This window comes from Saccharopolyspora rectivirgula DSM 43747, assembly GCF_000497205.1.
Classification (GTDB): Bacteria; Actinomycetota; Actinomycetes; order Mycobacteriales; family Pseudonocardiaceae; genus Saccharopolyspora; species Saccharopolyspora rectivirgula.
The window spans coordinates 1-57671 of record NZ_AYJW01000016.1 but is presented as its reverse complement, the minus strand read 5'-3'; the positions used below and the strand labels follow the sequence as shown (position 1 = coordinate 57671).

Sequence of the window (57671 nt, the reverse complement as noted above, 5' to 3'; positions counted from 1 at the left end):
TCGCCAGTTTCTCGTCCGATCGCGATAACCGCCTCGTGAAAAACCCGATCATTGCGCAATTTTTGGGGGCTACATTGGATTCGTGAAGACGCTCAGGTGGACGAGCACCATTGGTGCTCGCCGTGCAGGTCGTCGATCCACCCCCACTGCTCGCTCGGGGTGACGGTCAAACCGAGACGAGACCACCCCGGCTCACCTGCAGATCGCCACCCCCGGCGCGCTTCCTCGACCGCCCGCCACAGCCGGATGGGCCCGCGCTCGATCACCGGCCACATCCCGTTCGACACGGTTCGAGCATCGCGGCGTAGGAGCACAGGTTCCGAAGCCTGCTCCAGAAGCGGATCCCGACTGATCATCGCGAGGAATTTCCGTGCTAGGTCGACGGGACTGGTGTCGAGGTCGACGCTGAGCACCCGCTCATCACCGAGCCGGTGCACCGGCTTAGCGACATGCACGCAGTGGCTCTTGCACATCTTGCTCTGCGCTGACCACCTGGCTGACCTGCACGACTACCGCATGCGCTGGTCGTCGGCACTTCCACGTCGAGGCTGCCAGGAGCCAGGAGAGCAACTGCCAAAAGTACGAAAACGGTTCAACTTCGATCGAGTTCTGACATCCTCGAGCCTGGAGGGATCACAACCTCCAAGATGTGCAGCGTGCTCCCCCGAGCACGCATCTGGGGGTTGTTGAACAAGTACTGGGGGTTTGATGCGGAACAGCAGGAGGAAATCCGCGCGCAGGATTCTGGCTGCTACCGGTGTAGCTGGATGCCTGATCACGAGCAGCGCTGGGGTCACTGCAGCCGAACCGTCGTAGGGGATGCGAGCTCGTCTTCGAACGCGCAGGACGAGCTCCGAGATGAGCACCTGTTCCAACACCAAGGCGATTACGTGCACATCACCGCCGGCGAAGCTTCTGCGCACGGCTGGTGGACCACGAATGATCCGTACTTGCTCGACAAGACAGGCACGGTAGTGGTGGAGCTCCAATACCTCACGGAGAGCGGGTGGCAGACGGTGGTCACGGGTCCACCGCGCAGCATCCGACCGAACCAGACGAGCAAGCGCGCCAACGCCCGTATCGCGTGCAGAACGACTGCGCCACTAGGTGAGTGGCGCAGTGTGGTCGATGTGGACATTGACTGGGTCATAGACGACTCGAACGTGCTCATCACCCCAGTCCGCCTTCTACCGTGTCACCCATGAAGCCAGAGAGCACGCCTTACGCCACCTACCCGGCCTTCGTCGTGGGGTTGCACGGCACGTTGACCCTGCACCCCCTCGTGGCCGGGCAGCGGGAGCGCGGCGAGTTCGACCAGGACGTCTACGGGCTGCTGGTCCAGCGCAGTGCCGCGCTGGGCCTGGACGAGTTCGGGCAGCGGTCCAACACGGCTGTGCACTGGCACCAGCACGAGGCGGGCGGCGACTGGACGCAGGACGGGAAGGTGCGCCAGGCGGCCTGGATGCAGGCCGGGCTTCCGGACGTGCCCTCGCGAGTGCCGTCCTGGCAGGCGATGACGTGCCTGCGCGACGTGCTGGGCAAGATCGGCCGGTTCGACCTCGCCGGCACGCACGCGGTGCTCCCCCTGGGCGCGGACGTCCTCGACAACGAGCACTTCCCCACCACGCACGGGTGGTTCGCGCTCCTGCCCCAGGAGCCCGCGGAGATACTCGTCTCGGTGCGCACCTCCGTGGGGGTGGAGAGGCCCGATCCCGACCCGTTCGCGACCAGGATGGAGCAGCGGTCGCTCGCCACCCTGGCGGTCGAGGCGCTGGCCACCCCACCGGCCGGCGCTCCCGACCCCACCGGGTTCGAAGGTGCGTGGCTGCTCGGGGAAGGCGATCTGGACGCGCTCCACTTCCGGGTCAGGGCCCCGGAGTGGTCGCTGGACATGGCCGCCTTCACCACCGACCTGGTGTCCGATGTGGCCCGTTCCTGCGGGGTCCGCTCACCGCTGCTGGTCTCCGCGTTCCACACCGCAGCGCTCGACTAGCTCCGGCGACCGGGCCTGCCATTGGGTCCCGGTCAGGTCATCGAACTTCGAAATCGTCACCACAGCCGAGTCGTGGCGAATCGGAGCGAGAGGGGGTGCTGCAGTGCACCCGCTGCAGCACCCCTAGACCGACAGCGACGGAGGAAGTTCAACCTCCTCATTTGCACTGCGAGTGATCCTATCCAGAACAGGGTTCAACTTTTCTATTTCCTGAGAAGTCGCAGACACCATGTCGTTCAATTTTTTGACGGTCTCATCGAGAATATCCCTCCAACTCTCCCCTTCCGGTTCATTTATTTCTTCGGCGATCACCTCGCCTATTCCCTTCAACCCTCCGACTATAGCTCCTACGATTGCCCCTTCGTCCTTCGCCAATCCGCCGCCTATGGTTATTCCGGTGGCAATAGAATTGATCACGGTGTCCGCTTTCTCCGCCAGAGAGGAACTTTGACCAACACCGCCTTCCAGTTTTTTATAGCAGCGGAAAGGATATCGAGATAGTTTGCCTCGCCTGATCGATGACCGCCTCATAAGATTTCACAACGCTCGACAGCCACAGCAAGATCACATACTGGTCGTGCAAGCCATTTTTCAGGGAGTTCAGGTATTCGCGCCGAAAATACCACGAAGCACTTCCGTATGGACCTCTCCAGTATTCGAGTTTTCTGTCGATTTCCGCAACCGGCGAACTGTTCAGGTTCTTGTCGTAATCTTTCAAGCACGCCCGCGCCTCGTCGATGAACCTGGTTGCCGCCTCAGTGCCACCTGAGATGGATCCGAAGGATTGGACTACGGTGGCGAATCCTTGAATTGACGCCAGGCAACCCTCGGCAAGCTCTTCAGGAGGGGGCCATGTCATGCCCATGTCCAACCCCGACCGAAGGTGCACGATGTCTTTAAGGGTTTTGTTGAATCTTTCCGCATCGGCGGAGAATTCTTTGTCGTCCTTTGGCGCAGCACACCAACCCGCAGTTATTCTTTCTCGAAAAGACGCAGTACCCCGTTGAATTCATTTGCCGCTCGAACGTCGGCCTCGTCATACTCGTCAGCAGCACGCAGGAGAGCGCGGGATCCTCCGCCAATCCCCTTCTCCGCGATCTCCATGACTTGAATTACTGCGTCAGCAGCCCCTTGCCACTTGTCATTCGTCCTGCTGAAGCAGGAAGAAAAAACCGCAGAGGCAATATCTCGCCCGAACGTCAGCCTGGTCCGAGAACTTTTTACGTCTTCGGCGATCGAGGGCATGTCTTCTCTCGCGACTTTCCTCATCGCTCCAGTGCCGTGAGAGCGATCCTCTTCTTCCGGTATGAGATGGTCCCAGTCTCCCGGTCGAGTTGCGACGTAAAAGACGGCTTCCGGACAGCCCTGCTGCCTGGCAATGGAACATGACTTGCTTCAGAGTCTTCCCCGCAGGTTTCTAGGAGCGAACTCCGCAAGCGACCTGCACTCCCCGGACACCACCTCAGCGGACATGTCTTCTTCCGCGCATCTTCCAGTCAGGTCGAAGCATAGAGCCCTAGATCACCTTTTTGGGTGAAATCAACCGTATTGGCCTAAAACTTGCGCTGCGCAGCGCAGTTCCTTGCACCAAGCACGTAGCGCAGAAGGGCTCTTCGCCGATCAGGCGGATTCAACTGACCTAGCACCCGCCAAGGCGGTACCGGCCAGGTCCAACCACCATGATTTTCACCTGTGGAGGCGCTGCCGCAACGACGTCCTGCCAAGGAACGCCGCCCTCAGCGGGATAGCCGATGGTGAAGCTGGCAGCACGGCTCCACACCGTCCCAGCGGGCTGGCGATTGCTAGGGCAGTACCTGCTTTCAAGCGCTTCTTGAGCGGGTTCTCGTACCGCACCGATCAACTCGTGCGCGATCCACCGCTGGCCGTTCTTGAAGATCCGGTCGGCAACAGTTCCTGAGCGCACTCCACGGGCGTGGCGTCCACTCAGGACACCACGCCCGTGACCCGGGTCGAGTTCCGTCAGCCCGAGATCTCTTCAGGAATGGTCGCGTAGATCATCCGCTTGCCCGGGTGCTCGGAAACGGTCCACATGGTGCCGAGCGTGGTGCCGCCGCTGCCGTTCTGCCAGTGCGAGAGGTCCTCCGGACCGATGGCGGCGGGCTGGGTCGTCTGCACCTGGAGCGTCTCGGTCGAGCTGGTCGCCCGAGCCGTCTGGAACAAGAAGCCGTTGGAGTTCTTCCCGCGGCTCTGGCTGAGGTACCAGCGGCCGTTGAAGCGGGACGCCCCCTGGATGTTGCTCTTCGGGAGCTCGTGCGCGACGTCCGCCTGCCACCGGTAGGAAGTGTCGGTGATCTGCTCCCCGTTGGAGTCGACCGCGCCGGCGATCGGCCACGCGACCACGCGTCCGTTGGTCTCGGACTCGCTGCCGTTGCAGTACTCACCGGCCAGGATGTGGTCAGCACCGCTGCGGTCCAACCCCGCGTAGGAGAACCTCAGGGCCTTGCGGTCCGTGGTGCAGTACCCCTCCTCCTTGTTCGCGGTGGAGGTCCACGAAGCCACCTGCGGCATGACGTAGCGGTAGCCGTGCCCGTAGTAGGTCCCGTCGTGCCGGCCGATCTTGTCCGAGTCCTCGGTGTCGCCGTTGGATGCCGCCCCCAGGTCGTAGATGTGGCGCATGTCGAACACCCGGAACCCGCGGTTGGTGTCGGCGACGTACAGGAAGTTGCCGTACCAGACGATCCCGCCGGCGTGCAGCGACTTGCCCCCGCTGGTCTGCTCGTTGCGCAGGCTCATGTAGCTCGGGTTCCCGTAGGAGTTGATGGTCGGGTACACGAGCAGCACGTGCCGGTACTTGCCGGTGTGCGGGTCCACGAAGGTGACGCGCGTGCCCTTCTCCACCCCGTCGTCGCTGCTGTCGTACCAGGAGACCAGGACGGGCTGGTTCTCCTCGCCCCAGTGCTGGTCGTCCTGCGCGTCGGCGACGGTGGTCACGCCCTGCGGCATCCACAGGCCGGTTGAGCCGTCCCCGGAGTTGAAGCAGATGCTCTTGTGGACGCTGCTCAGTTGATCCCCCGCGGCGGCGGAGTTGCAGGGGGTGTAGGCGTCGCCGAGCTCGCCTTGCCGGTTGGCGTCGGCGATGATGCTCCCCACCCCGACGTTGGGCAGCTGCTCGTCGAGCAGCGCGACCCGGTTCTTCAGCTCGTCCCCCATCGAGTTGGGGCGCAGCTCGAAGTTGGCCAGATCGAGGAGGTCTTCGTTGGCCGAGGCCGCGCCCGCGGGTACCGTCGCGGCCAACAAGCCGAGGGCAGCCAAGCCGGTCGCGGCCAGACTGCGCAGTCGAGTGCGCATCGGGCTGTCCTTTCGCCGATCGTGTCCTCCGGACCTGCGACATCCTGACGTGCTCCGGAGAGGCGCACGGCGAAAACAGGCGAAATTACCCTTTCGGCCCAAGCGCACCCGCACGGGAACCCCGTTCGCACCGCGGGGCGGCCCCGGCCTCGGCTCCGGCATTCCTCCTGGTCCGGCTCCTCCCGGAAGCCAGCGCTACGGCATTCGTGCGGTGCGGCAAAGATTCTTCGTGCAACCCCACAGCTCCGCGGATCTCCGCCACGCCAGCGCGAGCGTTGATCGACGCCCACCGCAGCAGCTCGAGTCGAGGCCCCGTGGGGAAGAGCAATATGGACAGCAACGGGGCGCTCGCGGTGCTGGGCGGCGCTGCTGGCGATCGAGCGGTACCTCACCGGCCCGGCGGCGTGCCCGTTGAACCCGACGTCGTCGATCCACGGCACCGAGCGGTGGTCGCGGCTGCCGCCGGGGCGCAGCTGCTCCCCCTGGGAACTCCCCGGTGGCGCGCACACCGACGGCCCGCCCATCGCGCGTGGGGGATCCTGCTGCTCTTCGCCCTCCGGGAGGCTCAGCCTGCTGCTCCGTCGTCGCCGGGAAAGGTCCGCACCCGAGAACGCCGAGCTGGGCGGCCGGGAAGCGTCGTGAGATCGCGCGGCGAGGAGGGGAACCCGGCTTCGAGACCCGCCGAGCGCGGTTGCGACCACGAGGCACGACGCCAGTCCGATGCCGATCGTCGCACCGGCGTCGTGCCTGGTCTCGGCAGCGGAAGCGGGGGGATTCGAACCCCCGGTGCCTCTCGGCACGCTCGCTTTCAAGGCGAGTGCATTCGGCCGCTCTGCCACGCTTCCAACGCCGCAGCGTAACCAACCGGTCGATGCCGGGTTGCAAGCGGGGCCCGCGTTCGCGGGACGGCAACCAGGCTCTGGCCCCGGTGTTCTCAGCATGCCCCAGATCGAATCCGGCGGAAAGCCGATCCCGGTGATTCCCGACCCGTGGTCCCCTCCGGCACCGCCGGGTACCGCTGGAAAACCAGGTGCCCGAACCGGCCGGGAACCAGCAGAATCTGCCCCGGACCCCCGGAGCGCGTCGGCAACCCCGGTTATCGTCGACGGAGTGGAAGGCGAGCGGCCGTGAGCGCAGTCGAAGTCATCGACCTGGTCAAGCGGTACCCGAAGAGCGACACCAACGCCGTGGACGGGCTCAGCTTCCAGGTGCACGAGGGGGAGATCTTCGGGCTGCTCGGCCCGAACGGCGCCGGGAAGACCACCACGGTCGGCATCCTCACCACCCGGGTCACGCTGACCAGCGGCAAGGCCGTGGTCGCCGGGGTCGATGTGGCCGCGGACCCGGTCGGCACCCGGCGCAAGGTCGCCGTGGTCCCCCAACGGGTGAACCTGGACCGTTCGCTCAACGCCCGGCAGAACCTGATCTGGCACGCCGCCTACCACGGGGTGCCCCGCCGCGAGCGCAAAGCGCTGGCCGACGACCTGCTCGAGCGCATGGGGTTGGCCAACAAGGCCAAGGCCCGGATCGACGAGCTCTCCGGCGGCCAGGCCCAGCGGCTGATGATCGCCCGCGCCCTGACCCACCGCCCCGAGGTCCTGTTCCTGGACGAGCCGTCCACCGGTCTGGACCCGCAGGCCCGGCTCTTCGTGCACGAGCGCATCCAGGACCTGCGGGCCGACGGGGTCACCGTCGTGCTCACCACGCACGACATGGACGAGGCCGAGAAGCTGTCCGACCGGGTGGGGATCGTGGACCACGGGAAGCTGCTCGCCCTGGACACCCCCGAGGCGCTGATCAAATCCCTGCCGGGCGGGGCGACCATCGACGCCGCGGTCCAGCCGGGCGTGCTGCCGCCCGCGGAAACGATCGACCTGCTGTCCGCTCTGGACGGTGTGGAGAAGGTCGAGGAGATCCCGGGCGGCGGTGCGGACACCGATCCGGAACTGCGGCTGCGGCTGTACACCGGCGGGGAACCCGCCGCGCTGCTCGGCCCGGTCGCGCAGCTGCTGCACCAGCGCGGTGTGCCGGTGCGCGACCTGTCGCTGGGGACGGCGACGCTCGAAGACGTCTTCATCAGCCTCACCGGGAGAGAACTGCGATGAGTTCGCTGCGCGCGTTCGCCGCGGTGCTCGGCCGCGACGTGTTCGTCACCGGTCGGGAGCTGCCGAGCTTCCTGGCGCAGGTGCTGGTGCAGCCGGTGGCCTTGCTGTTCATCTTCGGCAAGGTGCTCGGGGAGCTCGGTTACGCCCAGCCGGGTTATGCGCAGATCCTGCTGCCGGGCATGGTGGCGTTGAACGCCTTCCTGGTGGCGCTGCAGAACACCTCGTTCCCGCTGGTGCTGGACTTCTCGTACTCCCGCGAGATCGAGGACCGCCTGCTGGCGCCGCTGCCGGTCAGCTGGGTGGCGATCGAGAAGATGGTGTTCGGCGCGCTGCGCGGGATGGTCGCCGCCGGCCTGATGGTGCCCATCGGGCTGTGGATGCTGGGCGGGGTGTCCTGGGACTTGAGCCGGCTGCCGCTGGCCATGCTGTGCGTGGTGCTCGGTTCCTGCTGCGGGGCGACGGTGGGGATGACGATCGGTGCCGCGGTGCCGCCCCGGCGGATCAACATCATGTTCGCGGTCATCCTGGCCCCGATCATGTTCACGGGTTCTTCCCAGTTCCCGTGGCCGCAGCTGGTGGACCTGCGCTGGTTCCAGTTGATCTGCGCGGTCAACCCGCTCACCTACGTCAGCGAGGGCATGCGCGGCGCGCTGCTGCCGGACGTGCCGCACATCCCGGCTTGGGTGTGCGTGCTGGCCCTGCTGCTGTCGATCAGCGCGTTCGGCGCGCTCGGCACCAAGTTCTTCCTGCGCCGCGCCCTGGACTGACGCCGGGCGTTCCCGCTCAGACGAGCAGGTCCACCCACACCATCCGGTGGTCGGAGGCTTCGGTGACCGGGTGCTCCCCGGTGGGCCAGAAGACCCCGCTGCGCAGCGGTTTCAGCGGCCACGACGGCAGCACGTAGTCCACCCGCAGGTTGCCGGGGGCTTCGTCGTTGAAGTCCCCGGTGTCGTGGAACGGGTTGCCCCGGTGCTGGGTGTTCGCCCCGCCCTGCCGCAGGGCGGCCGCGACGCCGCCGATGCTGCCGGGCAGCGGATCGACGACCCGGGGCGCGTTCAGCAGCAGCTGGGCGGCGGTGCTGTCGCCGTCGAGCGGGTCGGAGTTCTGGTCGCCGACGATGACGAAGCGCTCGCCTTCCGGCAGGCCACCGGTGGTGCCGGTGTCGTCGTAGATGTAGTCGCCGCGGCCGGGGGTGACGTAGTCGGCCCAGAAGCGGATCTCGTCGTGGTTGCGCAGCCCGTTGCGGTCTTCGGGCCCGTCGAAGTTCGGTGGGGTGGGGTGGGAGGCCAGCAGGTGCACGGTTTCGCCGCCGATGCGGATCGACAGGTCCCAGTGGGACTTGGAGGACAACCGCAGGTGACGGAGTTCTTCCGGGGAGTACCAGTCGGCCGGTTCGGGGGTCCGGGGGTCGTCCGGGAGCTTCGCGCCGGGCATGTCGGCCCAGCGGAAGTGCTGGAAGGTGCGGACCTCCTCGATCGGGTGCTTGGAGAGCACCACCATCCCGTACTGGCCGGGGAACTCCCCGAAGCCGAAGGCGTCGTCCGGGCCGCCGACGACACCGTCGTTGTTGAGGTCGAACCCGGACGGCACACCGGTGTTCACCGGGGCGGTGAACGCGTACGGGTAGTCGATGGGGTTCTTCCCGCGCTGCAGGTAGTTGGTGCGGAAGGCGTCGACCGCCGCGCCGCCGGGGACGTGGTCGAACTCGTTGAGCAGCACCACGTCCGGGCGAATGCGCTGGATCGCGTCGGCGATCGCGCGGGCCTGCGGATCGTCCGGTGTGGACAAATCGGCCAGCAGTTGACCTTCGGCCGGCCGGTTCAGCGAGGTGTTGAAGGTCGCGAAGCGGACCGGTGGGTCGGCTGCCGCGGTGGCCGGGGTGAGCAGTGCGGCGGTGATCAGCAGCGCGGCGAGGACGGCCCGTTTCACGAATCCCTCCAAGATCGGTGGAATCCGGGCACCCGGCGGGTCGGCCGAGTGCCCGGTGTCGAGCATCAGGCGCGGTCGCGGACGCAGCCGTGCCCGTGGGTGGTTTCCTCCGCCGTGGACAGCGACTTGACCATCGCGGTCTTCTCGGCCGCGCGCAGCTGGGCGCGCTCGGCCCTGGTCTGCATGCCGTTGATGTGCTCGGTGCTCTGCGAGTACGAGTCGATCACCGAGGCCAGTGCCTTCGCGTTCCGCTCCAGCGCCACGTAGTCCACGTTGGACAGGTTGTCGCCGGCGGTGTGGTAGTTCGGGTCGTAGGCCACGCCGGCGGTGCCGCCCCACTTGGCCGCCTGCTCCTCGGTCTTGATCTTCTCGGCCCCGGTGAACAGACCGCCGGCCGGGATGCCGACCGCGATGAACTCGCCGTAGTCGGAGCGGCCGTCGAAGTCGGTGCCTTCGGCCTCCACGCCCTGCTCGGCGAGCGCGGCCACGAAGTCCGCCTCGATCTGGGCGGAGCCCTCCGGACCCGGACCGGCGCCTTCCCCGTCGGAGTCGTCGCCGTCGTAGACGAAGTAGCCGGCGTTCGGCGAGCCGATCATGTCGAAGTTCAGGTAGAGCGCGATGTCCAGCTGCTCTTCGAAGGACAGGCTCTGCACGTACTTGGTGGAGCCGACCAGGCCGGACTCCTCGGCACCCCACCACGCGAAGCGGACCGCGTTCTGCACGTCCGGGGAACCGCCCATGCGCAAGGCGGTTTCCAGCAGAGCGGCGCTCCCGGTGCCGTTGTCGTTGATGCCGGCCCCTTCCGCGACGCTGTCCAGGTGGGCACCGGCCATCACGACGTTGTCGGTGCGCCCGGTGCGGGTCTGGGCGACGACGTTGCGGGTGGTGACGCTCTCCAACCTGGACTGGATGTCCAGCTGGACCTCGGCACCGGCCTGCCCGGCCAACTGCTCCCCGACCTGCTTGGTGACGCCGGCGGTGGGGATGCGGGCGTCCTCCGGGTCGCCGAGGGTGCCGTTGAGCGCGCCGTCCACGTCGTTGTAGATGATCGCCGCACTGGCCCCCAGGTCGGAGGCCACCTGCTGCTTCTCCGCGAAGGTGCAGGAGCCGCGCTGGACCAGCACCACGCTGCCGGAGATGTCCATGCCGTCGTAGTCGCTGGCTTCGCACCCCGGGGTGTCGTCCACCGGGGCAACGGTCAGCGGCGCGGTGATGCCGCCTTCCGGGGTGGCCGGGGAGTACTCGAGCGCGCTGCCCTCGACCGGTTCGCCGGCCACCGCGAGGCTGAACGAGTCCAGGTAGTAGGCCTGGTAGGTGAATTCCGGAGTGGTCACGTCGAAACCGGCGCGGCGCAGCTTGTCCGCCACGTAGTCCACGCTGGCCTCGTAGCCCGGCCGCCCGGAGGCCCGGTTGCCCTCGTTCTGGTCGGCGATGCGCTGCAGCGCGACCAGGTGCCGGTTGACGGCGTCGGCGCTGATCTGGTCGCCGAGGTCCGCCGGAGCGGCCAGCGCTGGCGCGGTGATGCACATGGCCGCGGCACCGGCGACCGCAGCGGTCACCGCGTGCCGACGCGACTTGAAGGTTCTACGGCTCATCCGTACTCCCCGATTCGGGTGGATCTATGCACTCGATAGCCTTTGGAAGATCACGCTACGAAGTCAAGCCTGCGCGAAAAAGCGTTAAGAACCAGGAATCCTTTCCCGTTTTTACCGATTTGCCTACGCCGAAGTTTGCTCCGCGCCCGTCCGACGCGCCATTCGCGCTTCACACGGACTACCGTCTGGGGCATGTACGCGATCACCATCCGTGAACCAGGTGGCCCGGAAGTTCTGGAGTGGACCGAACGGCCGGACCCGCAGCCAGGTCCCGGTGAAGTGCTCATCGACGTCGCCGCCAGCGCGGTCAACCGCGCGGACCTGAGCCAGCGGCAGGGGCACTACCCGGCCCCGAAAGGCGCCAGCGACGTCCTGGGCCTGGAGTGCTCCGGCACCATCGCCGCGCTCGGCGAAGGGGTGACCGGATGGCAGGTGGGCGACGAGGTGTGCGCCCTGCTGGCCGGCGGGGGTTACGCGGAGAAGGTGACCGTCCCAGCCGCCCAAGTGCTGCCCAAACCGTCCGGTGTGGACTTGGTGACCGCGGCCGGAATCCCGGAAGTCGTCTGCACGGTGTGGTCCAATGTGGTGATGAAGGCCGGCCTGAGCAGTGGTCAACTGCTGCTGGTCCACGGCGGTTCCGGTGGGATCGGCACCTGCGCCATCCAGGTCGGGCGCGCGCTCGGCGCCCGCGTGGCGGCCACCGCGGGAGCCCCGGAGAGCCTGGAGCTGTGCCGCGAACTCGGCGCCGACCCGGTGATCAGCTACCGGGACGAGGACTTCGTCGAGGTGGTCAAGGAACTCGGCGGCGCCGACGTCATCCTGGACAACATGGGCGCGTCCTACCTGGATCGCAACCTCCGCGCCCTGGCCCCCGACGGGCACCTGGCCATCATCGGTTTCCAAGGCGGCAACAAGGCCGAGTTGAACATGGGGCGGATGCTGCTGAAGCGGCTCACCCTGTCGGTGATCGGACTGCGCGGCCGCCCGGTGGACGGCCCGCACGGCAAAGCCGCCATCGTCGCCGACGTGCGCGAGAAGGTGTGGCCGATGATCGAATCCGGTCAGGTCAGGACGATCGTGCACGACCGGGTGCCGCTGGCGGAAGCCTCCCGGGCGCACGCCATGCTCGAAGCCGGCGGGGTGCGCGGGAAGATCCTGCTGGTGCGCTGAACCGCCCGGACGGGACCTGCCGGGCGGGCCCACCCGGGCCCGCCCGGCGTCAGCCGAGCTCGGCCATCGCCCTGGTGAGCTGGTCCACTTCCCAGGCGTTGGTGTAGTGCGCCAGCCCCACCCGGACCACACCGCCGACCTCACCGACCCCGAGCACGGAGAACACCCCGTGGGTGCCGGGGTCGGCGAACGCGCACACCCCCTGCTCGGCGAGGAACTTCACCACGTCGTCGGCCTTCACGCCGTCCACGGTGAAGGCCAGCACCGGCACCCGGCGCATCGCGTCCCCGATCACCATGACGTGCCGCAGCCGCCGCAAGTTGTTGGTCAGCGTGGCCAGCAGCCCCGCCTGGTAGGACTTCACCGACGCCAGGGAGGTCAGCACCCGCTCCCGCCGCGGGCCCACCGCCGCGTCGTCCAGGGCCGCCAGGTAGTCGACCGAGGCCACCAGCCCGGCCAGCAGCGGGTGGGCGTGCGGGCCGAGCTCCAGCCGCTCCGGCCCCCGCGCCCCCGGCTCCAAGGCCACCGGCGGCAACTGGTCCAGCAGGGCCGGGTTCCGGAACGCCAAGGCCCCCACCGGCGGCCCGCCCCACGCGGAGGCGTTCACCGCCACCACGTCCGCCCCCATCGAATTGATGTCCAGCGGCACGAACGGCGCCGCGGCCGACGCGTCCACCACCACCAGGGCGCCGTGCTCGGCGGCGGCCTCCACGACCGACCGCAGGTCGGGCCGGGTGCCGACCGCGCCCGAGGCCGCGGTGATCGCCACCACCTTGGTGCGCGGCGTGATCAGGTCCCGGAACTGCCAGGCGGGCAGCTCGCACGTCTCGATGTCGACTTCCGCCCAGCGCACGGTGCTGCCGGACCGCTGCGCGGCCCGCTGCCACGGGTCCACGTTGGCGGGGTGGTCGAGCCGGGACACCACCACGTCGTCGCCGATCATCCAGCCGTCCCCGAGGGCATCGGCCAACCGCTGCAGCAGCACAGCGGAACTGGGGCCCAGCACCACCCCTTCCGGCCTGGCCCCGGTCAGATCGGCGATGGCGCGACGAGCGGCTTCCACGATCGCCTCGGCCCGCTGGGACGCGGGGAAGATCCCGCCTGGACCGGATACCGGAGCCCGCAGGGCGGTCGATACCGCGGTCGCCACCTGTTCTGGAACCTGCATGCCTGCCGGGGCGTCAAGGTGCACCCACCCGTCGCCCAGTGCGGGGAACAACCCGCGAACCGCAGCGACGTCGAACGCCATGCCAGACACCGTAAGCGCGCTGCCCGGGGAGCTCGCCGCCGGGTGGTCGAAGTCCCGGGCGGGCGGGTTGGCCGGAAGCGCCGCCGACAGGCCAGGATGGAGGCATGAACCACGACGAGAACACCGGCAACCCGAACGTCTTCGTCATCGGAAGGGACGGCGAACCGGTGGGCCCCACCGGTGAGGCGCAGAAGGGCGACGAGTCCCAGGAGCGCGGCGAAGACCTCGGTGACCTGGTCGAACAGCCGGCCAAGGTGATGCGCATCGGCACGATGATCAAGCAGCTGCTCGAGGAAGTGCGCGCGGCGCCCCTGGACGAGGCCAGCCGCACCCGGCTGAAGGAGATCCACCAGTCCTCGATCCGGGAACTGGAGAAGGGCCTGGCCCCGGAGCTCATCGAGGAGCTGGAGCGGCTCACGCTGCCGTTCACCCAGGAGGAAACCCCTTCCGACGCCGAACTGCGGATCGCGCAGGCGCAGCTGGTCGGTTGGCTGGAAGGGCTGTTCCACGGCTTGCAGACGGCGCTGTTCGCCCAGCAGATGGCGGCGCGGGCGCAGCTGGAGCAGATGCGCCGCGGCCTGCCGATGGGGGGACGCCAGGAAGGCGACAGCGACCACCACTCGCGGGGAACCGGGCAGTACCTGTGACGGCGGGAGCGGGCGGGCCGGGAGCGGAACGGTGTTCTCCGGTACCGGCCAGCCCGAAAGCCGGGGCATAACGGACGTAGGACCACAACTGCGGACACGCGCGGCGACCACCGGTCAAGCGGGAAACAGTAGCTGGTGGCGGGCCACCGGCGGTCACCAACGCCCTAGCCCTTGGGGTGAAACGAAGGATCGGTACTCTGACCCACTGTGCAGGCCACAAGCACGCTAGAGCGACCCGAGGCTCCGCCGGAAGCATCTTCCCGGAGTTTCCGTAAAGCGTTCAACGACATCCGCGGAGGCATCCGCCAGCGCGAGCTGTGGGCTCACCTCGGCTGGCAGGACATCAAGCAGCGCTACCGCCGTTCGGTGATCGGCCCACTGTGGATCACCATCGGCATGGGGATGACCGCTGCTGCGCTGGGGCTGCTGTACTCCCAGCTGTTCCAGCAGGAGATCAACACCTTCCTGCCCTACCTGACGGTCGGCTTCATCATCTGGAACTTCATCCTCGGTTGCCTCACCGAGGGCACCGAGGTGTTCATCGCCAACGAAGGCCTGATGAAGCAGTTGCCGGCGCCGATCAGCGTGCACGTGCTGCGCCTGGTGTGGCGGCAGACGCTGTTCCTGGCGCACAACATGGTCGTCTACCTGATCGTGCTGGCCATCTTCCAGATGCCGGTGAACTGGACGCTGGTGCTGGCGGTCCCGGCCGTGGTGCTGCTGATGGTCAACGGCGCCTGGGTGGCGCTGCTGTTCGGCATCGTGGCGACCCGGTTCCGGGACATCCCGCCGGTCATCAACAGCCTGTCGACGCTGTTGTTCTTCATGACGCCGATCGTGTGGCGGGCGGACATCCTCGAGCAGCGCGGCCAGGGCGACCGGGCCTACCTCGCCGAGTTCAACCCGCTCTACCACTACATCGAGATCATCCGCGATCCGCTCATCGGACAGCCCCCGCAGCTGCTGAACTGGATCGTGGTGCTCGGCTGCACGGTGGTGGGCTGGCTGCTGGCACTGCTCGTCATGCGGAACTACCGCGCCCGCGTCACCTACTGGATCTGATCGGGGGCTGAAGAACTGTGGTCAGCATCGACGTCTGGAACGCAGCGGTTGACTTCCCGATCTTCGACGCGAAGTCCCGTTCGCTGAAGAAGTCCGTGCTCGGCAAGGCCGGCGGTCGGATCGGCACCGAGAGCAAGGTGCCGGTCATCGAGGCGCTGCACGACATCAACCTGTCGCTCCGGCACGGCGACCGGGTGGCCCTGGTCGGCCACAACGGGGCCGGCAAGTCCACCCTGCTGCGGCTGCTGGCGGGCATCTACGAGCCGACCCGGGGCAGCGCCCAGGTGATCGGCAAGGTGGCCCCGGTGTTCGACCTGGGCGTGGGCATGGACCCGGAGATCTCCGGCTACGAGAACATCATCATCCGCGGCTTGTTCCTCGGGATGAGCCGCAAGCAGATGGAGAAGCGGGTCGACGAGATCGCCGACTTCACCGAGCTCGGCGATTACCTGCAGATGCCGCTGCGCACCTACTCGACCGGCATGCGGGTGCGGCTGGCGCTGGGCGTGGTCACCTCGATCGACCCGGAGATCCTGATCCTGGACGAGGGCATCGGCGCGGTCGACGCGAGCTTCCTGGAGAAGGCCCGCGGTCGGCTGCACGACCTCGTCCGCCGGTCCGGGATCCTGGTGTTCGCGTCGCACTCCGACGAGTTCCTGATGGAGCTGTGCAACACCGCCCTGTGGCTGGAGAAGGGCGGCATCCGGGAGCAGGGGTCGCTGCGCGAAGTCTTGACCCACTACAAGGGCTACGACCCATTCGAGAACTTGAGCGAGGAAGCACAGGCCCGGATCGGCGAGTCCGCGGGCGTGGAACAGGGGTAGGGAGACCTCATGAGCACTGGCTCCGCACAGCAGCTGCCGAACGGTTCCGTCGTCGCGGTGATCGTCACCAGAAACCGCCGGGAGCTGCTGGCCGAGTCGTTGAAGGTCATCGCAAGCCAAACCCGCCTGCCGGACCACCTGGTGGTCGTGGACAACGGGGTGGAACAGCCGGCCGAGGACGTGGTGGCGGATTGCCCGATCCCCTCCACCTACCTGCTGTCCCGCCGCAACCTCGGCGGGGCCGGCGGGTTCGCCCTCGGCATGCTGCACGCCCTCGCCCTGGGCGCCGAGTGGGTGTGGCTGGGCGACGACGACGGCCGCCCGGCCGACGAGCACGCGCTGGAGACGCTGCTCTCGGTGGCCGAGCGGAAGAAGCTCGCCGCGGTGTCCCCGGTGGTGGTCAACATCGACACCCCGGAGAAGCTGGCCTTCCCGCTGCGCCGGGGTCTGGAGTGGAAGCGCCGGGTCAGCGAACTGGGCAGCACCGACTTCCTGCCGGGGATCGCGTCGTTCTTCAACGGTGCGCTGTTCCGCGCGGCCACTCTGGACGTGATCGGGGTCCCGGACTACCGGCTGTTCTTCCGGGGCGACGAGGTGGAGCTGCACCGCCGGCTGGTGCGCTCCGGGCTGCCGTTCGGCACCTCGCTGCGCACCCGGTTCCTGCACCCGGACGGGTCGGAGGAGTTCAAGCCGATGCTCGGCGGCCGGTTCCACGCGCAGGACCCGTCGGACGAGGTCAAGCGGTACTACACCTACCGCAACCGCGGCTACTTGCTGTCCCAGCCGGGGATGCGCCGGATCGGCGCGCTGGAAGTGGTCCGGTTCGGACTGTACTTCGTGTGGCAGCGGAAGGACCCGAAGGCGTTCCGGCAGTGGCTGCGGTTGTTGCGCCAAGGACAACGGGAGCGCTTCTTCCGCCGTTGACCGTCCGGTTACGACAACCTTAGAGTTTTCTGAGAAAAATCTGAGATCCGCAGCTCACGGCACCGGCGTGCGCGACAGTTCACACCACGCCGGAATGCCGTTAAACCGGTCGGTTCCGCGACTACTATTCTTCCTGCGTGCTCAAGGGTCAGGAAGACCCCCGCCGAACGGATGATCCTGCGGCGGGCACCTCAGCAACCCGGCGACCGTCGGCGAGCCGGCTGAAGTTCTTCGCGTCGCTGTTCGGTGTCATCGGCACGGTGCTCGCCCTGGCGGTTCCTTTCTTACCGGTCAACTACGACATCACCACGCTGCGGTGGCCGACCGCGCAAGGCACCCAGTCGGTTTCCGCGCCGCTGGTCAGCTACTCGCCGGTGTGGTTGAACGCCGAGGTGCCGTGCGAGTCCGCCCGCAGCTTGGACGCCCGCAGCGACGGCCCTGGTGTGTTGCTGAGCACCAACCCGCCTTCGTCGGACTACGGGAACCTGACCGGCCTGATCCTGCAGGTGCACAACGGCAACCTGACCGTCCTCATCAAGGGCCAGCAGGTGGGCAGCATGCCGCTGCCGGACGGGGACTGCTCGATCTCGGTCCACTCGGACGGGCACCGCACCACCGCCAGCATCGGCGAGGAGTCGATCGCCAACCTGGCCGGTGACCGCCGTCCGCAGGTGACGGGCATCTACTCGGACCTGGACGAGGCGACCGACCCGATCTCCGGGCTGTCCTTCGAGGCGCGGGTGGACAACCGCTACGAGAGCTACCCGACCACCCTGAAGCTGGTCGTGATCGCGCTCGCGGTCGCCTGCTTCATCGGCTCGGTGGTGTGCCTGCGGCGGCTGGACATGCGGGCCGGGCGGCGTCCGCCGCGGCTGGTGCCGCCGAAGTGGTGGAAGCCCACCTTCCGCGACGTCTCGGTCATCAGCGCCCTGGTGCTCTGGTGGATCATCGGCGCGATGACCTCGGACGACGGGTACATCCTGACCATCGCCCGCGCCCGGGAGGACGTCGGCTACGTCAGCAACTACTACCGCTGGTTCGCGGTCCCCGAAGCCCCCTTCGGCTGGTTCTACGAGCTGTACTCGCTGTGGGTGCAGATCTCCACCGCCACCCCGTGGGTGCGGCTGCCCGCCCTGCTGATGGGCATCGTCAGCTGGATGCTGATCAGCCGCGAGGTGCTGCCCCGCCTGGGCCAGCAGGTGCGGCGCAGCAACGCCGCCGGCTGGGCCGCCGCGGCCGTGTTCCTGGCCTTCTGGCTGCCCTACAACAACGGCCTGCGCCCCGAGCCGGTCGTGGTGCTGTTCTCGCTGCTGGCGCTGTGCGCGGTGGAGCGCGCGGTGGCCACCGGGCGGCTGATGCCGGCGGCGCTGGGCCTGGTCGGCGCCGCGCTGTCGGTGGGCGCCAACCCGCACGGGCTGGTCTCGGTGCTGCCGTTCATCGCCGCGTTCAAGCCGCTGTTCCAGCTGGTGCGCAAGCGGGCGCAGGAGTTCGGCTGGCTGCCGGTGCTGGCCCCGATCGCCTCCTCCGGATTCGTCATCCTGACCCTGGTCTTCTCCGACCAGACCATGCAGTCGGTGCTGGACGCCACCGAGCTGCGCACCGACCTGGGCCCCAGCCAGAGCTGGTACGAGGAGCTGAGCCGCTACGACCTGCTGTTCAGCCCCACCCCGGACGGCTCGATGACCCGCCGGTTCCCGGTGATGCTGGTCATCCTGTGCCTGATCACCTGCGGTGTGGTGCTGCTGCGGCGCGGCCGGATCCGCGGTGCGGCGCTCGGCCCGAGCCGCCGGCTGCTGGCGGTGGCCGGGATGTCGTTCCTGGTGCTGATGATGACCCCGACCAAGTGGTCGCACCACTTCGGCATCTTCGCCGCGGTCGGCGGTGCGCTGGCCGCCTTGACCGCGCTGGCCACCAGCTCCACGGTGCTGCGGTCCCGCCGGAACCGGGCGGCGTTCTTCGCCGGCCTGATGGCGATCCTGGCGTTCGCGGCGACCGGCCCGAACGCGTGGTGGTACGTCTCCAGCTGGGGCGTGCCGTGGTTCGACAAGCCGCCGCAGCTGAAGGGCTACCACCTCAGCACGATCCTGCTGGTCATCGCCGCCATCTCGCTGATCGTGGCGCTCATCGAGCACCTGCGGCTCGACGAGCACAACCCGAAGGTGGTGAACGAGAGCTTCCGCGGCGAGGAGAAGGGCAGCCGGGCGCTGCGCCTGGGCACCGCCCCGCTCTCGATCATCTGCGCCCTGCTGGTGGTGTTCGAGCTGGCCAACTTCGGCAAGGTCGTGCAGAAGCAGTGGGGCAGCTTCAGCTTCGGCTACGACAACGTCCGGCAGCTGGCCGCGCAGAGCTGTGGGCTGTCCGACTACATCTACGTCGAGACCAACCCCCAGGCCGGGATGCTGCAGGTGTCGTCCGAGCAGCCGACGGTGGCCGCCCCGTCCGAAGACCCGGACATCGGGGTGCCGCCCAAGCGGCTGGCCGGCAAGGAGGACGCCAACCAGTACCTCGAGGCCAAGATGGAGGGCTTCAACCGGCCGGGCCTGCCCCCGGGCGACGGCACCGACCCGCAGGAGCCCGACTGGGACCCGCCGCACCAGTTCGGCGGGGACAACGCGCCGGTGTGGGGCAGCTACGACTCGGCCGGCGTCGGCACCGGCGAGCTGCGCACCCAGTGGTACGACCTGCCGGAGCGGGCCGCCACCGGGGAGGTCCCCGTGGTGATCTCGCTGGCCGGCGCGGAGCTCGGGGCGAACTCGATCGCCCTCGAGTTCGGTCGGGACACCGAGCAGGGCTTCCAGATCATGGAGCGCCGGTACGTGGTCCAGGGGCCGGCGCCGCGGTGGCGCGACTACCGGTACACGATCTCCGGCAAGGCCGAAGGCGCCACCAAGATGCGGATCGTGGCCACCGACAACTCGCTCGGGCCGCACGGCTGGCTGGCGGTGAGCGCCCCGCGGGCGCCGCAGCTGGTCAACATGACCGAATTCGTCGGCGACCAGTCCACGTTCGTGGAGTGGACGGCGGCGCTGGTGCACCCGTGCCTGCAGATCCCGGGCATCCACAACGGCATCGCCGAGATCCCGAAGTTCCGGGTCGCCGCCGGGGCCGAGGTCCGCGACGTCGGCCAGGGCTGGTCGTCGCCGGACGCCGGCGGGCCGTTCGGGTGGATGAACGTGGCGACGAGCATGCGCGAGCTGCCCACGTACTTGCGCAACAACATCCACCGGGACTGGGGCTCGCTGTACGCGGTGGACCCGTACGAGCCGGATGCGCTGCCCGCGCAGTCGGCGATGGAGGTGCACACCGAGACGCACTGGGGCACGTGGAGCCCGGGCCCGCTGACCAAGACCGTCCAGCTGCCCGGTGACGTGCCGAGCTCGAACGACCGCAACGACATCGTCCCGTTCGAGGCGTTCGAGGACGGCGAGGACGAAGCGGACGACACCCAGGAGTGACCTGGGCGCGAGGAGGCCGGAGGTCCCGGTGAACGGGCCTCCGGCCTTCTGCTGTCGGAGGAATCCCCGGGGAATCGGCGCGCCGGGCGTTCCCCGAGAGCGAACCGCGCTGTTGCCGCCGGGCACCGCGTGGTGGCCTGGGGACATGAGCGAACCACGACCAGCGCTGGTCCTGCACATCACCGGAACCAGCCACCCACTGCACGTCGCCCTCGCCCCGCAGGAAGCGGAAGCGCTGCGGGAGTCACTCACCGAGCTGCTGGGGAGCGGGGTGGCCAAGGCGGTCGCGACCGCTGACGGCGGTCATTTCTTCGTCAACTTCGCGCACGTGGCGACCGCGCACATCGAGCAGACCCGTTCCGACACCCACGCCTACGGGGCGCCTTCCCGCGGCACCGGGTTCAGCGGTTGAGGGAGCTGCTGCCGCGGTCCCGCCCGCCCGGGCGGGACCGGGTGGCGAGCGCGCTCACTCGCGGAAGACCAGCACCTTCAACATGATGAAGTTGATCAGGGTGCCCAATCCTTGGGAGATGACCCAGAACAGGGTGAACTGCCAGGGCTCCGTGGCGTTGAACAGCACGCACAGCAGCTGGTTGGAGCCCATGTTCACGAAGAACGTGATGGTGTAGAGCACGGCGAAAGCACCGGCCTTGGCCTTGGTGTTGCCGGTGTTGGCGCCGTGGAAGGTGAAGCGGCGGTTGATCAGGTACGAGGCGGTCGTGCCGAGGATGAACGAGATCGACTTGGACAGCCACACCGGCCAACCCAGCACGCCCAGCAGCAGCGAGTACGTGCCGAAGTCGATGACGGCGCAGCCACCACCGATGATGATGAACCGCAGCAGCTGGTGGAACACGCCGAGCTGCTTTTGATCTGATTTGGCAGCGGATTCGGCCACAGCCACCGCGACACCCCGCTGGAATCGACTACAGAACCGGTGGAAGAACTCGTGTGGCGAGTGTAGCCGGACAACGGAGCTCGTCTGCACTGGCCAGTTCTCCCCGACCGGGGGTCACGCCCTGTCGTGGATAGACTCGGCTGGGTGGAATCGGCGGAGGACCGGCTTCGAACGCTCACCGGGCGGGGACGTCCCGCCCCGAGCGGAGCCCGCGCGGCCGCCACCCGGGACGGTGCACGAGCAGTCCTGGTGGCCTGCCGGGCCGGTCACCGCGGGCCCGCCGCCCGAGGAGCGGGGCGCGGCTCGCGGTCGTCCGCCACCTCGCCAGTCCGCCCCAGCGGACTGGACGACGAGTTCCCGCGCACCGCGTTCGACGAGCTGCCGCGGTGCGCAGCACCCGCGAAGTCCGGTATGCCGCGGAACACCCGGTTCTTCCGCTTCCCGCCCCGATCAACCGTTCGGAACCGGGTGCGCGGATTGAGCGGTTCCCCACAGCGACAAGCCGTTGTTCCGCTCGGCCGGCAGGATGGGGCCCGCCGCCCGGTGGATAAAATCAGCGCGTCCGGTCACGTTTCGTCCCTGGACGTGTTCACAACGTTCGGAAGAAGTGCCCGGGACCGATGGCGTTCCCCCCACCGGGGCTGGACTCCTGCGGTGGACTTCCCGGACGGCCCGGGGCTGGGCCGGTCGCGCCGTGGACTGGACGCGACGGTGCTGGACGCCGGGGACGGCTCCCCCACGTCGAGGAGTCCCGCACCACCCCCGAAGCAATCGAGCAGATGTGTCCGCGAATCGACGAGTGGCGCGAGGTCCGCGCTCCCGTCGACCCAGAAGGGATTTTCCGTTCCGATATGGCCCGGAGGCTAAACCTGTGACGGCCACGCTTGAAACCCGAACACTCGTCGGCTGGGGCCGAACTGCGCCCACCCAGGCCCGAGTGCTGCGAACCAACGACATCGACGACATCGTGCGCGCTGTGCGCGAGGCGGACGAGCGCGGCGTGATCGCTCGCGGATTGGGCCGCAGCTACGGCGACCCGGCGCAGAACGCTGGCGGCACCGTGATCGACATGACCGCGTTGAACCGGATCCACGAGATCGACCCGGACAACGCGGTGGTGGACGTCGACGCCGGGGTCAGCCTGGACCAGCTGATGAAGGCGGCCCTGCCGTACGGCCTGTGGGTTCCGGTGCTGCCGGGCACCCGCCAGGTGACCATCGGCGGCGCGATCGCCAACGACATCCACGGCAAGAACCACCACAGCGCGGGCAGCTTCGGCAACCACGTGCTGTCGATGGACCTGCTCACCGCCGACGGCCAGGTCCGCACCCTCACCCCGGACGGCGAGGAGTCCGAGCTGTTCTGGGCCACCGTCGCGGGCATCGGCCTGACCGGCATCATCCTCCGGGCGAAGATCCGGATGACCCGGACGGAAACGGCTTACTTCATCGCCGACGTCGACCGGACCAACAACCTCGACGAGACGATCGAGCTGTTCAACGACGGCTCCGACGACAAGTACACCTACTCCTCGGCGTGGTTCGACTCGATCTCCACCGGACCGAAGCTGGGTCGGGCCGCGTTCGGCCGGGGCTCGCTGGCCACCCTGGACCAGCTGCCGCCGAAGCTGCGCGCGAACCCGCTGAAGTTCGACGCGCCGCAGCTGCTGACGCTGCCCGACGTGTTCCCACCGCGGCTGGGCAACAAGCTGACGTTCAGCATGATCGGCGAGCTGTACTACCGGAAGACGCCGAAGCGCGGCCGGGGCCTGATCCAGAACCTCACCGCCTTCTACCACCCGCTCGACCTGATCGGCGAGTGGAACCGGGCGTACGGTTCGCAGGGCTTCCTGCAGTACCAGTTCTCCGTGCCGTACGGCAAGGAGGACGAGCTCAAGAAGATCATCAAGAAGATCGCGCACTCCGGCCACGTCTCGTTCCTCAACGTCATCAAGAAGATGGGCGAGGGCAACCGGGCGCCGCTGTCCTACCCGCACCCGGGTTGGCTGGTGTGCTTGGACTTCCCGATCGTGGACGGGCTGGGCCGGTTCTGCAACGAGCTGGACGAGGACGTCCTGTCGTTCGGCGGGCGGCTGTACACCGCGAAGGACTCGCGGACCACGGCGGAGACCTTCCACAAGATGTACCCGCGGGCGAAGGAATTCCGGAAGATCCGCCAGACCGTAGACCCTGAAGGCATTTTCGTCTCGGACATGAGCCGGAGGCTTGAGCTGTGATCGACGCCGTTGGAAACCCCCAGTCGCTGCTGGTGCTCGGCGGCACGTCCGACATCGCGCTGGCCGTCGCCGAGAAGTACGCCAGCAACCGTCCGATGCGGATCGTCCTGGCCGCCCGCCCGTCGGAGCGGTTGGAGGCGGCCGCTGAGCGGCTGCGCAAGACCGGAAGCACGGTGGTGACCGTGCCGTTCGACGCGCGCAAGGCGGAAACCCACGACGAGGTCATCGAGAAGGCCTTCGCCGAGGGCGACATCGACGTCACCCTGGTCGCCTTCGGGGTGCAGGGCGACAACGAGAAGGCCTGGACCGATGTGGAGACCGCGCGGGAGATCGCCGAGGTCAACTACGTGGCCCCGGTGACCTTGGGCGTGCGGTTGGCGGAGAAGCTGCGCAAGCAGGGCCACGGCCACCTGGTCGTGATGTCGTCGCCGGCGGCGGAACGGGCTCGCCGGTCGAACTTCGTCTACGGCTCGTCCAAGGCCGGGCTGGACTCCTTCTACACCGGACTGACCTATGCCCTCAGCGGCTCCGGCGTGAAGGTCACCGTGGTTCGGCCGAACTTCGTGCACACCAAGCTGACCGAAGGCATGAAGCCGGCCCCGATGGCGCAGACCCCGGACCAGGTCGCCGATGTCATCACCGACGCGGTCCGCAAGGGCAAGGAGCAGGTCTGGGCTCCGGCCCAGATGCGCTGGGTGATGACGGTGCTGCGGCACCTGCCTCGGGTGATCTTCCGCCGGCTGCCGTTCTGATCAGCTGGTCTTCGCGCGGGCCCGTCGGTTCCCTCCGACGGGCCCGTTTTTCTTGCTCTATCGGGTGAACCTGGCCGTTGTGACGATATTGAGATGCGCCGCGGGTAAATCCGATGGGCTATTGCGCAGATCAATAGGGTATGGGAGTCCTTTCACCCCCTGGCCGGCCGCTGTCGCAGCCCTCCGTGTACGTCCCGCCGCGGCGCGCTGCCGTGCCGATCGGTCTTCCAGTCCTGGCTGGACTGACGTTGCTGCTGGGCGTGCTCGCGGTGCTCGCCCCGGTCACGGTCAAGGACCCGGTGGTGACCTGGCCGAAGGCCGATTCGCCCACCCGGGCCACGGTGCTGCCGTTGTCCCCCTACCGCCCACTGGAGTTCTCCGCGACGGTGGACTGCGGGACGCTGCACGCGGTTTCCCCCGGAACCGCGCTGCGCACGCACTCCCCCGGCGGTCCGGGGTTGAACATCACCTCCGGCGCGGGCCAGGTGCGGTTCTGGGTGGACGGGACCGAGGTGCTGGTCGACGACCTCCGGAGCAACTGCGGTTACCGGGTGGAGGCCGATGCGGACGGGGTGCGCGTCTTCCGGGACGGCGCCCTGGTGGCGAACCGACCGGACCTGCTGCCCCCTCAGGTGTCCGAATTGGTCACCGACGCCGATTCGCTGGCGGGACTGCGGGTTTCCCTGCGCACCGACGCCCGCTACGAATCCAGCCCCACCCTGCTGAAGACGGTGCTGCTGCTGGCGCACGCCTGCTGCTTGGTCGTCGTGGTGGTGTGGGGCTGGCGGCACTGGCGCGGCCGGGAGAGCGCGCGGCTGACCGTTCCCCGCTTCTGCGCGGCCGATGCGGTGCTGGTGCTCATCACCGGCGCTTGGGTGTTCCTCGGACCGGCCAACATGGACGACGGCTGGTACATGCAGATGGCGCGCAACGCCAGCGAGTCCAGCGGCTACATCGGCAACTTCGTCTACATGTTCAACGTCACCGAGAACCCCTTCGTGCTCAGCCAGTACTTGCTGCAGGCGTGGGGGCAGCTCGGCGGCTGGTCGCTGTGGTGGATGCGGCTGGTGCCGACCTTGTGCGGGTTGGCCACCTGGGTGCTGCTGCGGATCCTGCTGGCCACGCTGCTGGGGCGGGCGGCGAAGCTGCGCGCCGTGCCGTGGGCGCTGCTGATCGCCCACCTGGTGTGGTACTTGCCGTACGGCACCACGCTGCGGCCGGAGCCGGTGATCGTGCTGTGCGCGGCGGCCACCCTGGTGTTCGCGGAACTGGCCATCCTGCGCCGCTCCGTCGGGGCGCTGGCGGTGGCTGCGCTGTGCACCGCGCTGGCCATGACCGCCTCGCCGTCCGGGCTGGTGGCGGCGGCCCCGCTGGTGCTGTGCCTGCCGTGGCTGCTGGAGTGGCTGCGCCGCCAACCGTGGCGGGCCCGGATCTCGGCGGTGCTGCTCGGCGCCGCGGCGACCACGGTGGTGGTGCCGGTCGGCTTCGCCGACGCCACGCTGGGCGACGTCGTCGAAGCCGCGGAAGTGCACAAGTGGTACTACCTGTCGTTCGCCTGGTACGAGGAGTTCGCGCACTACAACACGCTGCTGAACACCGCCGGGTGGGCGCGGCGCCTGCCGGTGCTGCTGACCTTGGCCGTGGTCGCCGTGGTGGCCATCGCCAGCGGACGGGGCGGCATGGGACGGGACCCGGTGCGCCGGTTGCTGATCGTCAGTTCGATCACCACCGCGATCGCCTTGGCCCTGATCTCCTTCAGCCCCACCAAGTGGGTCAACCACTTCCACGCGGTCGCGGCCGCACCGACGGTGCTGCTGGCCGCAGCGCTGCTGCGCTCCCCGCTGCCCAGGCGGTCCGGACCGGTGGTGCTGGGGGCCAGCGTGCTGCTGCTGGTCGGTGCGGTGTCGTTGAGCTTCGCGGGGAACAACTGGTGGGTCCCGTTCAGCGATGCCGGGCAGCGGTTCGGGAACCACCTCGACCCGGATCCGCAGACCAACGACTTGGAGCCGCACTTCGGCCCGCTGTACCTGCGCAACCCGCTGCTGTGGATCGGTGTCGCGGTGGCCGCGTGGCTGGTGGCCGGGTGGTTGCGGCGGCGCGGGAAGCTGAGCCGCCTGGGGCCGGACCGGGCGGTGCTGGTGAGCGCTTCGGCCACCGCGGTGCTGCTGATGCTGGGCCTGTTCGCCTACGCGCCGATCGCGCAGGCTCCCGGGTGGACGGTGGCCCGCTCCGGGTTCCAGACGCTGTTCGGGGACGGGTGCGGGTTGGCCAGCGACGTCCGGGTGCAGCTCCCGTCCGGTGAGCTGGGCGCTCCTGGTCCGGCCGAGTTGTCCGGGGACTTCCAGGAAGGTCCCCCGCCGCTGCGGACCTCCCCGTGGGGAGAACCGGTGACGATCTGGCACGACCACCGGCCGGACGGCACGACACCGGGGGTCGGTCGACTGGTCACCGGCTGGTACCCGATGGGCGAGGGCACCCACGTCACCGTGCCGGTGGCCGGGCGGCTCGAGGGCCAGCGGTTGACCGTGGAGTTCCGCACCGCCGACGGGGTGGTGCGCCGCCCGCTGCAGCCCGACCTGCGGCGGCCGACCCTGCACGAGTGGCAGCAGGTCGCGGTGCCGGTGCCGCCGCGGGCCGAAGCGGTCCGGGTGGTGGCGGTGGACCAGGTGACCGGGGCGGATTCGTGGCTGGCGGTGGCCGAGCCGAAGGTCACCGAGGCCCGCCCGGTCAGCGAGGTCACCCGGGGCCGGCCGGTGCTGGCCAACCACATCGCCGCCCCGCTGTGGCCGTGCGTGGACCAGGTGGGCATCAGCAACGGCATCACCGACGCGCCCCAGGTGCGCTTGACCACGGACGAGGCGCTGCCGCCGGAGTGGCTGGACAACATCTCCTACTTGGAGTGGGGCGGCGCCTGGGTGGAGACCTCCCGGGTGTGGACGCAGACCAAGCTGGCCGCCGAACTCCCGGGCGGTCCGCCTCGACTGCCGTGGGGGCACGTCTTCGAGGTGCGCTACCCGTACCCGACCGGGCAGTTCGACCTGGAGGTGGACCAGCAGGTCCGCTGGGGTTGGACGCGGCTGCCCTCGCTGGCCAACAACGACTACCCCGACATCGCTCGCAACGCCGGTACCCAGCCGGAAGAGGAGCAGGAGGAGAAAAAGGCCTCAAATAGGTAACAACGGGCAACTTTCTCCGCCCGATCGGCGATCTAGGAATGGCGGAGTCACCATTCCGCCGCATTCCCGGAACACGCGCGTTGCGGGAACCGACTGCGCCGAAGTGGGGTTCGGCGCGGTCCGGCACACCCCGCGGGTCCCCAGCCCGCCGTCGAAACCCTGGGGGCCCGCGGGTCCACCGTCACCACCGGTGGTGACGCGGTCCCGGGTGTTGCGGGTCCCCGCAGCACCCGGGACCTCCTCCGGTTCCCCCGGAAGACGCCCGGCCAGACCCCCAGACTGCCCGAACACCCCACCGGTGGTCGTCTCTGCAAACCACGCTCAACCCCGCCGGAGGAGTTGCCGGCGTCGTGGAACGCGTTCGCGGCGTCAACCTGGCGAGCGAAATAGCCCGCTCCACCCGACGCGGTCCCGCCGGATTGGCGAGGATGACCACAACACCACGGCTGATCACCAAAAGTGCGGGTGAGGTCCCTTGCGCAGCTCGACCCAGCTGGATCTGCCGGCCGGGCCGCGACGCTCACTGGAACAGCACCGGGGACCCAGCGGAGCTGGCTGGCGGTCGCTGCACCTCTTCGCCCTGCTCCTCGGGCTCGGCGGTCTGGTGTGCGCGCTGCTCCTCCCCCTGGCCCCGGTGTGGGTGCAGCGGACCACCGTGCACTGGCCGGCGGAGCAACCGGTGTCCACCACCGCGTTCTTCGCCCCGTACCGACCGGCCGAGTTCCGGGCCGAGTTCGACTGCGCTCCCCTGCGGACCGGGCTCGCCCGCCCCGGCAACACCACCGTCTTCGCCACCGTCCCGCCGAGGAGCGGCCGGGACGGCCTGGTGCTGACCGCGTCCGGAGGCGGCCTGCGGCTGGTGCTCGGCCAGCGGCAGCTCGAACTGCCGCCCCCGACCGGGGACTGCCGGCTGGAGGTCGTCTCCCGCGATCGGGGTTCCGCGGTCACCTTCAACGGGGATCGGACCGAGCTGCCCGGGGTGCTCCCCCCGGAGGTCTTCGTCTTCACCACCGACCTGCCGCCCTTCGCGGCCGGGGGGATCGCGGTGACCGCCCGCACCTATTCGTGGTTCGCCACCAGTCCCACGGCGGTCAAGTCGGTGCTCGTCGCGGTGGCTGCCGTGTCGGCCGCCGGGTCGCTGGTGCTGCTGGCGGTCCTGGCCCCCGCGGGGCGCCGCCGGCTGCGCCGTCCGGCGGTGGGCGTCACCGATGCCGGGGTGGCCGCGGTGCTCGCGGGCTGGTTGTTCATCGGACCGCTCACCGATGACGACGGCTTCGCGATGATGACCGTCCGCAACCACGACGCCGACGGGGACATCGGCAACTACTACCGCTGGTTCAACGCCTCCGAAGCACCGTTCACCCTGGTCCAGCACGTGATGCGGCTGGTGGCCGCGGGCGGCCTGGATCCCGCGTGGTTGCGCGTGCCGAGCGTGCTCGCCGGCTTCTGCACCTGGCTGCTGGTGAGCCGCGGCATCGTGGGCCCGCTGTGCCCCGGGGCGCGGCGCCGGGTGTTGCGCCCGACCACCGCGGTGTTCTTCCTGGCCTGCTGGTTGCCGTTCGGACTGGGCATCCGCCCGGAGGCGTTCGTCGCCCTGGGCACCGCGGCGGTGACCGCGGCGCTGCTGAAGGCCGAGCGGTCCCGCGCGCACCTGTGGTGGTTGGGAGTGGCGGCGGTGGCCACCGGGCTCACCGTGGCGATCACGCCCAGCGGGGTCGGTGCGGCGCTCGTCGTCTGCGTCTTCGCGCCCCGGATCGTCCGCCTGCTGTCCCGACCGGGGCCGGCGGCGCAGTGGTTGGTGGTGTCGGCGCGGGTGGCGCTGCTCTGCTGCGCCGGCGCGGTGGGCGTGGTGGCGATGTTCGCCGACTCCACGTGGAACGGGGTCAAGCAGGCCAGCCTGATCCACCACGAGTTCGGCCCGAGCCTGGGCTGGTACCAGGAGGTCAACCGGTACGCGGCGCTGCTCGGCCCCGGTTCTTGGGGGTCGGCCGGCAAACGGGTCGCGGTGCTGCTGGTGCTCGTCGCCCTGCCGCTGGCCACCGCGTGCGCGCTGCGGCAGCTGCACCACCGGGCCCGGATGCCGCGGGTGCCGTTGCTGGCCGGCGCCACGGGCGCGCTGTTCGCAGCGCTGTGGCTGAGCCCGTCGAAGTGGACGCACCACTTCGGGGTGCTGGCCGGGCTCGGTCCCGCTCTGCTGGCGGTGACCGTCGTGCTGCTGGTGCGGGCCGGTCGGCGGACCAGGCCCCCGCAGCAGGTGCGGGTGCTGGGCGTGGTGGGCGGTTGCGGTGCGGCAGTTGCCGCCGCCCTGGCGTTCACCGGCCCGAACAGCTGGTGGCTGCACTCGGACATCGCGATGCCGTGGTCGGACACCCCGGTGCGGCCGCTGGACAAACCCCTGCTGTGGCTGGGGATCGGCGCGGTCACCGCGCTGGCGGTCCTCCTGCTCACCACCCGGCACGACCGGTCCGAGCGGACCGGGGCGGAGGGTCTGGTGTGGACGTCAGCGCCGGCCGCGGTGCTCGCCACCGCCGCGCTGGCCTCGGTCGTGGTGCTGCTCGGCTCGTTCAGCGCCGCACCGCTGCGCATGGGCGACCGGTTCTCGGTGGCCCGGGCGAACTGGCTCACCGCCCGGGGGCAGGGCTGCGGGCTGGAGGACGAGGTGGAAGTCCTGCCGCTGGCCAGCCAGCTGCGCCCGGTCGAGGGGACCGCGCAGCTCAACGGGTTCGCCGAGGGAGGCCGACCGCCGGCGGAACCGGAGTTGCGCAGCAGCGGGCCGGGCCAACCGCTGCGGCCACCGGGCGGCGCGGTGCGCGGGATCAGGGCCGCCGAAGAGGTGTGGACGAGCCGGGCCACCGGTTCGGGGACCACCGGTTCGCTGACCACCCAGTGGTTCGGGCTGCCGCGGCTGCGCGACTCCCAGCTGCTGGCCGTGTGGGTCAACGGACGGATCTCCCCCGGCAACCGGTTGACCGTCGAGTTCGGCACCGGCAGCGGTGGCCCGGTGCGCCTCGTCGGGGCGCGGGAGCTGCGGGACCCGCCGCCGGTGGACCTGCCCTACGACGACCCGCAGCACGGCCGGAACCCGGGCTGGCGCAGCTTCGGGCACTGGCGGCTGCTCACCGTGCCGGCCGCGCAGATCCCCGCGGGGGCCGACCTGGTGCGGCTGCGCGCCGCGGACAACACCGTCGACCCGCAGGGGTACCTGGAGGTCAGTTCCCCGGTGGTGCGCGATGCCGTGCCGCTCTCCCGGGTGCTGGACGGGCAGCGGCCGGTGCTGATCGACTGGCCGGTGAGCTTCCTCTACCCCTGCCGCACCGAGTACCCGCGGGTGTCGGGCGGCACGGCGCAGAGCCCGCTGCTGCTGGTCACCACCCCGACCGGGGAGCGGTCCATGGCGTTCGACCCGAACGTCGGCGGGGTCTTCGCCGGTGTGCCGCTGGTCTCCCACCGCTACGAGCTTCCCAGCCGGCTGCGGGACGCTCCCGGAGTGCCGTGGGGCCGGGTGTACGCGGTGAGTTACCACCACGCCCGCGACGCCTACCGGACCACGCAACACCGTCAGCAGATCGGTGGAGCCGCCGGCGACCCCGGTTACCCCTTCCCCGGGACCTGAAGCCCCCCGGAAGCGTCCTTCATCTGCATGTTCGCCTGGTTTGTCTGAAACTTGGGTGCACATCAGGGGCTCGAGTCAACCAGGGGGGACAGTGCCGGACGGCGGAAGCGGACACACCTCGGCGGGGCTCGTCGAACCCGCGGCCGCCCCGCCGCCCGCTTCCGCACCGCGCCGCCGCTGGCAGCGGCCCACCGGGATCGCGGTGGGTCTGCTGGCCCTGCTGACCGGGTTGCTCGTCCCGTTCGCACCGGTGGTCGCCGACGACGTCACCGTCACCTGGCCGCGGCAGGGCGAACCCCCGGAGAGCACGCTGGCGTTCCTCGTCCCCTACCACCCGAGCCAGGTGCACGTCCACGTGCCGTGCCCCGTGGTGCGGGCCGGTTTACAACGCGGCGTTCCCACCACCGTGGTGTCCAGCAACCTGCCCGGACATCCGACGAACGGGTTCGCCGTCACCACCGCCGGGGACACCGTGCTGGTGCTGCTCGCCGGCAAGGAAGCCCTGCGGGTGCCGGCCGGCCCGGACTGCGACGTGACCATCGACGCCGATCGGAGCGGCAGCACCGCCCAGGTCGGCGCGCACCGGGTGGCGCTGCCGGGGGAACGCGTGCGGGACGTCGTGGTGTTCGCGACCGACCTCACCCCGCAGCAGGCCACCGGGATCGACGTGCGGGTGCGGACGGCGAACTGGTTCGAGAACTCCCCGTCCACCGCGAAGAGCTCGCTCATCACCGCGCAACTCGTCCTGGCCGCGGTGGCGTTCGCGCTGCTGGTGGCGCAGGACCGCGGCCGACGCCGCCGGCGGACCGCCCGTCCCCGCGGCCATCCGCTCCGCCTGCTGGTCGACGTGGCGCTGCTGGCGGTGCTCGGCGGCTGGTGGGTGTTCGGCCCGGTCACCGCGGACGACTCCTTCGCCGGGACGACCATCCGCAACGCGCTGCACACCGGGGACGTCGGCAACTACTACCGCTGGGAGAACGCCTCCGAAGCACCGTTCACCCTGGCCCAGCGGCTGCTGGAGCCGGTCGCGGCGCTCAGCGCCAACCCGTTGGTGCTGCGCGTTCCCAGCGTGCTCGCCGGGTTGCTGACCTGGCTGGTGTTGAGCAGAGGGGTTCTCGGGCCGTTGCTGCCCGAGCACAGCCGGCGATTCTGGTTCCGGGCGCTGGCGGCCGTGGCGTTCCTCGCCTGGTGGCTGCCGTTCGGTCTGGGGGTGCGCCCGGAACCGTTCGCCGCGCTGCTGTTGACCGCGGTGTTCGCGGCGGTGCTGCAGGCGGTCCAGCAGCAGCGGACCGCGTGGCTGGGGGTGGCCGTGCTCGCCGCCGGGTTGGCGGTGTCGGTGAACGCCATGGGCATCACCGCGATCGCCCCGTTCATCGCACTGGCCGGGCCGATCCGCCGCATGCTGTCCGTCCCGACGGCAGCTCTGCTGGCCGGGATCGGCGCCACCGGGGTGGTCGCCATGTTCGCCGACCAGTCGCTGGCCGGAACCGCCGCGGCCACCCGGCTGCACGAGCACTACGGCCCGGACGTGCCGTGGTTCCAGGAGATCCTGCGCTACCAGTACCTGCTCGGCTTCGACTCGCAAGGGGACGTGGCCCGGCGCCTGCCGGTGCTGCTGACCGCCGTGCTCGCCGTCCACTGCGGACTGGTCCTGTTGCGCGGGGCGAACCGGCTGACCGCGGGGCACGCCCACGCGGCACCGGTGGTGTTCGGCCTCAGCCTGCTGCTGATGGCGCTCACCCCGTCGAAGTGGACGCACTACTTCGGCGCGCTGGCGGGGATCGGGGCGGCAACGCTGGTCACGAGCGCGGTGCTGGTCGCGGTGGCCGCCCGGCAGCTGCGCTCGGACCGGGTGGTGCTGGTCGGCGGCGCGGTGAGCGCCGTGCTGGCCGCGCTCGCGGCGGCGTTGTCGTTCGCGGGCAAGAACAACTGGTTCCTGCACTCGCACTACGGGGTGCCGTGGGGCGAGCAACCGGTTCGGCCGCTGAACAACCCGCTGCTGTGGCTGGTCGCCACCGGGGCGGTGCTGGCGATTTCCAGCGCGGCGGGCGACTTCCGGCGCGCTCTGGTCCGGGCCCCGGCGGTCGTCGGCACGGCGGCCGTCGCGGCGGGCGTGCTGCTGGTGCTGTTCTCCTTCGCCATCGCCCCGCTGCGCCAGTCCGGCAGCTACTCCACCGCGGCGCAGAACCTGGCCGCCCTGTCCGGCCGGGGCAGCTGCGGAATCGCCGACCACGTCGTGGTCACTCCCGACGTGCCCGGAGGGGTGCTGCGCCCGGACGGGCCGGCCGAGGCCGTCGGCTTCGACGCGGGCGGCGGCTACGCCGAGGCGCCGCCCGGCGGGACCGAGCACGTCTGGGGCAGCCTGGCCGGGAGTCCACTGTCGACCGGAAGGCTCACCACCGGGTGGTTCGCGCTCCCTCCGCTGGCCGACGACCAGGAGCTCGCGGTGCCCGCGGCCGGCCGCACGGGTGACGGCAACCAGGTGGTCCTGGAATACGGTTCACCGTCCGGTGTCATCGGCTCCCGCGTGCTCGACGACACCCACCTGGACCCGGACGAGATCCCCGCCTACCCCACCGACCACGTGGTGGAGGACGAGCCCCAGGACAACCCCGCGTGGCGGGACTTCCCGGTTCCCGCGCGGGAAATCCCGCCCGGGACGGACCGGGTGCGCATCCGCGCCGTGGACGCCACCACCGACCCCGGCGGTTGGGTCGCGGTGGCCGCTCCGCGCGTGCGCGAAGCCGTCCCGCTGGCCGAGTACCTGCGCGGGAAAGGCCCGGTGCTGGTCGACTGGTCGATGACCTGGTCGGCCCCGTGCCTGCAGGACATGCCGCGAGTCGGTTCCGGCTTGGTGGAACCTCCCGCCTACCTGGTGACTTCACCCCCGGCGCTCGGTTTCGGCGGCACCGCCGCCTACACCCGCTCCATCGGCGGCAGTTTCGCCGGAGTCGTGGAAACCGGGCAGCAAACCGACATCCCCACTCGGCTTCCCGGGGTGACCGACCGCCCCGAGTACCCCGAGTGGGGACGCCTGGTCAAGGTCGATTACCCGTACCCGGCCGACGGGTACGACGTGCACCGCGTTGCCGTAACCCGGTGGGGTTGGCGAGGGGAGTAGACATGAGCGAACCAGTCCGCCAGCAAGCCCCGGCCCCGGTCCCGCAGCAGCGCTCCGATTCACCGCCCCCGCTGGTGTCCTACGTGCTGCCGGTGTTCAACGAAGAAGAGGGCATCCGCACCTTCCACGAGGAACTGCTCAAGGCCACCTCCCAGCGACCGGAGTTCGCCTACGAGTTCATCTACGTGAACGACGGCTCCAGCGACAGGACCCTGGAGATCCTGCAGGACCTGGCGAAGAACGACCCGCGGGTGCAGGTGGTGGACTTCTCCCGGAACTTCGGGCACCAGATCGCCATCACCGCCGGCCTCGACCACGCCACCGGGGACGCGGTCATCGTGATGGACACCGACCTGCAAGATCCCCCGGAAGTCAGTCTGGAGATGCTCGACGCCTGGGTCGCCGGCGCGGAAATCGTCTCCGCTCGCCGGAGGACCCGGCAGGACAGCGCGTTCAAGCGCCTCACCGCGCACGTCTACTACCGGATCCTGCGGCGATGCACCGAAGTGGACATTCCGGTGGACACCGGGGACTTCCGGCTGCTGAACCGGCGGGCCGCCGAAGAGCTGCGGGGCTTCCGGGAACGCAGCAGGTTCATCCGCGGCATGGTCGCCTCCATGGGGTTCCGGCACGTCGAAGTGCTGTTCGACCGGGCGCCGCGCGTGGCCGGCGAGACCAAGTACCCGCTGCGGAAGATGCTCCGGTTGGCGGCCGACGGGATGACCAGCTTCTCCACTGTTCCGCTGAAGCTCATCACCCGCATCGGTTTTCTCAGCCTCGTGCTGGCGGTGCTGGGCATAGGCTATTCGCTGACCCTGCGGCTCTTCTTCCCGGAGGTCACCGTTTCCGGCTGGACCATGCTGATGGTCGCGCTGCTGTTCCTCGGCGGGGTGCAGATGCTCTCGCTCGGGGTGATCGGCAGCTACGTCGGCCGCATCTACAGCGAAGTCCAGCGGCGTCCGCTGTACGTCGTGCGCAGAGTGATCCGGTATGACCGGGACTGAACCCCGCACCCTCGGTCGAGGACTGGTCAGCCGGCAGCTCGTGCTGTACGCGCTGATCGGCGCCAGCGGAGTGCTGCTGGACTACGCGCTCTTCCTGCTGCTGTTCAACGTGGCCGGATGGCACGAGCAGGTGGCGAACGCGGTCAGCACCACCGCCGGCATCACCAACAACTTCCTGCTGAACGCGTTCTTCAACTTCCGCAAGCACGACCGGATCCTGTTGCGTGCGCTGCGCTTCTACACCGTCGGGGCAGCCGGCATCGGGCTCACCTTCCTGCTGTTGGAGGTGTTCTCCGGCTGGCTGGGCATCAACGCCAACCTGGTCAAGGCGCTGTCCCTGCCGGTGGTGCTGCTCTTCCAGTACACGGTCAACAAGAAGTGGAGTTTCCGATGAAACTGGGCGTTGTCGGGGCTGGTGCCACCGGGCTGACCGCCGCGTTCGACGCGGTGAAGGCCGGCCATGACGTGACGGTGCTGGAGGCTTCCACCGAACTGGGCGGGCTGGCGGCGTCGGTGGAGGTCAACGGAACCCCGCTGGAGCGGTTCTACCACCACAGCTTCCGCACCGACCACGCCATGCTGGAGCTGATCCGGGAGCTCGGCCTGGCCGACCGGATGGTCTTCCACAAGCCCAGGACCGGGATCTACCTGGACGGGGAGCTGCACGACTTCGGCACGCCGCTGGAGATGCTGCGCTTCCCCGGTTTCTCCACGGTGGACCGGTTGCGCTTCGGCTTCTCCTCGGCGGTGCTCAAGGCCGTCCGCGACGGGTCCCGGTTCAACTCGGTCAGCGCCCTGGACTGGATGCGCCGCTGGGCGGGCCCGAGGGTCACCGAGCTGATCTGGCACCCGCTGCTGACCGGGAAGTTCGGGGACCACGCCGAGGAGATCTCGATGGCCTGGCTGTGGGCCCGCATCCACTACCGCACCTTCGAGCTGGGATATCTGCGCGGCGGCTTCGAACAGGTGTACCGGGCGCTGCTGGAAGCCATCACCGAGCGGGGCGGGAAGGTGGAGTTCGGCAAGCCCATGGCGTCGATCAGCCAACCCGGCAGCAGCGTCGTGGTGCGCACCGGGGACGACAGCAGCTACGAGTTCGACCACGTCATCGTCACCGTGCCGCAGACCGCGTTCGCCGAGGCCGCCGGCATCCCGACCGATCATGTGCTGTGGCGCAACCAGTACCTGGGGGCCACCTGCTTCATCCTGGAGTGCGACCGCAGCGTGATCCCCTACTACTGGCTGAACATCAACGACACCGCGTTCCCGTTCCTGGCGGTGGTGGAGCACACGAACATGGTCAGCCCGGCCGAGTACGGCGGCCGGCACATCGTCTACGTGGGCAACTACGTGCCGCGGGAGGACTGGCGGTTCACCACCCCGCCCGAGGAGCTGCTGGACGCCTACCTCCCGTGGCTGCGCAAGCTGAACCCGGACTTCGACAGGTCCTGGATCCTCGACTGGCAGTTCTCCAAGGCCGGTTTCGCCCAGCCGATCGTCACCCCGCAGTACCGGTCGCTGATCCCCGGGCACCGAACCCACCTGCCCGGCGTCACGCTGGCCACCATGTCCCAGATCTACCCGCAGGACCGCGGCCAGAGCTACGCGATCGAGATGGCGCACCGGGTGACCCGGCAGCTGGGGCTGGCCGGCTGAGCGACCGGCCAGCCCGCCCGACCCACCTGCTGGCCCGGTCAGCTCACAACCGGTGCAAACCGGGCTTCCCGTCCTCCACCGCGAAGGACGCCAGCGTTTCCACCGGAGCACCGGGCTTGGACACGTAGGGCACGACCCGGAAGTCGGCCCGCAGCTGGTCGGCGGTGAACTGGGTGCGCACGTACCCGCGCTGCTTGTTGTGCAGCTTCACGTGCGGGTTCTCCCGCAGGTAGCCCTTCTCCTCCTCGCCCAGCTCGGCGGAGCCGTCGCCGCCGCTGGTGATCGAGGTGGTGACCAGCTCGGTGCCGACGATGCCGGTGCGGTCCTCGTTCGGGATCTCGTTGGCCCAGTTGGCGTGCACGTCACCGGTCAGCACGATCGGGTTGCGCACCCCGGCCTGCTGCCAGCCCTGCACCACCCGCTGGCGGGAACCGACGTAACCGTCCCAGGCGTCCGGGTTGTAGCCGCGGCCCTCCCCGACGGTGAAGTCGATCTCGGAGAACATGACCTGCTGGCCGAGCACGTCCCAGCGGGCCCGGGACTTGCGGAAGCCCCGCAGCAGCCAGCGCTCCTGCTCGGCCCCGGTGAGGCTGCGCTCGGGGTTGAGCCGCTCCGGGTCGTCGGTGTTGAACTCGTCGCCGCCCACCTGGTCGTCCCGGTACTGGCGGGTGTCGAGCATGTGGAAGGTCGCCAGGGCGCCCCAGTGCACCCGGCGGTACAGCCGCATGTCGATGCCCTTGGGGATCTGGGCCCGGCGCAGCGGCATGTTCTCGTAGTAGGCCTGGAAGGCCGCCCGGCGGCGGTCGAGGAAGTCCGGCCCCGGTTCGTTGGGCTCTTCCGGGATCTCGTCGGCCCAGTTGTTGTCGAGCTCGTGGTCGTCCCACACCACGACCCAGGGCGCCACGGCGTGCGCGTGCTGCAGGTCCGGGTCGGTCTTGTACTGGGCGTGCCGCTGCCGGTAGTTGGCCAGCGTCCGCGTTTCCGGGCCGGCGTGGTCGCGGGGGTTGCCGCTGGGGGCCACGTAGTCCCCGGCCTTGTACTCGTAGTTGTAGTCGCCGAGGTGCAGCACCAGGTCCGGGTGCTCCTCGGCGAGGTGCCGGTAGGCGGTGAAGTAGCCGTGCTCGTACTGGGCGCAGGAGGCGAACGCCATGGTCAGCGGCACCATCGCGGTGGGGGCCGGGGTGGTGCGGGTGCGGCCGACCGGGGAGAGGGAGCCGGCGGCCCGGAACCGGTAGAAGTACTCCCGGTGCGGCTGCAGCCCGCTCAGCTCGACGTGCACGCTGTGGCCCAGCTCCGGGACGGCCTCGGTCTCCCCGCGTTGCACGACGCGTTTGAAGCGCTCGTCCTCGGCGATCTCCCACTGCACCGGGATCGCCTTGTTCGGCATTCCGCCCATGCCGTCCTCGGCGAGCGGGTCCACCGCCAGCCGGGTCCACAGCACGACTCCGTCCGGGGTGGGATCGCCCGACGCCACGCCGAGGGTGAAGACCTCGCCGCGCCGAGCCGCTCCCGCACCGGGCAGTGCGGCCACCGGCAGCGGGTTCAACGCGGACAGGGCAGCGGCACCGACGAGGGTTCCGCCCAGCAGGACGCTGCGCCTAGACACGGGTTCAGGCACGACAACCTCCATCAGCTCGGGCCTTCCACAATTCCCCGGAATAGTGAAAGAAGATCTTCTCCGCGGTGATGGGCAGGTGAACACCGGAGTTCCGGTCCCCGACCGATCTTGCCCCGAGCGACGAAGAAGCGCCCGGCCGGAAACCCGACCGGGCGCTTCGAGGACTCCTGTCAGAGGTAGAACGCCAAGAACAGGAAGCCCGCCAGGACCACCCCGAGGGCCATCAGGATCTTGTCCTTGAGCACGACCTCTTCCGGCTCCCCGGCGACACCCTTGTCGATGTCCACCGCGTACCGCAGGATCGCGATCACCATGGGGATGATCGAGATCAGGCCCCACCGGGACTGCTCCAGCTCGCGGATGTCGTACGCCCACAGCGCGTACGACATGATCGTGATGGCGGCCGCGATCGCCCACACGAACCGCAGGTAGGACGGCGAGTAGGCCTTCAGCGACTTGCGGATCTTCGCGCCGGTCTCCATCGCCAGCTTCACCTCGGCGTAGCGCTTGCCGGCCACCATGAACAGCGACCCGAACGCGGTCACCAGCAAGAACCACTGGGAGATCGGCAGCTCGGCAGCCGCACCACCGGCCACCAGCCGCAGCAGGAAGCCGGACGCCACGATGCACAGGTCGATCACCGGCTGGTGCTTGAGCCCGAAGCAGTAGCCCAGCTGCACCCCGATGTAGACGACCATCACGGCCAGCAGCTGCATGCTGACCACGGCCGAGATGGCCAGCGAGCCCGCCAGCAGCAGCACGCACACCGCGTACGCCACCGGCACCGGGATCAGCCCCGCGGCGATCGGGCGGTTCCGCTTGGTCGGGTGCTGCCGGTCCGCTTCGACGTCGATCGCGTCGTTGATGAAGTAGATGCCGGAAGCGGCCATCGAGAACACGACGAACGCCAGCAGCGAGTCCAGCAGGATCGTCGTGTCCAGGATCTGACCGGCGGCGAACGGCGCGGCCAGCACCAGGATGTTCTTCACCCACTGCTTGGGCCGCAGCTCCTTGACCAGCCCGATGGCCAGCCCGGACGCGGTGCCGGCCTTGGCGGTCACCTTGGCGTGGTACGCGTCCGATGCCTTGTCGTTGACGTCTTCGGTTTTCTCCGCCTCCAGCGCCTCACCGCCGGGCTCGGAGCCGATCGACCCCTCCGCATCGGTTTCGGCCACGTTCACCTCCGCCTGGGCGCGGTCGGTGGCCTCCGCCTTGGGATCGGACTCCTCACTGACAGCTGCGCTGGTCTCCTTGTTGTCAGCCACGGTTCCTCCGCCGTTCGATGAGTCTCCGCACGCCCCACGCCACGAACCCACCAAGCGAGGAACCGGCGATCACATCGCTCGGGTAGTGGACGCCGAGCACCAGCCGACTGAGCATCATCGGCGGCACCAGCACCGGGGTCAGCTTCTTGCCGGTCAGCCCGCCGTAGAGCACGGCGGCCGCCGTCGTGGACGTGGCGTGCGAAGACGGGAAGCTCAGCTTGCTCGGAGTGCCTACCAGCACCTTGACTTCCGGGTCGCTGGGGCGCTTGCGCCGAACGACCCGCTTCACCGCGATCGAGGCGGCGTGCGCTGCCGCGACGCCGGCCGCTGCGGCAGCCCACTCACCCCGGCGTTCGCGATCGGCCAGCGCCCCGACCGCTCCGATGGCCAGCCAGCCGATGGCGTGCTCCCCGAACAGCGACATCGCCTGGGCGGTCTTGACCACCGGCGGCTTGGCCAGCGCTCCCTGCACCTTGCGCAGCGCAACGGTTTCCGGGGTCACCGCCGGCTGCTCCTGCTCCGATCGTGCAGCGACTGGTTCGGGGGCAGTCGCGGTGTTCAGCTCCTCAGCCACATCGTCTCCGGGGGGGATTCGGGGGTCACTTCTGGTCGAAGACCTGCTTCCAGGACTCCGCGCTGGTCAGCTCGGGCAGTGCGGAACGGTACGCCGCCCGCATCCGGCCCCACTGCTGCCCCAGCTTTTTGTACGTGGCCAGCGCCCGCAGCCCGAGCCGGCGGAATTCCTCCGGGTCGCGGCGCCGGAACGCCACACCGCTGCCGTCGGCGTTGGACACGGTCGCGCTGTCCAGGTTGCCCAGCAGGAACCAGCGGGCGGCAGCCGCCGGGACGTTCAACTGCGGCCGCTCAGCGGCTTCCTTCTCCGGTTCCTTGAGGTTGTGCAGCAGCGCCTTGGAGGCCCGGAGCGCGATCACCGCGGGGTTCACCGGCGGCTTGAGCAGGCCTTCCGCCATCACCGGGTCGGCGCTCGGCGGCGGGACCTCCCGCGCCGAGGGCAGGGTTTTGGCGTCGTCGTAGTTCTTGCGCAGCTCGCGCACCTCGGGCAGGGCGGTGCGGAGGCTGCCGAACAGGTGCTCCGGACCGGTCAGGAAGTCCTCGATCGCGCGCAGCTGCACCGCCACGGTCGAGTACTCCATCGACAGCAGGTGCCGCAGCGTGAGCTTGAGGCCCTGCTTGATCAAGTTCTTGTACACGTCCTCGGGGCTGTGCAGCGCCGCGAGGATCAGCCGGTTGCGGATGTGGAAGTACGCCGTCCAGTCGGTGGCGTCGTTCTTGTCCGTCCACGGCATGTGCCAGATGGCCGCACCCGGCAGGGTCACCGTGGGGTAGCCGCGCCCACCGGCCCGCAGCGAGTACTCGGCGTCGTCCCACTTGATGAACAGCGGCAGCGGGAGGCCGGTGTTCTCGATCACCTCGCGCGGGAACAGGCACATCCACCAGCCGTTGTAGGTGGCGTGCACCCGGGTGTGCAGCTTCGGCGTCTTCCGCAGCGGCTTCTTGGCGAAGTCGTGGTCGGTGACCGCACCCGGGGCGGCCCGCCACATCGCGCCGCCCAGGTCGACGACCTCGCCCATGGTGTGCAGGCGGGACCGGGCCTGCAGGTTGAGCATCTGGCCACCGACGATCACCGGCTGGGAGGCGGCCCGGGCGAACGCGTTGGCCCGCAGCACGCCGTCCGGCTCCAGGGCGATGTCGTCGTCGATGACCATGACCTGCTCGGCGTCGGAGTTGTAGACGCCCTCGTACATGACCCGGGTGAACCCGCCCGAGCCGCCGAGGTTGTCCTGCTCGATCACCTGCAGCTTGTCGCCCAGCCGTTCGGCGGCCACCTCGAAGCCCGGGGTCTCCCGGATCTTCTGCGGCCCCTGGTCGGCCACCACGACCCGCTCGACGACGTCCATCACCTGCGGGTCCTCGCCGAGCGTCTGCAGCGCCACCACGCAGTCGGACGGGCGGATGGTGGTGGTGCCCACCACGACCTTCTGCCGGGGCAGCGGCAGGTCGGTGGTCCAGGCGGCCTGGTCGATCTCCAGCGTGGAGTTGTTGGTGAACACGTCGAACCAGACCCAACCGCCGTCCTCGAACGGGGTCAGGGACACCCGGAACTCCAACGCGGTCCAGTCCTCGCTGGCCACCGGCGTGCCCTCCAGGTGCACGCTGTCGCCGTTGGGCTTCGAGCGGTAGACGTCGAGCCGACCGGCTCCCCGGACCTTCAGCCGCAGCACGACTTCGTCCACCTTCGTCCAGCGCTTCCAGTAGCTGGCCGGGAAGGCGTTGAAGTAGGAGGCGAACGAAACCTTGCTGTGCGCGGCGACCTCGACCGAACGCCGCGACAGCACCGTGCAGGTGCTGGTCGGGTCCGGCTCGTCCAGGTAGAGCGCCCGCACGTCCAGCGGGTCCTCGTTGCGCGGGAAGACCACCCGCTGCAGCACCTGCTCAGCGGGCACGTCACTGGTACCGGAACGCATCGAGGTCACGTCACTCAACTTGCTCTCGCCGGCAGCTTCGGCACTGGTCTCTCGGGGAGTCCGGTCGGTCACGTCAGTCCTCCAGCGAGCCGTCCAGCGAACGGCCCTGGGTGAAGTAGGGGGCGATCTTGTTGTCGAACATGCTCAGAGCCGACCCGATGGCCATGTGCATGTCCAGGTACTGGTAGGTGCCCAGACGGCCACCGAAGAGGACCTTGCGCTCCTTGGCCTCCCGCTTGGCCAGCTCGCGGTAGGCCTCCAGCTTGCGCCGGTCCTCGGGGGTGTTGATCGGGTAGTACGGCTCGTCACCGGTCTCGGCGAACCGCGAGTACTCCCGCACGATGACGGTCTTGTCCGTCGGGTAGTACTCCCGCTCCGGGTGGAAGTGCCGGAATTCGTGGATCCGGGTGTACGGGATCTCCTCGTCGGCGTAGTTCATCACCGGCGTGCCCTGGAAGTCCCCGGTGTTGACGACCTCGAGCTCGAAGTCGAGGGTCCGCCAACCCAGTTCCCCTTCCCGGTAGTCGAAGTAGCGGTCCAGCGGACCGGTGTAGACCACCGGGACGTCCGGCAGCTCGGAGCGGACGGCGAAGAAGTCGGTCTCCAGCCGCACGTCGATGTTCGGGTGGTCGGCCATCCGCTTCAGCCAGGCGGTGTAGCCGTCCACCGGGAGACCTTCGTACTTGTCGTTGAAGTACCGGTTGTTGAAGGTGTAGCGGACCGGCAACCGCTTGATCACGGAAGCCGGCAGCTCCTTGGGGTCGGTCTGCCACTGCTTGGCCGTGTAGCCTTTCACGAAGGCCTCGTACAGCGGGCGGCCGATCAGCGAGATGGCCTTCTCCTCGAGGTTCTGCGCGTCCTCGGTGCGGATCTCGGACGCCTGCTCGGCCACCAGCGCACGGGCTTCGTCGGGGGTGAAAGCACGCCCGAAGAACTGGCACAGCAGCCCCAAGTTCATCGGGAACGAGTAGATCTGTCCTTTGTGCTTGGTGAACACCCGGTGCTGGTAGTCGGTGAAATCGGTGAACTGGTTGACGTAGTCCCACACCCGCTTGTTCGAGGTGTGGAACAGGTGCGCCCCGTAGCGGTGCACCTCGATACCAGTTTCGGGTTCCGCCTCCGAGTAGGCGTTGCCCCCGATGTGGTTACGACGTTCCAACACCAGCACCCGCTTGTCCAGCTGGCTGGCGACGCGCTCTGCGATCGTCAGGCCGAAAAATCCGGAACCAACAACGATCAGGTCATAGCCTGCGAAGCTCACAGTGGTCGAGGGTAGCGGGAACGGTGAAGCGGGCCGAAACCGAGTTACTCAAACCAGCCGGCTCGGTCACGATCAGTATTGATATCACGGCGCTCAGCCGACCATTTTGCGACTACCTGCAAAAATCACATCGGCCTCTGGTGACCCGGTGAACACGCTCCGCATTCACTGCAAGATTGCAATGCACTTGAAAGGCGACTCAGCCGGCGAGTCGGATACCGATATCTCGCCACCGCGGCACACGAGATGTCCGGTTGATCCGCTACCGGCAGCGAGGGGGATCGAACACGTGCCGGAGGCACGAAAAGTCCGGATCATGCTGGCCGCGGGCGCAGCCCTGGAAATCGTCGCGATCTGGTTCGTGCACTGGATCCACACCCGCGGCTACGTGGACACCGAGGTGTACCGACTGGGGGCCCGCGCCTGGCTGCTGGGCTACGACGTCTACGGCAGCGACCTCACCCCGGAAACCCCCGAAACCGGAACTTTGCCATTCATTTACCCGCCTTTCGCAGCAATTCTTTTCACACCACTGGTGTGGCTGTCCGAGACGGGCGCGATCATCGCCGTTGCGGTGCTTTCACACCTTGCGATATTGCTCACCGCTTACGCAATGGCGCGCTCTTCGGAATACTTCGCGCCCCAGCGCGCTCGAGTGGTGGCCGCCACCGCACTGCTGCTCCCCTTTTTCACACTGCTCGAACCCGCGCGGGAAACGATCAATTACGGGCAGATCAATTTGATCCTGATGGGATTGGTGGCGGCCGACTGCCTGCTGCCGCGCATTTTCTGGCCGCGCGGACTGCTCGTCGGATTGGCCGCGGGGATGAAACTCACCCCGCTCGGTTTCCTGCTGTTCTTCCTGCTGCGCCGCGATCTGCGGGCCCTGCTGACCGGCATCGCGACGTTCGCCGCGACGGTGCTGGTCGGGGTCCTGGCCGCCCCCGAGGACGCCGCCGACTGGTGGCTGGACGAGATGTGGTCCACCGGGAACGAGTTCGGCGCCGTCTACGCGGGCAACCTGTCGCTGCGCAGCCTGATCGCCAAGCAGGAGTTCACCGGCTGGCAGCTCAACGCGCTGTGGGCGGCCGGCGCGGTGGTGCTGCTGGTGCTGGCCACCTGGGGGATGCGGTACGCCTTGCGGACCGCCAACACCGCCCTGGCCCTGGTGATCAACGCGGTGCTGGTGACGCTGGTGTCCCCGATCTCCTGGTCGCACCACTGGGTGTGGGCGGCCCCGACCTTCGCCCTGCTGTACGCCATGGGGCAGCGCAACGGCTGGCTGGGCGTCCGGCAGGCGGTGGTCATCTGCGCCGTCCCGTTCGCGATCGGCCCGCACTGGTACCTGCCCTACACGCAGAACCGAGAGCTCGACTGGACGTTCTCCCAGCAGGTGGTGGGCAACTCCTACACCTTGATCGGCATCGGGTTCCTGGTGACCTGCGCCATCGCCCACTTCCGGTTCCCGCCCCGCGGCCGGCCGGTCGACGAGCCGCCGCAGCCGCCGCTCGCGGTGGCCTACCACCAGCGCTCGAGCACCTGAGCGACCCCGTCCTCCCGGTTCGTGCCGGTCACCTCGTCGGCCGCGGCGAGCGCTTCCGGGTGCGAGTTGCGCATCGCCACCCCGTGCCCGGCCCACCGCAGCATCGGCACGTCGTTGGGCATGTCGCCGAAGGTGATGACGTCGTCCCGGTCGACCCCGAGGTGGTCGGCGACGGTGGCCAGGCCGCTGGCCTTGTCCACTCCCGGCGCCGACAGCTCCAGCAGCCCGGAACCGGTGGAGAAGGTCACCTGCAGCTGGTCGCCGACCACTTCCCGAGCCACCGCGGCCATCTCCTCGCTGGTCATCTGCTGGTGCAGGACCAGCAGCTTGACCGCCGCCTTCCCGGTGAGCTCGGCCAGCCCGGTGACGTTCACCTCCGAGGGGTCCCACAGGTGCTGGAACTGGGACTCGGCCTGGAACCGCCCGGAGTACCGCCCGCCGACCGCTCCGGTGGCCCGTTCCACGCCGAAGGCGCACCCGGGGAGCTCCCGGCGCAGCTCGACCACCACGTCGTGCAACGTCACCGGATCGATGGAACGGCTGTGCAGCACCCGGTCGGTCGCCGCGTCGTACAGCACCGCGCCGTTGGCGCAGACGGCGAGGCCGGGCGCGCCCAGCGCGTCGAACACCTCCGGCATCCACCGCGGCGGGCGGCCCGTCACCAGGATGAGCGGGGTGCCGCTGGCGACGACCCGGCGCGCCGCACGAGCGGTGCGCGGCCTCACCCGCTCCACGGGGTCGAGCAGGGTCCCGTCCACGTCCGATGCCACCAGGCCAGGTTTGCGCACTCCCCCATCCTGCCGTGCGCCGCCGGCGTCCAAGTCCGGTTGTTGGGAATCGACTGCTCCGAAGAACCCAATGTCACCCGATCAGGTCGATCTAGCCGCCGTTACCCATTACGGTCAACGGCGTGCGAGTTGGGATCGTGATTCTGCCCGAGCACCGGTGGTGGGCCGCGGAACCGCTGTGGCGGATGGCCGAGGAGTACGGCTTCGCGCACGCCTGGACCTACGACCGCGTCGGTTGGCGACCACCGGCCGACAAGCCGTGGTTCGCCGCGGTCCCCACGCTGACCGCCGCGGCGACGGTCACCGAGCAGATCCGGCTCGGCTCGCTGCTCACCGACCCCGGACTGAAGCACCCCGCCCACTTCGCCCGGGAGATCACCGCGCTGGACGACATCTCCGACGGGCGGTTGACCATCGGTCTGGGCGCGGGGAGCGGCAGCGAAGCGCTCGGCCGCCCGGCGCTGACCGAGCAGCAGCGGATCGACCAGTTCACCGAATTCCTCGAGCTGCTGGACCGGATCCTGGTCAACGACGTCACCGACTACGAGGGCGAGCACTACTCGGCGGTGCAGGCCCGCCGCAGCCCCGGCTGCGTGCAGCGCCCCCGGACGCCGTTCGTCATCGCCGCCGACCAACCGCGGACGATGCGGCTGGCCGCGCGCTTCGGGCAGGGCTGGTTGACCGCCGGACGCCCGGCTTCCGACGAAGAGCAGTGGTGGCGCTCGGTGGCCGAGCTCGCCGACGCGTTCGCCGAGGAGGCGGACAAAGCCAGCACGCGTAACTCCACTATGGACAAGTACTTGTGCTTGGACGCCGGTCCGGTCTACTCGATGTCCAGTGTGGATAAATTCCAGGACTCGGTGGGGCGCGCCGCTGAACTGGGCTTCACCGACGTGGTCGCGCACTGGCCCCGACCGGACGAGCCGTACCGCGGACATGAGTCCACATTGGAAAAAATTGCGACGGAGGTGCTGCCCGAGCTATAGCCCGCGCGCACCCGGGTAAGCCGCCCCCACCGCGAGGAACTCCGCCTCGGTCCCCCCGGCGGCGGAAAGCCGGTGCGGCACCCGGGAGCTGAAGCTCGCCGTGTCGCCCGGGCGCAGCGTGGTCACCTGCTCGTTGAACTCGATCCGCAACTCCCCGCGCAGCACGTAGAGCCAATCCAGGCCCTCGTGCTGCACCGGACGCACCCCGGGAGCGCTCGGCGGGATCCGGTAGCGGGCCGCGTACAACCCGGGCACCACCGACCGCGGCGTGAGCACCTGCAGCTCGACCTCCCCGTGGGACACGGTCTGCGCCTCCCCGGCCCGCACCACCACCACCGCCGGGCCCGGCTTCTCCCCGGTCAACAGCTCGGAAATGCTCACCCCGAGCCCGTTGGCGACCCGCGCCAACTCCGCCAGGGACGGATTGGCCACCGCCCGCTCGACGTCGTCCACGTAACTCGCCGGAAGACCGGCCCGCTGCCCGAGCTCAGCCTGGCTGAGCCCCTGGCCGCTGCGCAGTTGCCGCACGCGGTCGCCGAGGCCGGCCAACGCCTGGGCGCCGGGGGCATCGGCGGCATCCGGTCCATCCACCACGACTCCCACCATAAGGCGACTCCCCGCCACCCGCCGTGGTCGCAGGTGTGCCGCACCGCGGGACCGGGTAGTCCTGCCGGCAGGAGGTGGCGATCGTGTCCGAGCGGCAACTCGTGCAGAACCTGCTGGACGCAGCAGGCACCACCTACGCCGCCGAAACCGGGATAGAGCTGGAGAACAAGCCCAGCCCGCTCTACCGGCTGCTGGTGCTGGCCGTCCTGCTGTCCACTCGCATCAAAGCCGAACTGGCGCTGAGCGCCGCGCGGGAACTGCGCGAGTACCGCACCCCGCAACGGATGCGGGACGCCACCTGGCAGCAGCGCGTGGACGCCCTGGGGCGAGCCCACTACCGGCGCTACGACGAGAGCACCGCCACCGCCCTGGGCCGAGGCGCCCAACTGCTGCTCGACACCTACCAGGGAGACCTGCGCAAACTGCGCGCCCGAGCGGACGGCGACCCGGACCTGGTGCGGGAGAAGCTGCTGGAGTTCCCCCGGCTGGGCCCCGTCGGAGCCGACGTCTTCTGCCGCGAAGCCCAGCTGGTGTGGCCGGAACTGCGCCCCTACTTCGACCGGAAAGCCCTCGACGGAGCCGAACGCGTGGGCCTGCCGGCCAACCCGGACCGGTTGGCCGGCCACGTCGAAGGCCACGAGCTGTCCCGACTGGCCGCCGCGCTGGTGCGGGTGAGCCGCGACAAGGCGCTCGTCGCGGACGTCAGGTCCGCCGCCTAGCGGGTCACTGCGGCGTCAGCACCTCGCGCCCGCCCAGGTACGGCCGCAGCGCCTCCGGCACCCGCACCGAGCCGTCCTCCTGCTGGTGGTTCTCCAGGATGGCGACCAACCAGCGGGTGGTGGCCAGGGTGCCGTTGAGGGTCGCGGCGGGCTGCGTCCGCCCCTCCTCGTCGCGGTAGCGGATGTTCAGCCGTCGGGCCTGGAAGGTGGTGCAGTTGGACGTGGAGGTCAGCTCCCGGTAGGCCTGCTGGCTGGGGATCCACGCCTCGCAGTCGAACTTGCGGGCCGCGCTGGCGCCCAGGTCGCCCGCCGCGATGTCGATCACCCGGTACGGGACCTCGATCTTGGCGAGCATCTCCTCTTCCCAGGCCAACAGCCGCTCGTGCTCCGCGCGGGCGTCCTCCGCCCGGCAGTAGGTGAACATCTCCAGCTTGTTGAACTGGTGCACGCGGATGATGCCGCGGGTGTCCTTGCCGTAGGAGCCGGCCTCCCGCCGGAAGCACGACGACCAGCCCGCGTAGCGCAGCGGTCCTCCGGAGAAGTCCAGGATCTCGTCGGCGTGGTACCCCGCCAGCGGCACCTCGGACGTGCCGACCAGGTAGAGGTCGTCCTCCTCCAGCCGGTAGACCTCGGTCGAATGGGCCCCGAGGAATCCGGTGCCGTCCATGATCTCCGGGCGCACCAGGACCGGCGGCACCATCAACCGGAAACCGGACTCCACCGCCTGGGCCGCCGCCAGGTTCATCAGCGCCAGCTCCAGCTGCGCACCGATGCCGGTCAGGAAGTAGAACCGCGCACCGGACACCTTCGCGCCGCGCTCGGTGTCGATCGCGCCCAACAACTGACCGAGCTCCAGGTGGTCCTTGACCTCGAAGTCGAACTCCCGCGGGGTTCCGACGTGCTTGAGCACGACGAAGTCGTCCTCCCCGCCGGACGGGGTCTCCGGCTCCACCACGTTCGGGATCTGCTTGTGGACCTGGAGCAGCTCCTCTTCGGCGGCGTTCTGCTCGGCCTCCGCCTCCTTGACGTCCGCCGCCAGCTGCCTGGCCTGCGCCAGCAGGGTTTCCCGCTCTTCTCCCTTGGACTTGCCGACCTGCTTGCCGAGTCGCTTCTGTTCAGCGCGCAGGTTGTCGGCACGGGAGACCGCAGACCTGCGACGCTCGTCCGCGGAAAGCAGGGCGTCCACCAGGGACGGGTCCTCGCCGCGGGCACGCTGCGAAGCACGTACGGCTTCCGGATCTTCGCGTAGCGTCTTCAGGTCGATCACAGCTGGTCAGCCTATCTGGCGGGATCCGCGCCGGCATTCCCGGGTGTCATCCCGGCCCGGCCGGGATGCGGTGCGGGACGAACGCGGCCCCGTCATCGGTGATCAGGCCGTGGGTCTCCCGGATCCCGAGCCCGGCCGCGCTGTCCCCGACCACCCAGGCGCCCAGCGCCGGACGCATCCCGTCGAAGTCCGGCAACGGGTCGAACGCCTGGTACACGTAGCCCTCCTCGCCGTACACGCCGCCGACCTCGGCGCGCCACTGCGGGGTCACCACGCTGATGTTGTTGCCCTCCCGACCGAGCTTGGGCTTGCGCACGTACTCGGTGAGCGGCCCGGGGTGGTCGGCGAAGGCCGGCAGCAGGTTCGGGTGCCCCGGGTGCATCTCCCACAGCACCGCCAGCAGCGCCTTGTTGGACAGCAGCATCTTCCACAGCGGTTCGATCCACTGCGTCCGCGGCAGCTGGTCCAGGGCGTGCGCGCCGAAGTCGTCGACCACCAGCCACTCCCACGGGTAGTTCTTGACCACCGTGCGCATCGGGGCCTCCTCCAGGTCGACGAACCGCTCCAGCACGCCGTCCCAACCGATCTGCTCGATCGGCAACCCCACGGTGTCCACCCCCGCTTCCGCCGCGGTCTCCTGCAAGTACGCCGCGGTGAGGTGGTCCTCCCCGGTCGGCTCCGCCGCGGACCAGGTGAAGTGCACCGGTCCGCCCGGCAGCCGGGACCGGATCTCCCGCCAGCGGTCCACCAACTGCTCGTGCACCGAATTCCACTGGTCGTCGCCCTCGTGGCACTCGGTCAGCCAGTACCACTGCACGAGGGAGGCCTCCAGCAGCGAAGTGGGGGTGTCGGCGTTGTACTCCAGCAGCTTCGCCGGCCCGGAACCGTCGTAGCGCAGGTCGAACCGGCCGTACAGGTGCGGATCGTGCCGCTTCCAGGACTCCGCCACGTGGGGCCACGCCCACTCCGGGATGGCGAACTGCTGGTACCGCTCGGTGGTCACCACGTGGTCCACCGCTTCCAGGCACATCGCCTGCAGCAGCTCGACGTCGGCCTCCAGGGCCAGCACCTCGTCCAAGCCGAACTCGTAGTGCACGCCTTCGTCCCAGTACGGCCGCGGGCTGCCGTCCGGGTTCCGCGCCGGGGTGCCGAAGACCAGCCCGAGCTGCTCGATCTTGGCCTTCCAGTCCGGCCGCCGCTCCGAGGTCCGCCGCCGCACCGCCGTCAGCTCCCGCCGCCGCCGACCTTGCTGTTGATCCCGAAACCGCCGCGCTGCACCACGGCGCCGGACTTGGTCTTGATCGTGGTGTCCGCCGGCCGGTTCACGGTGCCGCCGCCCACCGCGCGCCCCACCGGTGGGGGCGCCGCCCCGGGGGCGGTGTAGGCGTACCGGTACTGCGGCACCGGCGGGCCGCCGAGGAACAGCGGCAGGAACACGACGCCGTTGTGGTGGTCGACGTAGCCGCCCTGGGAGTTGACGTAGTCCTCGTCGCAGTACCGCTCGTCCTGGGCGACGATCTGCCCGTCCTGCTCCTTGGCGCAGACCTGGGTGACCGCGTTGGACTCGTTGCTGTACTCCACCGCCGAGTACATCGCCGCGACCAGGGCCACCACGCCGACGGTGCCCCCGCTGCCGATCATCACCCGGCGCCGGATCCGGGACTTGCGCTCGGCCGCTTCCCTCCGCTGCCGCTCCTGCTCCTGGCGCCGCTTCTCGGCGGCGATCCGGGCTCGCCGCTCCGCCAGCGACGGATTCCGCGGCACGGCGGTCTCCGGGTCCTGGAAGTGGATCCGTCCTGAGAACCGCGGTTCGCGGGGTTCCTCCGAGGAGCCGTTCCCCGGTGGCCGACCGTCATCGGACATCGGCAGCCTCCCGACAGCTGTGCTGCCACCAACGGTACCGGCCGCTCGCCCCCGGAAGCCCGCGACGAGCGGTCAACCGCCGAGGGGATCGCGCATTTGCCCCGCGCACAGGGCATGATGACATCGATGGCTGAACCGGAACCGACCCGCACCGAACCGAAGAAGGGCGCCAACGCCCGGCTCATCATGCTCATGGCAGCGGTTGGTGCGCTGCTGATCCTGGTGGCCAGCGCCCTGCTGAACTGGCCCAACCGCAACAGCATCGGCGGGTCGGGGAGGATCGGGCCGGCTCCCGCGCCCCGCGTGGTCTTCGAGGCCGAGGCCGGGGACTGCCTGAACTGGAACGAGCCGGACGCCACCGACATCCGGAAGGTCGACTGCGGTCAGCCGCACCTGTTCGAGGTCACCGGCACGTTCGACCTGCGGCCGCAGCTGCCGGACGACGCCCCGTTCCCCAGCACCGAGCAGTGGCAGCAGCTCAAGCAGGAGCACTGCACCGCGGTGTCCCAGCGGTACCTCGACGGCATGCTCGACCCCGACGGCCGGTTCAGCGTCGGGGCGTTCACCCCCAGCGAGGAGGGCTGGGCCGACGGGGACCGGACGCTGCACTGCGGCATCCAGCAGCCCGGCCCGTCCGGCAAGCTCTACCGGATCAAGGGCAGCATCCGGAACCTCGACCAGTCCAACACCTACGAGGCGGGCCGCTGCTTGGGCATCAACGGCACGCAGGTGTGGGACCCCGTGGACTGCTCCGAGCCGCACTCGGTGGAGATCACCGGCCTGGTGGACCTCGGCGACGAGTTCACCGGCGACTACCCGGCCCCGGAGGACCAGGACGAGTTCCTGGCCACCCGGTGCGACGAGCTCAGCGCCGACTACGCCGGCGGCCCGGACGTGGTGCGGGACAAGGAGCTGGTCGTCTACTGGGACACGCTGAGCGAGGAGAGCTGGAAAGCCGGCTCCCGCAACGTCAACTGCAAGGTGGGGGCGCCCCTGCCGGACGGCAGCGGTCTGGCGCCGGTCACCGGCAGCGTGCGCGGCGAGGTGCAGATCGGGGACGAACCCGCCCCCTCGGACACCACCTCGCCGGAGCCGGGGGTGCCGGCCGACGAGCCCCGCTGAGCCGCAGCGACACCGGCTAGGCCCACCCCAGCTCGTGCAACCGCTGGTCGGAAATGCCGAAGTGGTGCCCGACCTCGTGCACGACGGTGGTCGCGACCTCCTCCACCACTTCCTCCATGGTTTCGCACATCCGCTCGGTCGGGCCCTTGTAGATGATGATCCGGTCGGGCAGCACCCCGCTGTAGAAGCTGTCCCGCTCGGTCAGGGCCACCCCCTCGTACAGGCCGAGCAGGTCGGGCTCGGACGGGTCGGGCTCGTCCTCGACGAGCACGACGACGTTGTCCAGCAGCGCCAGCAGTTCGCGCGGAATCCGGTCCAGCGCGTCTTCGACGAGTCGCTCGAACTCAGCCCGGGACAGCTCCATGGGCTCGATCATGCCGAAGTCCCGCCGCGCGGACACGCCGATCGCGCCCACCGGTGATCAAACCGGTTTGCCCGCCCGGACGTCCGCCAGCCACTCCGCCGCGGTCGCGAACGCCTCCTCCGAGGCCTTGGCGCACACGTCCGCCGGCACCCGGTCGGCCTTCGGGTAGGAGCCGAGGAACTGCACGGAGCGGCAGCGGCGCCGCAGCGCGGCCAGCGCGTCCCCGATGCGGGCGTCCGCCACGTGCCCGTCGAAGTCCAGGAAGAACCGGTACTCGCCCAACCGCTCCTTGGTGGGGCGGGATTCGATGCGGCTGAGGTTGATGCCGCGCAGCGCGAACTCCGCGAGCACCTCCGCCAGGGCCCCCACCTCGTCGGCGATCACCACGGCGATCGAGGTGCGGTCCGCGCCGGTCGGCTCCGGTGGCGGCGCCGGCCGCTGCACCAGCAAGAAGCGGGTCGTGGCGTCCGGGACGTCGGCGATGCCGGTCTCCAGCCGCACCAGCTGCGGGTACTGCTCGGCCGCCAGCGGAGCGGTGATGGCCGCGTCGCACTCGCCGGCCACCACCTTGGCCGCACCGGCCGAGGTGGAGTTGACCGCCAGCTGTTCGGCGCGCGGCAGGTGGGTGGCCAGCCACTCCCGCACCTGGGCCAGCGCGTGCGGGTGGCTGGCGACCGCGCGCACCTGCTCCAGGCCGGTCCCGGGCCGGGCCAGCAGGTCGAACTTCACCGGCAGGGTCGTCTCCCGCACCGCCACCACCGGATCCCCGGACACCAGGGAGTCGAGCGTGGCCGGGACGGAGCCCTCGACCGAGTTCTCCACCGGAACACCGGCGGCGACCACGGCCGCGCTGCGCACCGCTTCCAGCACCGCCGGCACGCTGTCGTACGGCACCAGCTCGCCTTCCCCGGCGAACCCGGCGGCGAGGTCCCGGGCGGCCTGTTCGGTGAACGTCCCGGAGGGGCCGAGATACGCGATTCGAGGCACGGGGTAAGACTAGAGCCAGCCCTCTCACGGGCCAGACCACCGGCAAGCCGGGTGCGTGTCCCACCACTCGGACAAACGAGCTAGCTGCCTGAATGTGTGACCTACCCAATGCCACTCAGTGGCGCATTCCTGCAATGCTGTGGAACGTGACCGCGGATTCGGAGAGCGCAACGGAGGGAGAGGAGCCGGAGCTGCATCTCGTCCTGTGCGCCCGGGACGAGTCGTTGGCCGCAGCCTGGCGGGAAATCGCCGACCCCCGGCCCGGTCTCGCTGTCCATCAAGGATCGGTGCTGGATCTGCAGGTCGACGCTGTGGTCAGCCCGGCGAATTCCTACGGCTGGATGCGCGGCGGTATCGACGCCCTGTACGCGCGCGCCTTTCCCGACGTGGAGCAGTACGTGCGCAGCGCGGTGCTCGCCTACCACGGCGGTGAACTACCAGTCGGGGAAGCCCTCCTGGTGCCGACCGGAGTTCCCTGCCCGATCTGGCTGATCAGCGCACCCACCATGCGGGAGCCCGGCGAACAGCTGCCGGAGGACACGGTGCACCCGTACTTGGCCGCTCGAGCGGTTTTCCGGCTCTGGTCCAGCGGCGTGATGGAGAACGGAGCCCCGGTGCGGCAGGTCGTCCGCTCGATCGCGATGCCCGGGCTGGGCACCGGGGTCGGCGGGGTCTCCCCCGCCCTGTGCGCCCACCAGGTCGCCGCCGCCTGGGACGAGGTCTTCACCCGGGTCGACCAGGTGTAGCGGAACGCCGGGGGCGATTCCGGCACGCGCGTTCGGTGACCGGGCGGAATCGGCAGGTAGTTAGTAACGTCTGACGTACCTGCCGACGACCGAGGAGGTCCTGATGCTTATCCGCCGTTTGGCCCGGCCCCTGCTGGCGGCGAGTTTCATCTACGGTGGGGTGAACGTGCTCCGGGACGTGCCCAGCCACGCGAAAGCCGCCTCGCACCTGCTGGACAGAGCAGGATCGGCCAAGCAGGCCCTGCCGTCGCAGGTGCCCACCGATCCGGAAACGCTGGTGCGGATCGACGGGGCGGTGAAGATCGCCGGCGGTCTCCTGCTCGCCCTCGGCAAGTTCCCGCGGCTGGCTTCGCTGCTGCTGGCGGCCGACCTCATCCCCACCACGCTGAGCACGCACAACTGGTGGGAGATCAAGAACCCGGAGGAGCGGGCGAACCAGCAGATCCACTTCGTGAAGAACCTCAGCATGCTAGGGGGCCTGCTCATCTCCGCGGCCGACACCGGAGGTCGACCGTCCGTCGGCTGGATGGCGAAGAAGAGCGCCCACAAGATGCGCGCGCAGGGCGGCAAGCACGGCGGTCCCCACGGCAAGCACGGCGGCCGCAAGGCGAAGCGCCACCACCACAAATGAACCGTTGCAGAGGCCCCCTGGGCGGACGCGCCGCGCGGTGAGTTCGTAGCGTGGTACCCGTGGCCGTACGTGTGCTCCTGGTTGACGATCACGAGGTCGTCCGGCGCGGGCTGCGCGACCTGCTCGACACCGAGGACGACGTCGAGGTCGTCGGTGAAGCGGGCAGCGTCGACGAAGCGATGGTCCGCGCCCGGGCGGCTCGACCTGACGTGGCGGTCATCGACATGCGGCTGCCCGACGGGGACGGCCTCGAGCTGTGCCGTCAACTGCGCGCGCTGCCGGAACCCCCGCGTTGCCTGGTGCTGACCGCGTTCGACGACGAGCAAGCGCTGATCGGCGCCATCAACGCCGGCGCCTCCGGCTACCTGCTCAAGCAGGTGCGCGGCCAGGACCTGGTGAACGCGGTCCGGGAAGTCGCCGCCGGCGGTTCGCTGCTCGACCCGATCACCACTTCCCGAGTGCTGGACCGGCTCCGGCAGACCAGCAAGGAGGAGCCGGACGAACTGGCCGCCCTCACCGAGCGGGAACGCAAGGTCCTCGAGCTCATCGGGGAGGGGCTGACCAACCGGCAGATCGCCGAGCGGTTGTTCCTGGCGGAGAAGACGGTGAAGAACTACGTGACCTCGGTGCTGGCCAAGCTCGGCTTCGAGCGGCGCACCCAGGCCGCGGCATGGGTGGCGCGGCGGCAGAGCGGGCAGCAGTCCCGCTGATCAGCCCTCCAACGGCACCTGCCAGGTGACGGTGGTGCCGCGCTCCGGGGAGGAGCTGATCTCGCAGTTCCCGCCCATGCTGGTGGCGCGCTCCGCCATGTTGCGCAGCCCCCGCTTGGACACCCCCTGCGGGATGCCGCAGCCGTTGTCGGCGACCCGCAGGCTCAGCCGCGCTCCGCTCCGCTCCACCGACACCGCCACGGTGGACGCGCCGGAGTGCCGGACCACGTTGGACAGCGCTTCGCGCAGCGCCGCCCGCGCGTTGTCCGCCACCCGCACCGGGACCTCCCCCAACTCGCCCTCGATCTCCAGCTCCGGGGGGAAGCCCAGCAGTTCACCGGCGATCTGCACCTCCGAGCGGATGGAGTCCTCCAGGCTCCGCCCGTTGTCGGTGCTCTCCGGGTCCGCCGACCGCAGGGCCCGCGCGGTCGCCCGGATGTCCTCGATCGTCCGGTCCACCTGGCCCACTATTTCGGCGAACCGCTCGGAGTCCGCCTCGTCCAACCGGTTGCCCAGCTTCCGCTGCAGCACCTCCAGTTGCACCCCGGTGGCGTACAGCCGCTGCACGATCACGTCGTGCAGGTCCCGGGAGATGCGCTCCCGCTCCTGGTAGACGGCGATGCGCTGCCGGGCGGTGACCCCTTCCGCCAGCACCAGCACCAGCCCGGCCTGCGCGGCGAAACCGGTCAGCACGTCCACCGCGGTGCGGTCGAAGGTGCTGGCCCCGCGGCGCCGGTACACGGCCAGCGACCCCAGCCGCCGCTCCCGGGTGCCGAACGCGGCCACCGCGAACGGCCCGTACACCCGCAGGGCTGCCGGCACGTACGGCGCGGTCTGCGGATCGTCGAGCAGGTCGTCGACCACCACCGGAACACCGCTGCGCGCGACCCGCGCAGCAGCGGAGCGGGAGGAGAGCACCGTGCCCACCGGGTCCGCGAGCGGGACCGGCGCCGACGGCGCGCTGTAGTGCGCTTCCACGGTGACCCGGTCGTCCGGGCCGAGCACCGAGAGCAGGCCCAGGTCGGCCTCGGCCAGCTCGGCGGCCCGCTGGACCACCAGGGGGAGCACCGCGTCCGGCTGGTCCGCGGACAGCGCCACTCTGGTGATCTCGGTGGTGGCCGCCAGCATGCGCCGGGCAAGAGCAGAGTCCATGACGATGTCAAGGCTACCGGTCAGCACGCTGCATCCCCGCTGAGACGACGTGGTTTGCACTGGTCGGCACCTCCCCGCCACCGTCCGGAGCGGACGGCTGGCGGAGCACGGTGACCGACCCGTCCGACACCTGCACGACCACGTCCGCGTGAGCGGTTTCCGACCAGCGGTGCGTCACGTGCACGACGGTGCGGTCGCGCAGCCGTTCCCGCAGTCGGGACAGCAGCGCTCGGGCGGTCGGCTCGTCCAGGTGCGCGGTGGGCTCGTCCAGCAGCACCAGCCGCGCGTCCGGGACCAGCAGCGCCCGCGCCAGGGCCAGCCGCTGGGCCTCCCCGCCGGAGACCGCCGCCCCCGCCGGCCCGACCACGGTGTCCAGCCGATCCGCCCAGTGCGGCAGACCGGCCAGCTCCAGGGCCTCGGCCAGCTGCTCGTCGGTGGCCTTCGGGTCGGCCACCCGCAGGTTCTCCCGAACCGTGGTGGCCACCAGCTGCGGTTCCTGCGGGCACCAGGCGACCCGCTCCGGCACCCGGACCTCGCCCCGCTCCGGGGGGACGAACCCCAGCAGCAGGGCGAGCAGGGTGGACTTGCCGCTGCCCGACGGGCCGACCACCGCCACGTGGGTGCCGGCCGGGACGTGCAGGTCCACGTCCTGCAGCACGGCCCGAGCGGTCCCCGGCCACTGGGCCCGCACCCCGCGCAGCTCGATGCCGTCGGCGGGCGTTCGGCGCGGCGGCTCGGGCTCCGGGGTCGCCAGCAGCGGGGCGAGCCGGGCCTGCGCGGCCCGCAGCGACCGCCACTGCTGCGCCGCCGGCGGCAGCAGGGCCACCGCTTCGGCCGCG

The 57671-nt window shown here is 69.5% G+C and carries 48 protein-coding genes and 1 tRNA gene (1 of these 49 running past the window's edge); 26 read left to right on the top strand and 23 right to left on the bottom strand.

Annotated features, from left to right (window positions below; translation table 11 throughout):
• Positions 1–86: the final stretch of a hypothetical protein gene (locus SREC43747_RS20965; protein WP_152528338.1), read on the top strand. 328 nt of this gene lie to the left of the window's left edge; 86 of the gene's 414 nt are visible here — the last part of the coding sequence; the start codon falls outside the window, past its left edge; its stop codon occupies positions 84–86.
• Positions 87–92: 6 nt separating this feature from the next.
• Here SREC43747_RS20965 and SREC43747_RS20960 read toward each other — a convergent pair whose 3' ends face one another.
• Entirely contained in the window at positions 93–287 is a 195-nt protein-coding gene (locus SREC43747_RS20960; RefSeq protein ID WP_152528337.1) for a hypothetical protein, read from the bottom strand.
• Between the two features lie 914 nt (positions 288–1201).
• On the opposite strand from SREC43747_RS20960, the gene SREC43747_RS0106795 reads away from it, so the two are divergent.
• The gene (locus SREC43747_RS0106795) at positions 1202–1993 is read left to right on the top strand and encodes a hypothetical protein (protein WP_029720401.1); all 792 of its coding nucleotides are present in this window, start codon (positions 1202–1204) and stop codon (positions 1991–1993) included.
• Between the two features lie 123 nt (positions 1994–2116).
• Here the strand turns inward: SREC43747_RS0106795 and SREC43747_RS20955 are convergent, their stop codons facing one another.
• The 4 genes from SREC43747_RS20955 to SREC43747_RS0106780 all read right to left on the bottom strand — a co-directional run bounded on the left by SREC43747_RS20955 (position 2117) and on the right by SREC43747_RS0106780 (position 6147).
• On the bottom strand, positions 2117–2410 hold the full coding sequence (locus SREC43747_RS20955) for a hypothetical protein (RefSeq protein WP_152528336.1): 294 nt from the start codon (positions 2408–2410) through the stop codon (positions 2117–2119).
• A 55-nt stretch (positions 2411–2465) separates the two neighbouring features.
• Positions 2466–2858 carry a hypothetical protein gene (locus SREC43747_RS20950; RefSeq protein ID WP_152528335.1) on the bottom strand — a complete coding sequence of 131 codons (393 nt, stop codon included), beginning with the start codon at positions 2856–2858 and terminating at the stop codon, positions 2466–2468.
• Positions 2859–3973: 1115 nt separating this feature from the next.
• Positions 3974–5302, bottom strand: coding sequence for a hypothetical protein (locus SREC43747_RS0106785; RefSeq protein ID WP_029720400.1), 1329 nt, complete (start codon positions 5300–5302; stop codon positions 3974–3976).
• Between the two features lie 760 nt (positions 5303–6062).
• A tRNA-Ser gene (locus SREC43747_RS0106780) sits at positions 6063–6147 on the bottom strand.
• 282 nt (positions 6148–6429) lie between these two features.
• On the opposite strand from SREC43747_RS0106780, the gene SREC43747_RS0106775 reads away from it, so the two are divergent.
• Positions 6430–7407, top strand: coding sequence for an ABC transporter ATP-binding protein (locus SREC43747_RS0106775; RefSeq protein WP_029720399.1), 978 nt, complete (start codon positions 6430–6432; stop codon positions 7405–7407).
• Positions 7404–8174 (top strand): ABC transporter permease, encoded by a 771-nt coding sequence (locus SREC43747_RS0106770; RefSeq protein ID WP_029720398.1) that lies wholly within the window; start codon positions 7404–7406, stop codon positions 8172–8174. The genes SREC43747_RS0106775 and SREC43747_RS0106770 overlap by 4 nt, the downstream gene beginning before the upstream one ends.
• A 16-nt stretch (positions 8175–8190) precedes the next feature.
• On the opposite strand, the gene SREC43747_RS0106765 is transcribed toward SREC43747_RS0106770, so the two are convergent.
• On the bottom strand, positions 8191–9336 hold the full coding sequence (locus SREC43747_RS0106765) for an endonuclease/exonuclease/phosphatase family protein (protein WP_029720397.1): 1146 nt from the start codon (positions 9334–9336) through the stop codon (positions 8191–8193).
• A gap of 65 nt (positions 9337–9401) precedes the next feature.
• Positions 9402–10931: a M28 family metallopeptidase gene (locus SREC43747_RS0106760; protein ID WP_029720396.1), complete on the bottom strand. Its 1530-nt coding sequence runs from the start codon at positions 10929–10931 to the stop codon at positions 9402–9404.
• Between the two features lie 192 nt (positions 10932–11123).
• Between SREC43747_RS0106760 and SREC43747_RS0106755 the strand changes: the two genes are divergently transcribed.
• Complete coding sequence (locus SREC43747_RS0106755; protein WP_029720395.1) at positions 11124–12101, top strand: NAD(P)H-quinone oxidoreductase; 978 nt, start codon at positions 11124–11126, stop codon at positions 12099–12101.
• Between the two features lie 49 nt (positions 12102–12150).
• Here SREC43747_RS0106755 and SREC43747_RS0106750 read toward each other — a convergent pair whose 3' ends face one another.
• On the bottom strand, positions 12151–13350 hold the full coding sequence (locus SREC43747_RS0106750) for a cysteine desulfurase-like protein (RefSeq protein ID WP_029720394.1): 1200 nt from the start codon (positions 13348–13350) through the stop codon (positions 12151–12153).
• Between the two features lie 104 nt (positions 13351–13454).
• On the opposite strand from SREC43747_RS0106750, the gene SREC43747_RS0106745 reads away from it, so the two are divergent.
• From SREC43747_RS0106745 to SREC43747_RS0106720, 6 genes are all read left to right on the top strand, one after another.
• Positions 13455–13997, top strand: a complete 543-nt coding sequence (locus tag SREC43747_RS0106745; RefSeq protein ID WP_029720393.1) for a bacterial proteasome activator family protein — start codon at positions 13455–13457, stop codon at positions 13995–13997.
• 207 nt (positions 13998–14204) lie between these two features.
• The gene (gene wzm / locus SREC43747_RS0106740; RefSeq protein ID WP_029720392.1) at positions 14205–15059 is read left to right on the top strand and encodes a galactan export ABC transporter permease subunit Wzm/RfbD; all 855 of its coding nucleotides are present in this window, start codon (positions 14205–14207) and stop codon (positions 15057–15059) included.
• A gap of 17 nt (positions 15060–15076) precedes the next feature.
• Positions 15077–15883 carry a galactan export ABC transporter ATP-binding subunit Wzt/RfbE gene (wzt, locus tag SREC43747_RS0106735; RefSeq protein ID WP_029720391.1) on the top strand — a complete coding sequence of 269 codons (807 nt, stop codon included), beginning with the start codon at positions 15077–15079 and terminating at the stop codon, positions 15881–15883.
• Between the two features lie 9 nt (positions 15884–15892).
• Entirely contained in the window at positions 15893–16807 is a 915-nt protein-coding gene (glfT1, locus tag SREC43747_RS0106730; RefSeq protein ID WP_029720390.1) for a galactofuranosyltransferase GlfT1, read from the top strand.
• A 137-nt stretch (positions 16808–16944) separates the two neighbouring features.
• Entirely contained in the window at positions 16945–20262 is a 3318-nt protein-coding gene (locus tag SREC43747_RS0106725) for an arabinosyltransferase domain-containing protein (RefSeq protein WP_029720389.1), read from the top strand.
• A gap of 145 nt (positions 20263–20407) precedes the next feature.
• The gene (locus SREC43747_RS0106720; RefSeq protein ID WP_029720388.1) at positions 20408–20674 is read left to right on the top strand and encodes a hypothetical protein; all 267 of its coding nucleotides are present in this window, start codon (positions 20408–20410) and stop codon (positions 20672–20674) included.
• A 54-nt stretch (positions 20675–20728) separates the two neighbouring features.
• Here the strand turns inward: SREC43747_RS0106720 and SREC43747_RS0106715 are convergent, their stop codons facing one another.
• Entirely contained in the window at positions 20729–21166 is a 438-nt protein-coding gene (locus SREC43747_RS0106715; RefSeq protein WP_029720387.1) for a GtrA family protein, read from the bottom strand.
• Positions 21167–22031: 865 nt separating this feature from the next.
• On the opposite strand from SREC43747_RS0106715, the gene dprE1 reads away from it, so the two are divergent.
• The 8 genes from dprE1 to SREC43747_RS0106675 all read left to right on the top strand — a co-directional run bounded on the left by dprE1 (position 22032) and on the right by SREC43747_RS0106675 (position 36718).
• Positions 22032–23396 (top strand): decaprenylphosphoryl-beta-D-ribose oxidase, encoded by a 1365-nt coding sequence (gene dprE1 / locus SREC43747_RS0106710; RefSeq protein ID WP_029720386.1) that lies wholly within the window; start codon positions 22032–22034, stop codon positions 23394–23396.
• Positions 23393–24148 carry a decaprenylphospho-beta-D-erythro-pentofuranosid-2-ulose 2-reductase gene (gene dprE2, locus SREC43747_RS0106705; protein ID WP_029720385.1) on the top strand — a complete coding sequence of 252 codons (756 nt, stop codon included), beginning with the start codon at positions 23393–23395 and terminating at the stop codon, positions 24146–24148. Before dprE1 ends, dprE2 begins: the two co-directional genes overlap by 4 nt.
• A 140-nt stretch (positions 24149–24288) precedes the next feature.
• On the top strand, positions 24289–27324 hold the full coding sequence (locus SREC43747_RS0106700) for an arabinosyltransferase domain-containing protein (protein ID WP_037331489.1): 3036 nt from the start codon (positions 24289–24291) through the stop codon (positions 27322–27324).
• A 475-nt stretch (positions 27325–27799) separates the two neighbouring features.
• Positions 27800–30937, top strand: coding sequence for an arabinosyltransferase domain-containing protein (locus tag SREC43747_RS0106695; protein WP_029720383.1), 3138 nt, complete (start codon positions 27800–27802; stop codon positions 30935–30937).
• Between the two features lie 91 nt (positions 30938–31028).
• Positions 31029–34058 carry an arabinosyltransferase domain-containing protein gene (locus SREC43747_RS0106690; protein WP_081722447.1) on the top strand — a complete coding sequence of 1010 codons (3030 nt, stop codon included), beginning with the start codon at positions 31029–31031 and terminating at the stop codon, positions 34056–34058.
• Positions 34059–34060: 2 nt separating this feature from the next.
• Positions 34061–35062 carry a glycosyltransferase family 2 protein gene (locus SREC43747_RS0106685; RefSeq protein ID WP_029720381.1) on the top strand — a complete coding sequence of 334 codons (1002 nt, stop codon included), beginning with the start codon at positions 34061–34063 and terminating at the stop codon, positions 35060–35062.
• Complete coding sequence (locus SREC43747_RS0106680; protein WP_029720380.1) at positions 35049–35456, top strand: GtrA family protein; 408 nt, start codon at positions 35049–35051, stop codon at positions 35454–35456. The genes SREC43747_RS0106685 and SREC43747_RS0106680 overlap by 14 nt, the downstream gene beginning before the upstream one ends.
• On the top strand, positions 35453–36718 hold the full coding sequence (locus SREC43747_RS0106675; protein ID WP_029720379.1) for an NAD(P)/FAD-dependent oxidoreductase: 1266 nt from the start codon (positions 35453–35455) through the stop codon (positions 36716–36718). The genes SREC43747_RS0106680 and SREC43747_RS0106675 overlap by 4 nt, the downstream gene beginning before the upstream one ends.
• Positions 36719–36761: 43 nt before the next feature.
• On the opposite strand, the gene SREC43747_RS0106670 is transcribed toward SREC43747_RS0106675, so the two are convergent.
• From SREC43747_RS0106670 to glf, 5 genes are all read right to left on the bottom strand, one after another.
• Complete coding sequence (locus tag SREC43747_RS0106670; RefSeq protein WP_029720378.1) at positions 36762–38348, bottom strand: alkaline phosphatase D family protein; 1587 nt, start codon at positions 38346–38348, stop codon at positions 36762–36764.
• Between the two features lie 158 nt (positions 38349–38506).
• Positions 38507–39601, bottom strand: coding sequence for a decaprenyl-phosphate phosphoribosyltransferase (locus tag SREC43747_RS0106665; RefSeq protein ID WP_029720377.1), 1095 nt, complete (start codon positions 39599–39601; stop codon positions 38507–38509).
• The gene (locus tag SREC43747_RS0106660; protein WP_029720376.1) at positions 39594–40175 is read right to left on the bottom strand and encodes a phosphatase PAP2 family protein; all 582 of its coding nucleotides are present in this window, start codon (positions 40173–40175) and stop codon (positions 39594–39596) included. The genes SREC43747_RS0106665 and SREC43747_RS0106660 overlap by 8 nt, the downstream gene beginning before the upstream one ends.
• A 25-nt stretch (positions 40176–40200) precedes the next feature.
• On the bottom strand, positions 40201–42159 hold the full coding sequence (locus SREC43747_RS0106655) for a glycosyltransferase (RefSeq protein WP_029720375.1): 1959 nt from the start codon (positions 42157–42159) through the stop codon (positions 40201–40203).
• 1 nt (position 42160) lies between these two features.
• On the bottom strand, positions 42161–43348 hold the full coding sequence (glf, locus tag SREC43747_RS0106650) for a UDP-galactopyranose mutase (RefSeq protein ID WP_029720374.1): 1188 nt from the start codon (positions 43346–43348) through the stop codon (positions 42161–42163).
• A 289-nt stretch (positions 43349–43637) separates the two neighbouring features.
• On the opposite strand from glf, the gene SREC43747_RS0106645 reads away from it, so the two are divergent.
• Positions 43638–44891, top strand: a complete 1254-nt coding sequence (locus tag SREC43747_RS0106645; protein ID WP_236623061.1) for a glycosyltransferase 87 family protein — start codon at positions 43638–43640, stop codon at positions 44889–44891.
• Here SREC43747_RS0106645 and SREC43747_RS0106640 read toward each other — a convergent pair.
• Complete coding sequence (locus SREC43747_RS0106640; protein ID WP_029720372.1) at positions 44867–45679, bottom strand: HAD family hydrolase; 813 nt, start codon at positions 45677–45679, stop codon at positions 44867–44869. The genes SREC43747_RS0106645 and SREC43747_RS0106640 overlap by 25 nt on opposite strands.
• A gap of 122 nt (positions 45680–45801) precedes the next feature.
• On the opposite strand from SREC43747_RS0106640, the gene SREC43747_RS0106635 reads away from it, so the two are divergent.
• Positions 45802–46665, top strand: coding sequence for an LLM class flavin-dependent oxidoreductase (locus tag SREC43747_RS0106635; protein WP_029720371.1), 864 nt, complete (start codon positions 45802–45804; stop codon positions 46663–46665).
• On the opposite strand, the gene SREC43747_RS0106630 is transcribed toward SREC43747_RS0106635, so the two are convergent.
• Positions 46660–47259, bottom strand: coding sequence for a helix-turn-helix domain-containing protein (locus SREC43747_RS0106630; protein ID WP_236623060.1), 600 nt, complete (start codon positions 47257–47259; stop codon positions 46660–46662). The genes SREC43747_RS0106635 and SREC43747_RS0106630 overlap by 6 nt on opposite strands.
• A gap of 95 nt (positions 47260–47354) precedes the next feature.
• Between SREC43747_RS0106630 and SREC43747_RS0106625 the strand changes: the two genes are divergently transcribed.
• The gene (locus SREC43747_RS0106625; RefSeq protein WP_029720369.1) at positions 47355–47990 is read left to right on the top strand and encodes a hypothetical protein; all 636 of its coding nucleotides are present in this window, start codon (positions 47355–47357) and stop codon (positions 47988–47990) included.
• Positions 47991–47994: 4 nt separating this feature from the next.
• Here SREC43747_RS0106625 and serS read toward each other — a convergent pair whose 3' ends face one another.
• From serS to SREC43747_RS0106610, 3 genes are read right to left on the bottom strand one after another with little or no spacing between them, the layout of a single operon-like run.
• Entirely contained in the window at positions 47995–49257 is a 1263-nt protein-coding gene (gene serS, locus SREC43747_RS0106620) for a serine--tRNA ligase (RefSeq protein WP_029720368.1), read from the bottom strand.
• Between the two features lie 46 nt (positions 49258–49303).
• The gene (locus SREC43747_RS0106615; RefSeq protein ID WP_029720367.1) at positions 49304–50476 is read right to left on the bottom strand and encodes a glutathionylspermidine synthase family protein; all 1173 of its coding nucleotides are present in this window, start codon (positions 50474–50476) and stop codon (positions 49304–49306) included.
• Positions 50477–50481: 5 nt separating this feature from the next.
• Positions 50482–51120 (bottom strand): hypothetical protein, encoded by a 639-nt coding sequence (locus SREC43747_RS0106610; RefSeq protein WP_029720366.1) that lies wholly within the window; start codon positions 51118–51120, stop codon positions 50482–50484.
• A gap of 126 nt (positions 51121–51246) precedes the next feature.
• Here SREC43747_RS0106610 and SREC43747_RS0106605 point away from each other — a divergent pair, with 126 nt between their 5' ends.
• Entirely contained in the window at positions 51247–52242 is a 996-nt protein-coding gene (locus SREC43747_RS0106605; protein ID WP_029720365.1) for a septum formation family protein, read from the top strand.
• A 16-nt stretch (positions 52243–52258) separates the two neighbouring features.
• On the opposite strand, the gene SREC43747_RS0106600 is transcribed toward SREC43747_RS0106605, so the two are convergent.
• Both SREC43747_RS0106600 and pheA read right to left on the bottom strand, forming a co-directional pair.
• A complete protein-coding gene (locus SREC43747_RS0106600; protein WP_236623059.1) occupies positions 52259–52618 on the bottom strand; it encodes a metallopeptidase family protein in 360 nt (119 codons plus the stop codon).
• Positions 52619–52663: 45 nt separating this feature from the next.
• Entirely contained in the window at positions 52664–53593 is a 930-nt protein-coding gene (pheA, locus tag SREC43747_RS0106595) for a prephenate dehydratase (protein ID WP_029720363.1), read from the bottom strand.
• Between the two features lie 134 nt (positions 53594–53727).
• Between pheA and SREC43747_RS0106590 the strand changes: the two genes are divergently transcribed.
• From SREC43747_RS0106590 to SREC43747_RS0106580, 3 genes are all read left to right on the top strand, one after another.
• Positions 53728–54339, top strand: a complete 612-nt coding sequence (locus SREC43747_RS0106590; RefSeq protein ID WP_037331486.1) for a macro domain-containing protein — start codon at positions 53728–53730, stop codon at positions 54337–54339.
• A gap of 103 nt (positions 54340–54442) precedes the next feature.
• Complete coding sequence (locus SREC43747_RS0106585; protein ID WP_029720361.1) at positions 54443–54970, top strand: DoxX family protein; 528 nt, start codon at positions 54443–54445, stop codon at positions 54968–54970.
• A 59-nt stretch (positions 54971–55029) separates the two neighbouring features.
• Complete coding sequence (locus SREC43747_RS0106580) at positions 55030–55680, top strand: response regulator (protein WP_029720360.1); 651 nt, start codon at positions 55030–55032, stop codon at positions 55678–55680.
• Here the strand turns inward: SREC43747_RS0106580 and SREC43747_RS0106575 are convergent, their stop codons facing one another.
• Both SREC43747_RS0106575 and SREC43747_RS0106570 read right to left on the bottom strand, forming a co-directional pair.
• On the bottom strand, positions 55681–56832 hold the full coding sequence (locus SREC43747_RS0106575) for a GAF domain-containing sensor histidine kinase (protein WP_029720359.1): 1152 nt from the start codon (positions 56830–56832) through the stop codon (positions 55681–55683).
• 13 nt (positions 56833–56845) lie between these two features.
• On the bottom strand, positions 56846–57671 hold an 826-nt coding region (locus SREC43747_RS0106570; RefSeq protein ID WP_029720358.1), incomplete at its 5' end, for an ATP-binding cassette domain-containing protein.

Coding starts and splice junctions, on each gene's coding strand:
- SREC43747_RS0106745 (WP_029720393.1), top strand. CDS start 13,455: ATGAACCACGACGAGAACACCGGCAACCCGAACGTCTTCGTCATCGGA.
- SREC43747_RS0106785 (WP_029720400.1), bottom strand. CDS start 5,302: ATGCGCACTCGACTGCGCAGTCTGGCCGCGACCGGCTTGGCTGCCCTC.
- SREC43747_RS0106670 (WP_029720378.1), bottom strand. CDS start 38,348: ATGGAGGTTGTCGTGCCTGAACCCGTGTCTAGGCGCAGCGTCCTGCTG.
- SREC43747_RS0106600 (WP_236623059.1), bottom strand. CDS start 52,618: ATGATCGAGCCCATGGAGCTGTCCCGGGCTGAGTTCGAGCGACTCGTC.
- SREC43747_RS0106585 (WP_029720361.1), top strand. CDS start 54,443: ATGCTTATCCGCCGTTTGGCCCGGCCCCTGCTGGCGGCGAGTTTCATC.
- SREC43747_RS0106755 (WP_029720395.1), top strand. CDS start 11,124: ATGTACGCGATCACCATCCGTGAACCAGGTGGCCCGGAAGTTCTGGAG.
- SREC43747_RS0106685 (WP_029720381.1), top strand. CDS start 34,061: ATGAGCGAACCAGTCCGCCAGCAAGCCCCGGCCCCGGTCCCGCAGCAG.
- SREC43747_RS0106770 (WP_029720398.1), top strand. CDS start 7,404: ATGAGTTCGCTGCGCGCGTTCGCCGCGGTGCTCGGCCGCGACGTGTTC.
- SREC43747_RS0106575 (WP_029720359.1), bottom strand. CDS start 56,832: ATGGACTCTGCTCTTGCCCGGCGCATGCTGGCGGCCACCACCGAGATC.
- glfT1 (WP_029720390.1), top strand. CDS start 15,893: ATGAGCACTGGCTCCGCACAGCAGCTGCCGAACGGTTCCGTCGTCGCG.
- SREC43747_RS0106680 (WP_029720380.1), top strand. CDS start 35,049: ATGACCGGGACTGAACCCCGCACCCTCGGTCGAGGACTGGTCAGCCGG.
- SREC43747_RS0106675 (WP_029720379.1), top strand. CDS start 35,453: ATGAAACTGGGCGTTGTCGGGGCTGGTGCCACCGGGCTGACCGCCGCG.
- SREC43747_RS0106590 (WP_037331486.1), top strand. CDS start 53,728: ATGCTGTGGAACGTGACCGCGGATTCGGAGAGCGCAACGGAGGGAGAG.
- SREC43747_RS0106760 (WP_029720396.1), bottom strand. CDS start 10,931: ATGAGCCGTAGAACCTTCAAGTCGCGTCGGCACGCGGTGACCGCTGCG.
- SREC43747_RS0106750 (WP_029720394.1), bottom strand. CDS start 13,350: ATGGCGTTCGACGTCGCTGCGGTTCGCGGGTTGTTCCCCGCACTGGGC.
- SREC43747_RS0106700 (WP_037331489.1), top strand. CDS start 24,289: ATGGGAGTCCTTTCACCCCCTGGCCGGCCGCTGTCGCAGCCCTCCGTG.
- SREC43747_RS0106605 (WP_029720365.1), top strand. CDS start 51,247: ATGGCTGAACCGGAACCGACCCGCACCGAACCGAAGAAGGGCGCCAAC.
- SREC43747_RS0106795 (WP_029720401.1), top strand. CDS start 1,202: ATGAAGCCAGAGAGCACGCCTTACGCCACCTACCCGGCCTTCGTCGTG.
- SREC43747_RS0106610 (WP_029720366.1), bottom strand. CDS start 51,120: ATGTCCGATGACGGTCGGCCACCGGGGAACGGCTCCTCGGAGGAACCC.
- SREC43747_RS20950 (WP_152528335.1), bottom strand. CDS start 2,858: ATGGGCATGACATGGCCCCCTCCTGAAGAGCTTGCCGAGGGTTGCCTG.
- SREC43747_RS0106720 (WP_029720388.1), top strand. CDS start 20,408: ATGAGCGAACCACGACCAGCGCTGGTCCTGCACATCACCGGAACCAGC.